The organism is Agrobacterium sp. 719_389 (assembly GCF_900188475.1).
Classification (GTDB): domain Bacteria; phylum Pseudomonadota; class Alphaproteobacteria; order Rhizobiales; family Rhizobiaceae; genus Agrobacterium; species Agrobacterium radiobacter.
In genome coordinates this window covers 113,509-159,022 of the sequence record NZ_FYEM01000008.1, presented here as the reverse complement: position 1 = coordinate 159,022, position 45,514 = coordinate 113,509, and the positions used below count along the sequence as shown (strand labels likewise).

The following is a 45,514-nucleotide window of genomic DNA, read 5'->3' as shown; positions in this document are numbered from 1 at the left end:
GAGAAGAAACAAGCAGCATCCGCTCGTTCAATAAGATCGTCATACAGCACGATCAGGACCGGAAAAGCCGGGTGCCCTGCGTTTCATGCCGCATCGCCGCTGTGTCAGCGATGATCGTCGCACTGCCGAGATCATCGAGCGTGGATTGCATCGCCCGCGCCGCCATCTCCGCGATGATCGCTTCACTTGCAGCCAGAATGGCGACACCATCCTTCTGTCCCGCGACCCCGAGGCGGATGCCAGCCGACACGACCTGCGAGACGCCGGCGTGCGAAAAGGCGGCAATCGTGTCCCTTATCGGCACCGCATGACCGGCGGCGACCGCCCCGACAGCGATGGGATAGGGAACGTCTTTGGGCAACACGTCCAGAACCGCATGCGGCCAGGCGCCGGCGGCGGCAACGAAGGCATCGCCCAGAAGCACCGTCTCGCGGTATCGCTCCGCCGAACCGGCCAGCGCTCGCGCCAGATCGGCCGTTTCGCTCAAGACGGCGGCGTCCTCGGCATTGCGCCAGGCATGTGCCAGAAACACCGCATCGTTCCACAGGCTGCCGCAGCGCAGAAGCGTTTCGAGCCAGTCGCGCAGAGCCGCCGCATCCCCGACGCGCCGATCCTCCACCGCCTTTTCAAGTCCACCGGAATAGGAAAAACCGCCAACCGGAAAGGCAGGCGACATCCAGGCCATGAGCCGCAGCAGCGCGGCAACGCCGCGATCTTCGCTCACGGCTCAGCCGTGATCGTGATGGTGGTGGCCGTGATCATGGCCGTGGGAATGCCCGCCATGGGCATGATAAGCGCCACGGGCCGGCTGGAAAGGCTCTTCGACATCACGCACGGTAGCGCCAAGACCTTCCAGCATGGCGCGGATGACGTGGTCACGCAGGATGAGAATACGCTCCTCCTCGATCTGCGCGGAAAGATGCCGGTTGCCCAGATGCCAGGCAAGCTCGATCAGGTGAAGGCGATCCTTCGCCTTGATTTCGAAGAGCTTTTCGTCAGCCGCGCGGACCTCGATCAGGTCGCCGTTTTCCACCACGAGAAGATCGCCATGGGCAAAAAGCACCGCTTCCTTCAGGTCCAGCATCACCATCTCGTCATTCTGCAGATGCAGCAGCTTGCGGCGAAGATGCCGCTGGTCATGCGCCAGAGTGACATAACCGGAAGGTTCGTCGGCGGGGGTTCCGGCCGGATGATAGGAGGTGACGCGCAGCATGGGATGATCCGTTTCAGAAACAGTCTTGGGGTTACGATTTTTGACGGATAGACGGGGGGATTTCAAGGCACGATTTCGGGACACACGGCCGCCAGAACGACAAAGCCCGGCATTGCTGCCGGGCCAAGCGTAAACCTTTTTCCACCTTCGACGTCATCCTGAGGCTTGAGCCGAGGGTCCACACCTCAAGGGTGAGGATGACGGAGGAGAGATTTTCGCCTCCTGTCGATACCCGCGAAGACACGACATCGCTGCCGGGCCTTCCAAACCCACAATCAGGCCGCGGCACGGCTCTTGAGGTTTTCCAGAATGTTCTGCGGCGCGGAAACGCCATAGGGGTCGGATTCGCAATTGTCCTGATAGCCCTCTTCCTCGAACCACTGCTCGACGACGCCATCATTGACGACGGCGGCGTAACGCCAGGAGCGCATGCCGAAACCGAGATTGTCCTTGGCGACCAGCATGCCCATCTTGCGGGTGAACTCGCCCGAACCGTCAGGAATGATCTTGACGTTTTCGAGGTTCTGGCCCTTGGCCCAGGCATTCATGACGAAGGCGTCGTTGACCGACAGGCAATAGATTTCATCAACGCCGAGCGCGCGGAATTCCGGCGCCAGCTTTTCGAAATCGGGGAGCTGGTAGGTCGAGCATGTCGGCGTGAAAGCGCCGGGCAGCGAAAACAGAACGACCTTCTTGCCCTTGAAATAGTCGTCTGAGGTCATGTCCTGCCAACGGAAGGGGTTCGGGCCGCCAACGGCCTCATCACGAACGCGCGTGCGGAAGGTAACGGCGGGCACTTTTTTGCCGAGCATGTCTTGTCTCCTGTTCTGGCGTTTTACAGGGATCACTTGGGATCGATCCCTGCGGAATTCTTTTGCCGTTTCCATAACGCAAGACGCGCTGCGGTGCAGCATAAAAATAGGTTTCGCCAGAGGAAAACAGCGGCTTGCGAGCATCAATCATGCAGCGCCACCGACCAGCGCAGAAACGGCGGCAACGGTGTCCACCAGCCGGTGCGAATGTCGGCCTCACGCAACATGGCAGCCGACCATGTATTGCAGCCGACAAGGGCGTTGAACCGGCCATTCGCCTCGAAAAACGCATCCGTCAGGCCATAAGCGACACCCGGTATCAGCAGCACCTTGCCATTGTCTCGCGAAAAGCTGGCACGAATGGCCGTCACCAGGCGCTGATACCCGGCTTCGGAAATGCGAAGCCGCTTTACCCCGGCAAGATCGGCGGGAAAATCTCCCGTCACATCCACATGCATCACCGACTGGTCAAGCGTCAGCGAGCGCAAGACCGGCATGGGCTTCAGATCGGCCCAGGTGGGTGTCTCGGTATAAAACGACCGGCCGCCCCAGCCGAACACCAGATAGGCGGCCGCCGGGTGGTTGACGGCAATGCCGTCCTCCTGCAATTCGGAAAAGACCCGCCGCAGATCGTCATCGATCGGCAGCGCAATATCGGTGTGGATCGGGTTGGATAACAGCAGGATTTCGCGGTCTTTCACGCCCCCGCTCACCTCATCGGCAAAGAACGGGCGCGGCAGGACAGTACCGAGCAGAAGGAGCAGGAGGATCAGCAGCGTGCCGCCGCCGATCCACCTTGTGATAAATCTCACCATGAAATGCCGTTAGAACAGGAAATAACGCTGCGCCATCGGCAGCACCGTGGCCGGCTCGCAGGTCAAAAGCTCGCCATCCGCCCTCACCTCATAGGTTTCCGGATCGACCTCGATATGCGGCGTCAGCGAATTATGGATCATTGACGCCTTGGAAATGCCGCCGCGTACATTCTTCACCGGCAGCAGCTTTTTCGCCACGCCGAGGCGCTGGGCAAGGCCGGCGTCCAGCGACGCCTTCGAAACGAATGTGACCGAGGAATTGGTGCGCAGCTTGCCATAGGCGGCAAACATCGGCCGGTAATGCATCGGCTGCGGTGTGGGAATGGAGGCATTGGGATCGCCCATCGGGGCTGCGGCAATCGAACCGCCGAGCAGCACCATCTCCGGCTTCACGCCGAAAAAGGCCGGGTTCCACAATACCAGATCGGCGCGCTTTCCGACTTCGATGGAGCCGATCTCATGGCTGACGCCCTGGGCGATGGCGGGGTTGATTGTATATTTGGCGATGTAACGGCGGACGCGGAAATTGTCGTTTTCGCCGGTCTCCTCCTTCAGGCGGCCGCGCTGGCGCTTCATCTTGTCGGCGGTCTGCCAGGTGCGGATCGCCACTTCGCCGACACGGCCCATGGCCTGACTGTCGGACGAGATGATCGAAAACGCGCCGATATCGTGAAGAATATCTTCTGCAGCGATGGTTTCCTTGCGGATGCGGCTTTCGGCAAAGGCGATGTCTTCAGGGATGGACGGCGACAGGTGGTGGCACACCATCAGCATGTCGAGATGCTCCGCCAGCGTATTGACGGTGTAAGGCCGCGTCGGGTTGGTGGAGGACGGAATGACGTTCGGGTTGCCGCAAACCTTGATGATATCAGGCGCATGGCCGCCGCCCGCACCTTCGGTATGGAAGGCATGGATGGTGCGCCCCCTGATCGCGGCGACGGTGTCCTCCACGAAACCGCTTTCGTTCAGCGTATCGGTGTGGATCATCACCTGCACGTCGTATTCATCGGCCACCGTCAGGCAATTGTCGATGGCGGCAGGCGTCGTGCCCCAGTCCTCATGCAATTTCAGCGAGGAGGCGCCGGCAAGGATCATCTCTTCCAGCGGTGCGGGCAGCGAGGCGTTGCCCTTGCCGGCGAGCGCGAGATTCATCGGGAAAGCATCGAAGCTTTCGATCATGCGCTCGATATGCCATGCGCCGGTGCAGGTGGTGGCGAGCGTGCCATGCGCCGGGCCGGAACCGCCGCCGAGCATGCAGGTCACACCGCTCATCAGCGCTTCTTCGATCTGCTGCGGGCAGATGAAGTGAATATGCGCATCCATGCCGCCGGCGGTCAGGATCTTGCCTTCACCGGCAATCGCCTCCGTCGAGGGGCCGACGATGATCGTCACGCCCGGCTGTGTATCGGGGTTGCCCGCCTTGCCGATGGCGTGAATGCGGCCGTTCTTCAGGCCCACATCCGCCTTGTAGATACCGCTGTGGTCAACGATGACGGCATTGGTGATGACGGTGTCGACCGCCCCTTCGGCCCGCGTCGCCTGGCTCTGGCCCATGCCGTCGCGAATGACCTTGCCGCCGCCGAATTTCACTTCCTCGCCATAGGTGGTGTGGTCCTTCTCGATCTCGATGAAAAGCTCGGTATCGGCAAGGCGCACCTTGTCACCCACGGTCGGGCCGAACATGCCGGCATAGGCGGCGCGGGAAATCTTGTATGGCATGGGTTCAGGCTCCTTCGGACGCGGAGAAAATCGATGTGGGAGAAATTCGTGTGAGCTGGCCCTCACCCGCAAGGGCTTCGACCAGCTGTTGTTCGGCGGCAAATGGATGGCCGCTCCAGCCCTGATGGCCGAAACCGGCAATCGCCACTTCGTCACCACCGCCGCTCACGTTCTCAAGAACATGGGCGATGGCGACAAGGCCGGTGCTGGGGCAGACATAGGGCGCAGGCGCATAGGTTTCGAGCGCAGCATCGAGCCTTTCATGCACGCCGCGCGGAATGACGATGTGGCTCTTGCCGGTTTCGCGGGCGATGGCGGCAAAGCTTTCGGTGTAATCAGCGCAGAAATCGGTCAGTTCGGGCCAGCGTGCGCGTATATCAGGTTCCATTTCGGAAAACTTTGCCGGATCACGGACGGACCAGATGGCAGCGGCCTGCCGCACACCGTCGCTCTCGCGCCATTCGGCGCCCTCGGTCATCTCGAGGCCCGGCCGCCCGGTGTTGCACACGGCCACCACATCGGTGCGCGTACCGCCCAGCCCCAGCGACCGGCAATCATTGAAGCGGATGACGATGTCGGAACGGTCGATGAAATCAGCCACGCCCGGCGGCAGTTCCCCGTTTCCGACGATCGTGATCCGCCGCCCCATGCGTTCAGAAACCTTCCGACAGCTGACGCAGTTCTTCCGCCCGCTTGCCGCTCATATCGGCGAGGCAGGAGGAAATCAGCATCGGTTCCATCGAGCCGCCACGCGCCTGAAAGCCTGAAAGCGCACAATTGGCGTCACGAAACGCCACCCAGGCGCGCTGGGCAGTCACCAGGGCGTCGGTCGCACCCTTGCCATCCGCCTGCGCCGTCTTGTCGCGCTCGGTGAGCAGCTTGCGCAGCTTCTGATATTCCGCGTTCAACTGCTTGTCGGCCTTTTCGTAATCCTTGCCGGCGCAGATGGTCATGTCCGCCTGCGTCTGCGGCGCCTTGCAGTCCGGCTCGCTCTGCGCTGCGGCCGGCGTGGAAAATCCGGCGGCCGCGCTGAGAAGTACGGCCGCCATGAAGACCTTGTTTCGGCTCATCTCCATCGCTCAGGCCGCCGCGCCGTCGAAAGCCTGCGGCTTCAGCGCCCGGGGATCAACACCATCAAGACAATTGGCGTTCACTGCCACCATCGGCGTTCCATCCGGCCCGTCGGCATAAGCAAAGCTCTCGATGCCGCAGGTGGAGCAGAAAAGATGACGGATCTTGTGTTTGTTGAAGAGATATTCCGCCAGCGTGTCCTCGCCGGAAAGCAGCGTGAACTTGTCACGCGGCGCGAAGGCGAGCGTGGAGCCAAGACGCTTGCAGCGCGAGCAATTGCAGACAACTGTGTGGTCGAGGTCGGCATCGACCTCGAAGCTGACGCTGCCGCACTGGCAGCTTCCGTGATAATGCGCCGTCGCCATTTCATAACCTCCCCATGACCTGTTGACGGAAACCATAAACCTCACGCTTGCCGGAAAGCGGCACCAGCGTCACCTCCCGCTTCTGGCCGGGTTCGAAACGAACCGCCGTGCCCGCGGGAATATCCAGACGCATGCCGCGCGCCCTGTCGCGATCGAAGATGAGACCCGCATTGGTCTCGAAGAAATGATAATGGCTGCCCACCTGCACCGGCCGGTCGCCCGAATTGGCCACCTCGATCGTCACCGTCGGCTGGCCGGCATTGAGTTCGATGGTGCCTTCTGCGGCAATGATCTCGCCTGGTTTCATGGTGCTCCCCTTGTCTTTCTCAAGCGGCCGTGGCTGCCGCGCAGCCTTCCGCCTTCAGCACCCGCTTCGTCGATGCCGGGTTGTTGATGAGCTTCGCCGCCGGACGAACGGGCCTGCGAACCAGCTCGCCGCCGCAATTCGGGCAGGCGCCGTGAAGCACATCCGTCACGCAGTCGACGCAGAAAGTGCATTCGAACGAACAGATCATCGCATCCCTGTCATCGGGCGCAAGATCACGGTCGCAGCATTCGCAATTGGGCCGAAGTTCCAGAGCCATATCAACCCCTCAACGGATCGGTTCGTGAACGGTCACCAGCTTGGTGCCATCAGGAAAGGTCGCTTCCACCTGCACATCATGGATCATCTCGGCGATACCATCCATCACCTGATCGCGGGAAATGACATGCGCGCCCGCCTCCATCAGGTCGGCCACGGCGCGGCCATCGCGGGCGCCCTCGACCACGAAATCGGTAATCAGCGCAATCGCTTCGGGATAGTTCAGCTTCACGCCGCGTTCCAACCGGCGGCGCGCCACCATGGCGGCCATGGAAATCAGCAGCTTGTCTTTTTCTCTTGGGCTAAGGTTCATCGTGGTCCCGCAGCTTGGCGCCTGCCCCCGCAAACAGCGTGATTGCGGCAGGCAGATCCGACGTGTTGACAGACCCCGAAGGACGCCTGTCGCGGGGCAACCTTAAGGGTTTACAGATTCCAGACTTTCGGCACTGGCGCGCCGTTTCGCAAGAGCGAAATGATCGGAAAAAGCAATTTTCTCAAGGAGAAACCATCTTCGGCAGAGACGCGAACGACAAGCTTGCCCTGCCATTCGCTGGCGCCGCCGCTTTCACCGGCAATAGCCCGGATTTTAGGCAGAAGCGCCTCGGCCAGCGGCCCGATATAAAGAAGCGTGGCAAACGCCACCTGACCGGCCAGAACCGCCGGTTTCGCCGTCAGCGCCGCCACCTCGCCATGAAGCAGAAGTTCTTCCGCATGCACCAGCCTGCCCCCATGGCGAATACGCCAGCGGTCACGAAAAAGACCATGCGTCATCGCCTCGCCCATGGCCTTACGGCCGAGCAGCACGGCTTCGACGGCGATGAATTCGCAGGATTGATCGAGATCGGCTTCCAGCCGGCGGGTCAAGGAAGCACGGTCGAAGAGGATGGTTTCCTGCGGTAGCCAATGCAGCTTCGCACCCGGCCCGGCGGAAACGCGGGCGGTTACGGTGGCGGTGCCTGATGATGCCTTATAGACCTTTTCGCAGGCCTGCGTGGTCACAACAAGCGAGGTGCCGGCGCCGGCCGTGGCCTGCCATTCGATTTCGTCTCCGCCGGTCAGGCCGCCGGAGGAATTGATGAGGATGGCTTCCGCTTCGTTTGAGAAGGTTTCCGGCAGGCGGATTTTCGCGCAGCCTTCCTGGAACAGTTCGTCCAGCCGGCTGCGGCCTTCAACAGCCTTTGTTACAATGCGTCCTCTGCCACGGGCGCGTTGCTGCCGGACAGGTTGAGCGTCTTGGCGACCGGAAGGGCCGATGGCTTGCTGTTGCTGCTGCACGCGGTCTCCGAAACAGTTGCGGAAGCGGACGAGGTCTTGACGCCGCAATCCTTCTTGACGACGGCATCCACGACAAGCTGCCCTTCCGTATTGCGGAAGAAATCCCACATTCTTTCGGCCGCATCAACCGTGCGCGTCACTTCGCCTGTGGGCATCTTGCGCTCCACGGCCGGTTCCGCCTTCGGTGTCTGCTCGCCGCCCGGCTTGCGGGTGACAACGGCGTTAGCCGCCAGAACCTCGGCCTTCATGGTGGCGCGCGGCCAGGCGTGGTCCCAGTCGTTGATGACATAGGACTGGATGCGTGCGCCAGCCTTGCAGACATCATAGGAATTAACGGTGAAGCTCTCTCCCACCTTGCTTTTGGCAGCGCCCTTGCACCCATCCATTTCGGCCCAGCGCTTCAACGCCGTTTCGCCGCCATATTGCCAATAGGACTTGCCGCCGCCCTGATAGGGATTGGCGGGGTCTTTCAGCCCGGCAAAGGCGATGATCGACATTGGCCGCACAGGCTGGCAGCTTGCCGCATCCGGTCCCCATTTGCCTTCCGTCTCCAGCGGATAACCGGCGCGCAGCGAAGCAACGAAGCCGGCAGCGTTAAAATCCGCGTTGCCGCTGCAGATGAATTGCGACAGCATGCGCCCGCCGCCGGAATAACCGGAGCCATAAAAACGCTCCTCATCCACGCAGAACTTGCCCTTCACCATGGTAATGGCGTCGCGGATGAAACCGACTTCATCCAGCCCGCCCGGCCGCTTGGTGACACCGGGAACATTCCAGGCATGGGTGCCCGGCAATTCGCCGTTCAGGCTGCCGGCCAGCGCCACGACCATGAGACCGTCACGCTCGGCAAGCTTGTCCCAGCCGCTGCGGTTCAGCTGACCATGCGGATTGCTGTTGGAACCATGGAAATCGAACACGACCGGCAGCGGCTTATTTCCATCATAGGCCGATGGAACAAAATAGACGCCGTCGCGTTTTTCACCGTTGGAAAGAATGGAAAAGTCGTGCCGACCCGGTTCCATGCCGGGGCCAATACCCTGACCGCAGGTCGATGCCGACGCTGCGGCCCCTGCGCCTGCGCTGATCACCAGCCCGAGGAACAGTCTGCGTGCGGAACGCACCAACCGGGAAGCCCGGCCCACTGCAAAGTCTTGAATCATTGACACGCCTTTATTGGCACAGTTTCCCGACGATACGTCGAGCGTGCGGGAAATGTAAGGGATCAACAGTCGCGGCGTGCGAATAGACTTCTTCTGTGTCTCGCATGCAGCATTTCATGCGCCCAATACCATAGGCTTTTACTTAATGAAACGCTAAAATCACGCATGAAAGCCATGCACAGGCGCATAGACTTTCAAAATATTAATCGGCCGTTTTTATGCCGTGATCGGCGCACGCAACATTACACCGTCAGATGCCGCCGCGCTTCCGGCGTATCCAGCGTTTCGGCCAGCCCCTCATGAACGATTTCACCGCGATCCATGATGTAGACGTAATCGGCAAGCTCGCGGCAGAAATCCAGATATTGCTCGACCAGCAGGATCGCCATGCCTGTGGAGTCGCGCAGATATTTGATCGCCCGGCCGATATCCTTGATGATCGACGGCTGGATGCCCTCCGTCGGCTCGTCGAGGACGAGGATTTTCGGCCGTGTCACCAGCGCCCGGCCAATCGCAAGCTGCTGCTGCTGGCCGCCCGAGAGATCGCCGCCGCGCCGCGACAGCATGGTTTGCAGCACCGGAAACAGGCTGAAAATATCGTCCGGGATAAAACGCTCCCTGCGCGGCAGCGGCGCATAACCGCTCTCCAGATTTTCCTGCACGCTGAGCAGCGGAAAGATTTCCCGTCCCTGCGGCACGTAACCCACCCCCCGCTTCGCCCTTTGGTAAGGTGCGAGCCCGTCAAGCGCCGCATCGCCGAAACGGATGGCGCCGGCGCTGGTGGGCTGCTGGCCGGTGACAGCACGCAAGAGCGAACTTTTGCCGACGCCGTTGCGGCCGAGAACACAGGTGATCTTGCCCATCTCGGCCTTGAGGGAAACACCGCGCAGGGCTTGCGCCGCGCCATAGTGGAGGTTGATGTTTTCGACTGTCAGCATTTCACCCACCTGTTCTAATTCAATAATGTTCGTCGCAAGGCCTGCAGAGCGAGATCCTGCTCGGAGGTCTTGTCACCCCCCACTCGGCTAACCTCTTCGGCGATATCGATCAGTTGGCGTCTTTCATCGAAATCGAGCGTATTTGCCCATAAATCGCGAAACCTGCGAATTGGGTCTTCGGGATTAACGACATTTCTGGACGCCCACTCTCCAAAGACGATAACTTCCTCCATATCCGCTGGCGGGACGATGCCTTTCATCCTGTCGCGAACGACATTTTTGGCCACGTCGAGATACATCGGCTTTTCGTTCGCAAGGCACATGAAGAATGCCACCGCAGCGATAGCCGGATCGCGAATGGAGGCTATCGGAGCGACTTCGGCCTTCTTCCGAAACGATCTGCGCTTATAAGCGCCGCGCATTTTTTCGACGGTATCGATGATCTCGCTACCCGCCTCACGCGCCATTTTCAGCCGCCAATACCAGACAGCCGCACCGCCGATTGCCATAACCAGAATTCCGATCAACGCCATCAAATCAACTCCAGATCTTAAATTTTTCAACTTAAATCCGGTTATTATTACAGGCACAAGTAGAAGAACACTCTTTCTAACGCCCCAGATAATTCTCGATCACCTTCGGATCGCTGGACACAAAATCGATCGACCCTTCGGCCAGCACCGAGCCTTCGGCAAGACACGTCACCTTCACGCCCAGTTCGCGGATGAAGCCCATATCGTGCTCCACCACGACAACCGAACGGGTCTTCGCGATCTCCTTCAAAAGCACGGCGGTTTCCGCCGTCTCTGCATCCGTCATGCCGGCGACAGGCTCGTCCACCAAAAGCAGCTTCGGTTCCTGCGCCAGCAGCATGCCGATTTCCAGCCACTGTTTCTGGCCGTGCGATAGGTTGGCGGCAAGATCGCCGCGGCGGTGGCCGAGACGCACGGTGGCGAGGATTTCCTCGATGCGCGCCTTGTCTTCCTCGGTCAGCCGGTAAAACAGCGTCGCGAAGACGCCGCGCTTGCGGTTGAGCGCCAGTTCCAGATTGTCCCAGACGGTGTGGCTTTCGAACACCGTCGGCTTCTGGAACTTCCGCCCGATGCCGAGCTGGGCGATATCAGCCTCGTCCTTTTTCGTGAGATCGATGCTGTCTTCGAACAACACCGTACCCGTATCCGGCCGCGTCTTGCCGGTGATGATATCCATCATCGTCGTTTTGCCCGCGCCATTCGGGCCGATGATTGCGCGGAGTTCACCGGGCTCCACCACGAAGGAGAGCGAGTTGAGGGCCTTGAAACCATCGAAGGAGACGGAGACGCCATCGAGATAAAGCAGGCTCTTGGTTCTGTTTTCGGAAACCGTGTTCATGGGCTTACTCCGCCGCCTGTTGCGCAACCGCGCTGTCGTTGCCGGGCTGCTGGGCAGCCCCTGCCGCCCGCGCGACCCGCTTTTCGCGACGCCCGACGAGATAATGCTGCACGGTGCCGACAATGCCCTTCGGGAAGAACAGCGTCACCGCGATGAAGAGACCGCCCAGAGCAAACAGCCAGAATTCGGGGAAAGCACCGGTGAAATAGCTCTTGCCGCCATTGACCAGAACGGCGCCGATGATCGGCCCGATCAGCGTGCCGCGCCCGCCTACCGCCGTCCACACCACCACTTCGATGGAGTTGGCGGGGGAGAATTCGCCGGGGTTGATGATGCCCACCTGCGGCACGAACAGCGCCCCGGCAATGCCCGCCATCATGGCTGACACAACGAAGGTGAAGAGTTTGATGTTTTCCACCCGGAAACCGAGGAAACGCACCCGGCTTTCGGCATCACGCACGCCCACCAGCACCTTGCCGAATTTGGAATTGACGATGCCGGAGGCAATCAGCAGCGAAAGCGCCAGCATCACCGCCGTCATGGCGAACAATACGGCGCGCGTGCCATCCGCCTGCACGGAAAAGCCGAGGATGTCCTTGAAATCGGTGAGGCCATTATTGCCGCCGAAACCCATGTCGTTGCGGAAGAAGGCAAGCAGCAGGGCGTAGGTCATGGCCTGCGTGATGATGGAGAGGTATACGCCGTTGACCCGCGAGCGGAAGGCGAACCAGCCGAACACGAAGGCGAGCAGGCCGGGCACCACCAGCACCATCAGCGCTGCAAACCAGAACATGTCGAAGCCGTGCCAGAACCACGGCAATTCCTTCCAGTTGAGGAACACCATGAAATCGGGCAGCACCGGATGGCCATAAACCCCGCGCGTGCCGATCTGCCGCATCAGATACATGCCCATGGCATAACCGCCGAGCGCAAAGAAGGCGGCGTGGCCGAGCGAGAGAATGCCGCAGTAACCCCAGACGAGATCAAGCGCCAGCGCCAGGAGCGCATAGGCCAGATATTTGCCGAGCATCGACATGATGTAGGTCGGGATGCGAAACGCGCTGTCAGCCGGCAACAGCAGGTTGGAGGCGGGCACCAGCACGGCAATGGCCAGAATGATGCCGATGGCGATGGAAATACGGCGATCGAGCGCGCGCAGGAGGAAGCCGGTAATCATGCTTCGATCGCCCTTCCCTTGAGTGCGAAGAGACCGCGCGGCCGCTTCTGGATGAACAGGATGATGAGAACGAGCACGAGAATCTTGCCGAGCACGGCGCCGACCGTCGGCTCGAGAAACTTGTTGAGCACGCCGAGCGACAGCGCGCCGACCAGCGTTCCCCAGAGATTGCCGACGCCGCCGAACACCACCACCATGAAACTGTCGATGATGTAGCTCTGGCCGAGATTGGGCGAGACATTGTCGATCTGCGACAGCGCCACGCCCGCAAGGCCGGCAACGCCCGAACCGAGCGCGAAGGTGAAGGCATCCACCCAGGGCGTGCGGATGCCCATGGAAGAGGCCATGCGGCGGTTCTGGGTCACGGCGCGCATCTGCAGGCCGAAGGCCGAGCGCTTCAAAAGCACCAGCAGCGCGAAGAATACCGACAGCGAGAAGCAGACGATCCACACCCGGTTCCAGGTGAAATTGAGATAACCAACGCTGAAGGAGCCGGACATCCAGCCGGGGCTGCCGACCTCGCGATTCGTGGGGCCGAAGATGGAGCGCACGCCCTGTTGCAGGATGAGCGAAATGCCCCAGGTGGCGAGCAGCGTTTCCAGCGGCCGCCCGTAAAGGAAGCGGATGACGCCGCGCTCCATGATGAGCCCGACGCAGGCCGTCACCAGAAAAGCGGCTGGCAGCGCAATGGCGAGCGACCAGTCGAACAGGCCGGGGAAGTTCGAACGGATTACCTCCTGCACCATGAAGGTGGAGTAAGCGCCGATCATCACCATCTCGCCATGGGCCATGTTGATGATGCCCATGACGCCGAAGGTGATGGCAAGGCCGATGGCCGCAAGCAGCAGCACAGAGCCGAGCGACAGGCCGTACCAGACATTCTGCGCGTAATCCCAGAAGGCAAGCGCGCTTTCAATGCTGGAAATGGCCTCGTCTATATCGGGTTTCAGGCTTTGATCGACGGAAGCGGAGGCCGCCATCAGAATGCCGATGGCGTCACGCCCGCCCAGCTTCTTGATGGTTGCGATCGCATCCTTCTTCTCAGCGAGCGACCGGTCGGAGGAGAGCAGCGAGACAGCCCGCGCCTCCTCCATCCGGGTCCGCACCTCACTGTCGGTTTCCTTGGCGATGGCCGCTTCCAGCAATTCGAGATTTTCGGCGCTCGGGGCTTTCAGGACGGCGTCAGCCGCCGAAAGCCGCACGGATTTTTCCGGGCTGAGCAGCGTCAGCCCGCCCATCGCGGCGCGGATGACGCGGCGGAGATTGTTGTTGACCCTGATCTTCGAAACGGCCGCCTTGGGGGCTTCGCCCACGGTTTCGCCTGAAAGCGGATCGATCAGCGTGAAGTTGGACCCGGCGGCCCGCGTCATGAACACCAGATTGTCGGCCTTGCGGACATAAAGCTCGCCCGATGCGAAAGCCTCAAGCGCCGGCACCACCCGTGCGTCACCGGTGGCGGCAATCTGCCCGATCAACGTTTCAGCCTGCTTGAAATCCGCCGTGCCGAGCGCATCGATCAGCGCCTTTGGGTCGCTTTGCGCCATGGATTGGGCCGCGATCCCAAGGGTGAGCCAGAAAAAAACAGCTCCGAGAAAAGATCGGATAGTCATGTCGGTTCCTTAGAGCGTTTTTACGACGAGGTGCTTGAAATTGGCGAGACCAGAATATGCCGCCACCCCCCTCTGCCCTGCCGGGCATCTCCCCCTCAAGGGGGGAGATCGACCTGCGGCGAGGTCCCACCCATCTCGAAGCCCGAGAATGAAATGGCGGTAGTGCGTCCTGCTGATCTCCCCCCTTGAGGGGGAGATGTCCGGCAGGACAGAGGGGGGCATGCTGGCTCAGTTTCTAATGATAGAAGCGCAAATTGGCCCGCCCCTCTCGAGAGGGGCGGCCCCCGAACCGTCGCTAATCAGCTACCCTTGCCGCCGCACTTCCCACTGGCCACATTGAAGTTGCCGCAGGACATCGGCTTCCGCCAATCCGAGATCAAATCCTTCGAGTCCGGCAGATAATCCGACCATTCGTCACCCACCACCTGCGGCGTCTGCTGCACGATCTCAAACTGCCCGTCGGCCTGAATTTCACCGATCAGCACCGGCTTGGTGATGTGGTGGTTCGGCATGACGGTGGAGTAACCGCCCGAAAGGTTCGGCACCGAAACGCCGATGATGCTGTCCAGAACCTTGTCCGTATCCGTCGTGCCGGCGGATTCGACGGCCTTTACCCAGGAGTTGAAACCGATATAGGCGGCTTCCATCGGGTCGTTGGTCACGCGCTTGTCGTTCTTGGTAAAGGCATGCCAGGTCTTGATGAATTCGGCATTGACCGGCGCATCGACGGACTGGAAGTAGTTCCAGGCGGCAAGGTGGCCGACCAGCGGTGCGGTATCGAGACCGGCAAGTTCTTCTTCGCCGACCGAGAAGGCGACGACGGGAATGTCTTCCGCCTTGATGCCCTGGTTCGCCAGTTCTTTGTAGAACGGCACGTTTGCGTCGCCGTTGATGGTGGAGACCACGGCGGTCTTCTTGCCGGCCGAGCCGAACTTCTTGATGTCGGAGACGATCGTCTGCCAGTCGGAATGACCGAACGGCGTGTAGTTGATCATGATGTCCTCTTCCTTGACGCCCTTCGACATCAGGTAGGCCTTCAGGATCTTGTTGGTGGTCTGCGGATAGACATAGTCCGTGCCCGCCAGAACCCAGCGCTCCACACCTTCGGTGCTGGCGAGATAATCGACGGCCGGAATGGCCTGCTGGTTCGGCGCCGCACCCGTATAGAAGATGTTGCGAGAGGATTCTTCACCCTCATACTGAACAGGGTAGAACAGGATCGAGTTCAGTTCCTCGAAGACCGGCAGAACCGACTTGCGCGAGGAGGAGGTCCAGCAGCCAAAAACGGCGGCGACCTTGTCCTGCGAAATCAGCTGGCGGGCCTTTTCGGCAAACAGCGGCCAGTCGGAGGCCGGATCGACCACCACGGCTTCGAGTTTCTTGCCGAGCACGCCGCCCTTCTTGTTCTGCTCGTCGATGAGCATCAGCATGGCGTCCTTCAGCGTCGTCTCTGAAATCGCCATGGTACCGGAAAGAGAATGCAGCACGCCCACCTTGATCGTGTCATCGGCGGCGAAAGCGCCGTGAAAGGCGGTCGTGGACAGGATTGCGCCAAGCAGCGCGGCACTAAGCGTCTTGCGGAATATCATCGGAAGAACCCCTCTCCTTGTTTGGCCTCTCGTGGAGGCTCAGCGGCATCTGCGGCCGCTGCTGGGAGGGACTATCAATCTCGTGAGAGCGAAACCGTATACGTCAATTGACGTAGGCGGGGTGGCGAAAGATGCATGGGGGGAATAAGCTGAACCTGAAGGTGCTTGTCTGTGAAGCAGGAGGCCTCAGCTTGTTTCTTCTCCCCGCCGGGGAGAAGTCCGCGGCAGCGGGATGAGGGGGCGAGCGCCGCGATATACGGAGGGGTTGCCCCCTCATCCGACCCTTCGGGCCACCTTCTCCCCGGCGGGGAGAAGAAATGCGCAGCACGGTCTCACATCAGGAATGCGGCTTGTCGTTCCGCTCTTCGTCGCGGATCGCGTCGTCGTGATACCAGGAACCGAAGTCGATATGCGGCTCCCGCGCCTGGCGCTCGAGGTCGTTCAGGCTGCTGTTGCGGAACTTGGAAAGACCCGCGCGCCCGCCGACCGGGAATTGATAGATCGTTGCCGTCTCGCGATGAATGCCAGTTGCCATTTCGATCATCTCACTTTGTTTGCATCGAAGCACTTTTTGTATGGAGCAAACCCGCAAGCGCCGATTTCGCTCCGTCTGATTAAAAAGAAATCACGTTGCGAAAAATATAGGCATTAATCGTCTCATCTACAAGAAAAACCATTCCGAAAGCGCCGGTTTTTGGGGCAAATGCCGATCCCTCGCGCGCAATCAAAATCATTGCACCGCAGCAGGGCATTTCCCCGCAAGACGTCGGCTATCTATCAGGATTCAATGATGAAACATGAGGGGTGAATTTGCCCGCCGCAGTGCAGCAGAAGCCGGCCGGGGCAATATCGCAGCCCCTGCGTGACAGGGCCCCTGAAAGATTTTTCGAAAAAATCGCGCGATATCGCCAATCTGGCACGCGGCATGCATCTAAGGGGGCAGCCCTTGAACGCGAATGCGCTTCCGGCGGCGAAAGCCACGGAGGCCTCAAGGCTTCGCATTGTTACCTATGAGAGGTTCGTAATGACTAAGTTCAAACTCGAGTACATCTGGCTGGACGGATACAAGCCGGTCCCTAACCTGCGCGGCAAGACGCAGATCAAGGAATTCGACGAATTCCCGACGCTCGAGCAGCTGCCGCTTTGGGGTTTTGACGGTTCGTCCACCCAGCAGGCCGAAGGCCACTCGTCGGATTGCGTGCTGAAGCCCGTTGCGATCTATCCCGATCCGGCCCGCTCCAACGGCGCGCTCGTCATGTGCGAAGTCATGATGCCCGATGGCGTCACCCCGCATGCTTCGAACAGCCGCGCGACCATCCTCGACGACGAAGACGCATGGTTCGGCTTCGAACAGGAATATTTCTTCTACCAAGACGGCCGCCCGCTCGGCTTCCCCGAGCAGGGCTACCCGGCTCCGCAGGGTCCTTATTACACCGGCGTCGGCTTCAAGAATGTCGGTTCGGTCGCCCGCGAAATCGTTGAAGAGCACCTCGACCTCTGCCTCGAAGCCGGCATCAACCACGAAGGCATCAACGCCGAAGTGGCCAAGGGCCAGTGGGAATTCCAGGTATTCGGCAAGGGCTCCAAGCGCGCCGCCGACCAGATCTGGATCGCCCGTTACCTGCTGCTGCGTCTTTGCGAACAGTACGGCATCGACGTCGAATTCCATTGCAAGCCGCTCGGCGATACCGACTGGAACGGTTCGGGCATGCATTGCAACTTCTCCACCAAGTTCATGCGCGAAGTTGGCGGCAAGGAATATTTCGAAGCCCTCATGGCTGCCTTTGCCAAGAACTGGAAAGAGCACATCGACGTTTACGGTCCGGACAACCACCTGCGCCTGACCGGCAAGCACGAAACCGCTCCGTGGAACAAGTTCTCCTACGGCGTTGCCGACCGTGGCGCCTCGATCCGCGTTCCGCACTCCTTCGTCAACAACGGTTACCGTGGTTACCTCGAAGACCGTCGTCCGAACTCGCAGGGCTGCCCTTACCAGATCGCTTCCGTCGTTCTGAAGACGATCGCAGAAGTGCCGCTCGCAAAGTCGGCTGCTGCCTGATAACCCAAGACATGGCGTCGCCCGCAACCGGGCGACGCCATTTTTCTGTCCACCGAACGGCCGGACCGGTCAGGCGACCTTTCGCCGAGCGCCGCACACGGCATAGTCTTCCCATACGCAAGCTCAAAGAAGCGGCGTGGCTTTGACCAACAGCCTCGGATTTTCCGAAAACCGCAACATCGTTTTCGGTCCGATGCTCTAAAAGCAAGAAGGTGAGCGATGGGCATTCTCCAGAAATTCTCTCTCGAAAACCGCACGGCCATCATCACCGGCAGCGGCCGCGGCCTTGGTTTTGAAATTGCCAGCGCCTTTGCCGAAGCGGGCGCGCATGTGTGGCTGACCGGCCGCAATGCCGAAACGCTGGAACAGGCGACAGATGTGCTGCGCAAGGCTGGCGGAAAAGCTGATTACGCCGCCTTCGATATTGCCGATACCGCAGCCGGAAGCGCCCTCGTTCGCCGTATCATGGATGAATTCGGCCGCCTCGATATCCTCGTCAACAATGTCGGCGCGCGCGACCGCCGCCCGCTTGCCGAATTTAACGACGAGGACGTGCTGGAACTGATCCGCACCGACCTCACCTCCTCCGTCTCGCTATCGCGCGATGCGGCGGAGGCCATGAATACCAATGGTTACGGCCGCATCATCACCATCACCTCCATTCTCGGCCATATCGTCCGGCCGGGTGATGCGATCTATCCCGTCGCCAAGCAGGGCCTCACCGGGCTGATGCGCGCCATCGCCGTCGAATATGGCGCACGCGGCATCACCAGCAATGCCATTGCGCCCGGCATGTTCGCCACCGAAACCAATGCCGCTCTTGCCGAAAACCCTGAGATGGTGGCCTTCGCCAAGATGCGCGTGCCGCTGGAGCGCTGGGGCCGGCCGGATGAAATCGCCGGTGCGGCGCTGTTTCTGGCGAGCGACGCGGCCTCCTTCGTCAACGGCCATGTGCTGACGGTGGATGGCGGCATGTCGGTGCGGCTGTGAGAGGCCCCTTTCGGAAAGGCGCTAGATAGGTATGGCCGCACGGCAACGCATCATCCCCGTCAGGCGCGAATATAACCGCTGGGTCGCCAACCAGACGCTGGAAGATTATGCGCTGCGCTTCACCGCCAAGAGCGCCCGGCAATTTTCGTCCAACCGCATCTCCCACACCGCCATCGGCGCGATTTCGTTTCTGGCGCTGGAAGCCATCGGCGGCGCGATCACGCTCTCCTACGGCACCACCAACGCCTTTTACGCCATCATCGTCGCGGCCATCGCCATGCTTGCCGTCGGCCTGCCGATCAGCCGTTACGCCATCCGCCACGGCGTCGATATCGATCTCCTGACGCGCGGCGCGAGCTTCGGTTACATCGGCTCCACCATCACCTCGCTGATCTACGCCGCCTTCACCTTCATGCTCTTCGCCATCGAGGCGTCGATTATGTCCGGGGCGCTGGAGCTGGCGCTCGGCATTCCGCTCTGGATCGGCTACATCATCTCCGCCGTCATGGTCATTCCGCTCGTCACCCATGGCGTGCGCCTCATCAGCCGTTTCCAGATCATCACCCAGCCCTTCTGGATCGTGCTGAACGTATTGCCCTTCATCTTCATCGCTTTGATGGACTGGGAAAAATACGATCTGTGGCGGGCCTTTTCCGGCATTCATCATGCTTCCGGCCCGCCGGGCACCGTGGCCCATTTCAATCTGGTGGAGTTCGGCGCGGCCTCCGCCGTCATCCTCGCGCTGATGTCGCAGATCGGCGAACAGGTGGACTTCCTCCGCTTCCTGCCCGCGGAAGGCCAGAGCCGCCTGCGCCATCGCATCGCGGTCTTTCTGGCGGGTGCCGGCTGGGTCGTTGTCGGCGTGCCGAAGCTTCTGGCCGGTTCCTTCCTCGTGGTCTTGACCTTCAGCTCCGGCGTCTCGGTAGACCGCGCCGCCGATCCGGCCCAGATGTACCTGACCGCCTTCGGCTACATGATCCCCAACCATACGGCGGCCATGCTGCTGATGGTCGCCTTTGTGGTGGTCTCGCAGCTGAAGATCAACGTCATGAACGCCTATGCGGGTTCGCTCGCCTGGTCCAACTTCTTTTCCCGCCTCACCCACAGCCATCCCGGCCGCGTCGTCTGGCTGGTCTTCAACGTGGTGATCGCGCTGCTATTGATGGAACTCGGCATCTATCGCCTGCTGGAAGAAACGCTCGGCATTTTTTCCATCGTCGCCATGGCCTGGCTCTGCACCATCTCGGCCGATCTGTTCATCAACAAGCCGCTGGGCCTCGCTCCACCGGGCATCGAGTTCAAACGCGCCCATCTCTACGATATCAATCCCGTCGGCGTCGGCTCCATGGCGCTTTCGGCCACCATTGCGCTGATGGCGCATTTCGGCACCTTCGGTACACTTGCCGCCTCGCTTGCACCCTATCTGACCCTCATCGTCGCCTTCATCGCCTCGCCGCTGATCGCCTGGGTTACGAAGGGCAAGTTCTATCTGGCCCGCAAACCGCGCCAGCAATGGCGCGAACTGAGCGCCATCACCTGCTCCATCTGCGAACACCCGTTCGAGCCGGAGGACATGGCGTGGTGTCCGGCCTATGCGGCACCGATCTGTTCGCTCTGCTGCTCGCTGGACAGCCGCTGCCACGACATGTGCAAGCCGAAGGCCAAGCTCAATTATCAAGTCGCGACGGTCGCAAAGACCTTCCTGCCGAGGCAACTGGTGGCAAAGCTCGCCACGCGGCTGGGGCGTTACGGCATGGCGGCGGCCATCGCCGTCACCGCCATCGGCGGCATATTGGCGCTGATCGCCCATCAGGTCGGCACCGCCTCGCCGGCGACGGCAGATGTGGTCAACCGCACCATCCTCATCGTGTTCTTCGTCTTCGCCGTCATCGCCGGCATCGTCTGCTGGTTCCTCGTTCTTGCCCATGACAGCCGGGTGGTCGCGGAGGAGGAATCCTCGCGCCAGAACACATTGCTCCTCAAGGAAATCGCCGCCCACAAGAAGACCGACGCCGCCCTTCAGGACGCCAAGGAAACGGCTGAGGCCGCCAACCGCGCCAAGAGCCGTTATGTGGTCGGCCTCAGCCACGAATTGCGCACGCCGCTCAACGCCGTGTTGGGTTACGCCCAGATTCTCGAACGCGATGAGACCATTCCCCCTCCCCGGCAATCAGCCATCAAGGTTATCCGCCGTTCCGCCGACCACCTTTCCGGCCTGATCGACGGGCTTCTGGATATTTCCAAGATCGAGGCGGGCCGCCTGCAGGTCTATTCCAACGAGATCAACATTCAGGATTTCCTCGACCAGATCGTCGACATGTTCCGCCCGCAGGCGCAGGCCAAGGGGCTGGAATTCCGGCATGAGCGCGCCCATTCCCTGCCGCAATATGTGCGCACGGATGAAAAGCGGCTGCGCCAGATTCTCGTCAACCTGCTTTCAAATGCCATCAAATTCACCGATGAGGGCAGCGTCACCTTCGATGTCGCCTATCGCAGCCAGGTGGCAAGCTTCACGGTGTCGGATACCGGGCGCGGCATCGCCGAAAAAGACCTCGCCCGCATCTACGAGCCTTTCCAGCGCGGCGAGGCCGAAAGCGTGCGCCCCATGCCGGGCCTTGGCCTCGGCCTGACCATCACAAGGCTTCTGACCAACACGCTGGGCGGCGAGATTTCCGTCTCCAGCGAAAAGGATCAGGGCTCCACTTTCCGCGTCCGCCTCATGCTCTCTGCCGTGCACCGGCCAAGCACGGCGCCTGCGGCAGAAAAGACCATCCGCTCCTATTCCGGCCCACGCCGCACCATCGTGGTGGTTGATGACAATGAGGATCATCGCGAACTGATGCGGCAGGTGCTCTCGCCGCTGGATTTCGTGGTGCTGACCGCCCAGAGCGGGCCGGACTGCCTGACGCTGATCGAAGGCGTGAAGCCCGATCTTTTCCTCATCGATATTTCCATGCCCGGCATGACCGGCTGGCAGCTCGTGACGAAACTGCGCGAGGCCGGCCAGACGGCACCGCTCATCATGCTCTCGGCCAATATCGGTGATGGCGCTGTCGCGGGTGCGGGTGAGGACAATCATAACGACGCCATTGCCAAGCCGGTCGATATCCGCCATCTCTGCGACAGGCTCGCCGTGCATCTCGGCCTCAAATGGATTTACGATACGGACCTGCCCCCAACGCCGGAACCGCAGCCGCCGGCGCAGATCATCCATCCCGGCGTTATTCACATCAATGATTTGCAGCGGCTCGGGGAAATAGGCTACATACGCGGCATAGAGGCGAAACTCGCCGATCTCGCCCGCAACACGGACAACCTGCCCTTCACGCAAGAGCTCGGCGCCTATGTGCAGGCCTTCGATCTGGCCGGTTACGCCGATTTTCTCAAGCGATTTTCCGACAACAACAACAGGGGAGACGGCAAGGCATGAGCGGGCCAGGGACGGCACTGCCGAGAGACATCGTATTGCTGGTGGATGACAGCCCGGAGGCATTGGGGTTCCTTACCGATGCGCTGGAACAGTCAGGCTTTTCGGCGCTGATCGCCACATCCGGGCAGGCCGCGCTCAACATTGCCGAACGCATCACGCCCGATATCATCCTGCTCGACGCCGTCATGCCCACAATGGACGGTTTCGAAACCTGCCGCCGCCTGAAGGCCAATGCGGCGGTGGCGCAGGTGCCTGTCATCTTCATGACCGGGCTGACGGAGACCGAACATGTGGTGCGGGCGCTGGAATCCGGTGGGGTCGACTATCTCACCAAGCCGATCAATATCGATGAGCTGCGCGCCCGCATCCGCGTGCACCTCTCCAATGCCCGCTCGGCCCAGAGCGCCCGCGTGGCGCTTGATGCCGCCGGACGCCACCTGCTTGCCGTGCGCGCCAATGGCGCGATCCACTGGTCCACACCACAGGCGACCCGACTGGTCAACGCCGCCACCGGCCGCGACGACGGTATGGAGATCGTCGTCAGCCATATCGGCCGCTGGCTCGGCGAAAGGGCAGCGTCGGAAACCGGCCGCGACACGCCGCTGACGATCACACAGGCCGGACGGCCCGCCCTGCAGCTCTCCTTTCTCGGCGCTATGGGTCCGGACGAACATCTCTTCCGCCTGACAGCCGCCAACGAGAAATCGGACGACCATCTGCTGAAAGAACATTTCGCGCTGACGACGCGGGAATCGGAAGTGCTGCTGTGGATCGCCAAGGGCAAATCCAACCGCGATATCGGCGATATTCTCGGCCTTTCCGCCAGAACCGTGAACAAACATCTTGAGCAGATCTATGTGAAGCTCGGCGTCGAAAACCGCGCTTCGGCAGCCGTCAAGGCCGCGCATATTTTGCATCAGGGCTGACGAGCACAATTAGTGCGGTAAGGTTCAGCAAACATATATTTTCTGCTTGAACGCAGAGTATCCGCTTCCAGCCGAGCGGTCGCCACTTGTTTCTTCTCCCCGCCGGGGAGAAGGTCGCGGCAGCGGGATGAGGGGGCGAGGGTCGAGATATTTGGAGAGCTTGCCCCCTCATCCGACCCTTCGGGCCACCTTCTCCCCGACGGGGAGAAGAAACCTGCCTCACCCCTGCCTGCCGAAAAATCGCCTCCCGATCCACCTGAACCCCAACACAGGAGAAACGCCCATGAACCGTTTCATCATCCTTTCCGGCTGCTCCGGCGGCGGAAAATCCACCCTCCTCGCAGAACTTGCCCGGCGCGGTTTCGTAACCGTCGAGGAACCGGGCCGCCGCATTGTCATCGAAGAAACCCGCAAGGGCGGCACCGCCCTGCCCTGGATCGACATCGAGGCCTTCGCCCGCCGGGCGATCGCCATGGCGCTGGAAGACCGGCAAAAAGCCCCGCCGGATGGCCTCGTCTTTTTCGATCGCAGCCTGATCGACGCCGCCTCAGCGCTACGCCATGTCAGCGGCGATGGCTTCATCGATACGCTGAAAAACACGCACCGCTATAACCGTCTGGTTTTCCTGACCCCGCCATGGCCTGAAATCTATCGCGGCGACGATGAGCGCCGGCATGGTTTCGACGCAGCGGTCGAGGAGTATGATCGTCTCGTCCGGGACTACGAAGCGCTTGGCTACGATAGCATCGTGCTTCCAAAATCAGGCATCGAGGAACGTGCCGACTTTATTCTGGCGCGGATCGGCTGAACAGCCACAGGTTCGGCAGCGATATCAGAGCAATTGCGCGACGGTAACAAACTCGAACCCGCGTTGACGAAGGCCATCTATGATCAGGGGCAGCGCCTGCCGGGACACCTCGCGGCTTCGATACATGACATGCATGATGATGATCGAGCCGTTTCTCGTTTGCTCGATGACGTGACTGGCGAGGGCGGACGCATCTTCGGCGACATCGGGAAACGATTCCGGCTCGACATCCCACATGATGGTTTTCCGGTCATGCCGTGAAAGATACCAGGGCAAGGTGAGCAGCTTCTTGCCATAGGGCGGCCGGAACATGATCTCCCCTTCGTAGCCCGCAGCGCGAATAGCCGCATCGGTGCGCTCGATCTCCTCCCTGATCCGCGCCGGCCCCATGAACATCATGTTGGAATGCGTATAGCTATGATTGCCGAGCTGATGCCCCTCGCTGACGATCATGCGCGCCTGCGGCAGGTTTTCTTCGGTCTCCTTGCCGGTCAAAAAGAAAGTCGCTTTTACCCCGCGCTGCCTCAGGACCGTCAGGACATCAGGCGTAAAGCGTACCGACGGCCCATCATCAAAGGTCAGCGCCACCACCGGCCTTTCCGTTTCGACCCTTGCGATGATGCCGCCGAATAATTGCGTCGTTCGGGATTTGCTGAAGAAATGCGCGCTGATGAACACCGCCGCCAGCCCAGCAAGAACAAGGAACAGGCACACGGTTCGCTTTGTCGTCATTGCCACCCCTCATTGCAGTTTTCCCGAGAGGCTTTGTTTCCCGCCTTGTTGTCTCCAGTATGGCAGGCAGGGATCACAAAAGAAAAAGCCCGGCATTGCTGCCGGGCTTCGATAGAAAGTCACAGAAGAGCTTAGGTGCCCTGCTGGATGTAGGTGAACTTGCCGTCCGGACCCTTCTTCCACTCGTACATGACGTAGCCGGGAAGCTTCGGGTCGCCCTTCTCGTCGAAGGAGATGTCGCCAAGCGCGGTCGGGAAGGTGCCCTTCTTCAGAGCTTCGGCAACCTTTTCCGGCTCGACGGAACCGGCAGCCTTGGCAGCACCGGCGATCGCCTGCATCGCGGCATAGGAGTAGAGCGTGTAGGCTTCCGGGTTGAAGCCGGCGGCCTTGAACTTCTCTACCAGTTCCTTGTTTTCCGGGCGCAGCGTCGGATCGGGGCCGAAGGTGTTGAGCGTGCCTTCGACGGCGTCGCCGGCGATGGAGGCAAGTTCGTTCGAGACGATACCGTCGCCTGAAACGAGCTTCGCCTTCAGGCCCTGGTCAGCCGCCTGGCGGATGATGAGACCGGCTTCGGTGTGCAGGCCGCCCCAGTAGATGATGGAAACGCCGGCTTCCTTCATCTTGGAGATCAGCGCGGAGAAGTCCTTGTCGCCGACGTTGACGCCTTCATACATGACCTCAGTCACGCCGGCGGCATTGGCAGCCTTCTTGGTTTCATCGGCAAGGCCCTGACCATAAGGTGTCTTGTCGTGAATGATGGCGACCTTGGCGTCCTTGAAATGGTCGGCCAGGTACTTGCCGGCAATGCCGCCCTGCTGGTCGTCACGGCCGCAGGTGCGGAAAGTGTTCCACAGGCCGCGCTCGGTGAAAACCGGGTTGGTTGCGGCAGGCGTGATTTCGAGAATGCCGTTTTCGGCGTAAACTTCGGACGCCGGAATGGAAACGCCGGAGTTGAAGTGGCCGACAACGAATTTCACGCCGTCAGCAACGAATTTGTTGGCAACCGAAATACCCTGTTTGGGGTCGGATACGTCGTCGCCCAGCACGATCTTGATCTGCTCGCCATTGATGCCGCCGGCGGCATTGATGTCTTTCGCAGCCTGTTCGGCACCCTTCTGGATCTGAGCACCGAAAGCAGCGTTCGGGCCGGTCAGCGGTGCGCCGACAGCGATCACGACATCGGCCCAGGCCGAACCGCCAAACGCGACCATGGCGGTCAGCGCAACAGCGGAAAGAAGAGACTTCTTCATTACTTTACTCCCAGTTCCTTTGGATGGGTTGATTGCAAGGACCTGTTCAGTACCCACCTTCACTGAACAGGAAACCGTTCCACTCTGACGAGCATTGTGCAGCCGGAAAAATCCGCCTGTCAATCTTTCTTCTTATAGGAAAATGCCGACGTCCGGTCGTAGAGCCAATAGTAGTTATTGACCATCTGGCTCGTCCGGCGCATGCGGAAACCGATGCTGGAAAAGACCAGAAGAAGAACGACGTCAAACACGTAATAGAAGCCGTTGATGAACGGCCCGTTGAAGAGCGCGTGATGCAGAAACCGCATGACGAGCCCCAGTGCGAGCGTATAGATCACCACCCGCGTATAACCGCCCCAGCCATCGGCCACGGATTTGCCCGTGCGCCATGCCGTCCAGAAGCCCAAGAGAACAACCAGCGCGCGCAGAACATAACGCACGCCGTTATCGGTTTCGAAAAAAAGGCCCTGCATCTCTTTCCCCATCAGCGCCGGGCTGAAACGCCCTGGCCCTGCCTTGTCTGTCGTCCCGTCGTTTCCCGCCGGGCATTTTATTGTTTACGCCCCGCCATGGATCCTTAAGGTTTGGCCGAAAGGAAGGCAGGCCGTCGTTTGCAGTCTTGCGCCGCAAGATTTCCGGCGCAAGTAAAATCTTTCAGTGCCGTCCGCCTTCGAGATAGGCGGCGCGTACCTGCGGATCGGCGAGCAGTTCCCTGCCCGAACCGCTCATCGTCACCTTGCCGTTGACCATCACATAAGCGCGGTCGGAAAGCTTCAGCGCGGCAAAGGCGTTCTGCTCCACGAGGAAGACGGTCAGCCCCTCTTCCTGGTTGAGTTTCTTGATCGCCTCGAAAATGCCCTTGACGATCAGCGGCGCCAAGCCAAGCGACGGCTCGTCGAGAAGCAGCAGCTTCGGCCGCGCCATCAGCGCACGGCCGATGGACAGCATCTGCTGCTCACCGCCGGAAAGCGTGCCGCCACGCTGGCTCTGACGCTCTTTCAGACGCGGGAACATCACGAAGATCTTCTCGACGTCTTCCTTGAAATATTTCAGGTTATCGAGATTGGCGCCCATCTGCAGGTTTTCCAGCACCGTCATGCGCGGGAAGATCCGGCGGCCTTCCGGCGACTGGGCGATGCGTTTACGCGCAATCAGATGCGTCGGCAGATGGGTAATGTCCTCGCCGTCGAAGATCACCTGACCGGCGCGCGCCTGCGGGCTGCCGCAGATGGTCATCATCAGCGTGGACTTGCCGGCGCCGTTGGCACCGATCAGGCTGACTATCTCACCCTTGTTGACCTCGACATCGACACCGGCCAGAGCCCGGATATTGCCATAATAGGTTTCGACACCCTGGACTTTGAGAAGCGATTCACCGGGCATCAGGCCGCTCCTCCGTCGAGTTCTTCCGCAATCACGTCTTCCACTTCATCATCCTCGACACCCAGATAGGCGGCGATGACCTTCGGGTCGTTCTTCACATGGTCCGGCGTGCCGTCGGAAATCTTCTGGCCATATTCCAGAACCACGACATGGTCGGAAATCTGCATGACCACCGACATGTCGTGCTCGATCAGAAGCAGCGACGTGCCTTCGTCACGGATGCCGCGCAGCAGCGCGTTGAGCGCCAGCGATTCCTTCGGGTTGAGGCCGGCGGCCGGCTCATCGAGGCACAGAAGTTCCGGCCCCGTGCACATGGCGCGGGCGATTTCCAGACGGCGCTGCGCGCCATAGGGCAGATCGCCGGCCGGATCGTCGGCGCGATCGGTCAAATCGGCCTTGTCCAGCCAGTATTTGGCCTTTTCGATCGAATCATCCACCGCCCGTCGGTAAGCGGGCAGGCCGAGCAGGCCGAGAATGGTGTAACCCGAGGCCTTCATCAGCGCATTGTGCTGCGCCACCAGCAGGTTTTCCAGAACCGTCAGACCCGAAAACAGGCGGATGTTCTGGAAGGTGCGCGCCACCTTCGCCTTCTTGGTGATCTCGAAATCCGGCAGGCGCTCAAGAAGATGCGCCTCGCCACTCTGCTGGCGCATGGTGATCATGCCCATTGTCGGCTTGTAGAAGCCGGTGATGCAGTTGAAGACCGTGGTCTTGCCCGCACCGTTGGGGCCGATCAGCGCCGTGATCTCACCGCGCTTCGCCTCGAAGGAGAAGTCGTTGATGGCCATCAGGCCGCCGAAGCGCATCGAGAGATGTTCGACCTTGAGGATCGTGTCGCCAGTGGTGTTTGGTGTCATGTTCGTCATTCCGGAAGCCATCAACCGTGACCTTCCTTGGTAAAGCTGCCGGAGACGGCCTTGCGTTCTTTAAGGAAGGCCGTGGGTTCACGCGAGCCGACGAAACCGCGCGGCTTGAACAGCATGACGATGACCATGGCGAGACCGAAGAGCAGCATGCGGTAGAGTTCCGGCGTGAAATCCGGCCCGAAGACATGCTTCAGGAACTCCATTTCACGCAGAAGCTCGGTGCCGCCGACCATGACGAGCGCCGCAATGGCGATACCGGTCAGCGAGCCCATGCCGCCAAGAACGACGATGGCGAGGATGACGGCGGATTCCAGGAACACGAAGCTTTCCGGCGACACGAAACCCTGACGGGCGGCGAAGAAGGAACCGGCGAAACCGCCGAACATCGCGCCCGTGGCAAAGGCGGTGAGCTTGGTGATGACGGTATCGATGCCGAGCGAACGGCAGGCGATCTCGTCCTCACGTAGCGCTTCCCAGGCGCGGCCAATCGGCATGCGGCGCAGCTTGATCGTGACGTAAGCCGTCAGCATGCACAGAAGCAGGATGACGTAGAACAGGAAGATCTTGTAATAAGCCGACGACATCGACAGGCCGAAGGCCTTGGCGAAATTGTTCGGCGCGCCGACATCGAAGGACCAGATGCCGAAGACCGAAGCCTTGGCGATGCCGGAAATGCCGAAGGTGCCCTTGGTGACGGCCGTCCAGTTCAAAAGCACGAGACGGATGATTTCACCGAAGGCCAGCGTCACGATCGCCAGATAGTCGCCGCGAAGGCGCAGAACCGGGAAACCGAGAATGATGCCCCAGAAGCCCGCGAGAATGCCGGCGACGGGCAACAGCACCCAGAAGGACAGGCCGAAATGGCTTGACAGCAGCGCATAGGAATAAGCGCCGACCGCATAAAAGGCCACGTAACCGAGATCGAGCAGGCCGGCGAGGCCGACAACGATGTTGAGACCCCAGGCCAGCATCACATAGATCAGGATCTGGATGCCGAAATTGTCGACGAATTTCAGCGAGCCCTGAAAGCCGAACAATTGCACGGCGATAACAGGATAAAGCAGCAGCAGGACGAGCGCCAGCTTCAGGAAGTGCTTGTGGAAAAATCCTTTTTCCTCGGAGATTTCCAGTATGCCACTTTTCGCCTTGGCAAGCCGCCGGCGGTCCAGAGACGGCTTGATGAAGCCGACCACGAGAAAGCGGCCGACGGCGGCGATGCCGACGAAGATCGCCAGAAGCCCCCAGCGGGTGCCCCAGATAAGCTGGTTGTTGATATCCTGATAGGTGACGATGCCGACATAAAGAATGAACATGCCGAACGAGATGAGGCCCGCAATCAGGCCCTCCTTCACAGCCGTCGCCATCAGGCTCGGGCTGGAAGCGGCGTTTTCGGAAGCGATATTGGTCATGGGATCACACCTTCTCGACTTCCGGACGACCGAGAATACCGGTCGGCTTGAAGATCAGCACGAAAGCCAGAATGCCGAATGCCGCGACATCCTTATAGGCGATGGAGAAATAGGCCGACCACAGCGATTCGATGAGACCGATCAGCAGGCCGCCGAGAACGGCGCCCGGAAGCGAGCCGATGCCGCCGAGAACGGCCGCGGTAAACGCCTTGACGCCGGGAATGAAGCCGTCGCTGAAAGAGGCGACACCATAATACATCAGATACATGGTGCCCGCGACCGCAGCCAGCGCCGCACCCATGATGAAGGTGATGGAGATGGTCTTGTCGACATCAACGCCGAGCAGTGCGGCCATCTTGCGATCCTGTTCGGTGGCGCGCTGCGCCCGGCCGAGCGGGGTCTTGTTGACGATATACCAGAAGGCGAAGAGCAGCACCGAGGTGACGACCATGATGATCAGCTGCTTCAGCGAGACGGTAATGGCGCCGAAATGATGGCTTTCCGTCACCATCGACGGGATCGGCTTGTTGCGCGGACCCTGGGTGACCTGGATGAAGTTGGACAGCGCGATCGACATGCCGATGGCAGTGATCAGCGGCGCAAGACGGAAAGAACCTCTGAGCGGGCGGTAGGCGACGCGCTCGATCACCCAGTTCCACAGGCCGGTCATCAGCATGGCGACGACCATCATCAGAAGCAGAAGAAGCGCCACCGGAATGCCGGCGACAAAAGATGTCACGATCAGGAAAACGATCAGCGCGGCAAAGCCGCCAAGCATGAAAATATCGCCATGGGCGAAGTTGATCATGCCGATGATGCCGTAAACCATCGTATAGCCGATAGCGATGAGGCCGTAGATCGATCCAAGAGTCAGCCCGTTGATGAGCTGCTGGATAAAATACTCCATGTCTTTCCCCCGGGCACGACCTCAAATGGGTCACGCCTCGTTATGTTAATTATAGGGGAAGCCTTTCAGGCAGACCCCCACCCTCAAAATGCATATCGTGTTCGTTAAAAATGTGAAGTCAAAAACGGGCGATGCTGCACAAAATTTGGAATTTCCACATGGACTGCCGCTTTCCCGGTCAAAAGAGCCATGATTTTGGCAGGAAGTGCTGAAAAAATGACGGTTGGATACTTATTTTAGCATTGTCCGATGCCATTATTTGACGGGCAGCGGGCAAAGGAGTAGCGAAGATCGGAACGGCGTTATCCCGCAGACGGGATACAATTGGCAAAGAGATGATCGACATATTGACGAAAGCGGCGCTGGACGCCGGGCAGGCCATCATGGCGGTCCATCGCGCCGGCCCACATGTGTCATACAAGGACGACTGTTCGCCCGTGACCGAGGCCGACCAGCGTGCCGAAACGATCATCCTTGCGGCGCTGGCCCTCCATTTTCCTGACATTCCCGTGGTCGCCGAAGAGGCCGTCTCAAACGGCATCCTGCCGGAAACCGGTGCGGAATTCTTTCTTGTCGATCCGCTTGACGGCACCAAGGAATTCATTGCCGGCAAGGACGATTTCACCGTCAATATCGCGCTCATCCGCAATGGCATTCCGGTGGCCGGCGTCGTTTACGCCCCCTGCCGTGGACAGGCGTGGACGGGTGAAGAAAACGCCGCCGAAAAGCTCGCCATCTCGGGCGAAGGCGCAATCCTTTCGCGCCACCCCATCCGGGCGCGCCAGCGCGGCGCTTCGCCCGTGGCGTTGATCAGCCGCTCGCATTGCACGGCGAAAACGGAAGCCTTCGTGGCCGAACACGGGCTGAAAGACTGCATTTCCGTCGGCTCCTCGCTGAAATTCTGCATGCTGGCGGAAGGCGCCGCCGATATCTATCCCCGCTTCAGCCGCACCATGATGTGGGACACGGCCGCCGGCGACGCGGTGCTGCGCGCCGCAGGCGGCAGGACGCTCGATTGCGATGGCACCCCCCTTGTCTATGCGGTGAGGGGCGATGGCGAGGACGCGCTGGCCAATCCGGATTTCATTGCCGAAGGGGCGATGGCGGTGGAGCACGCGGGGTAACAGGCGCTCGGGGTTTCCTGCGGCTCTTGTGACCGGCATTGGTGAGCTTCGGTGTGTGCGGCTTCACCCCCCTCTGCCCTGCCGGGCATCTCCCCCTCAAGGGGGGAGATCGACTCGCGGGCGGGTTTCGCCCATCTCAACGTTTGCGAATGAAGTGGCGGTAGCGCTTCCTGCCGATCTCCCCCCTTGAGGGGGAGATGTCCGGCAGGACAGAGGGGGGTGAAGCCACACCCATCAAGGCCCCCCAAAAAATAATCCCATCCCCACTCATCCCCACCCCACGCCGCCACCCCACAATGCCCCGCAACGAAACACCACAGCGCGGAAGGCACATCATGACGGAACAGACGGCGAGACTTCGGCTTCCCTATATCCTCCCCTCGCAGGCACAGAAACACGTCACCCATAACGAAGCCCTGCAAAGGCTGGATGCTATCGTGCAACTGGTCATCAAGGCCATCATCACCACACCGCCCGATAGCGCAGCGGAAGGGGATTGTTTCCTCCTCTCCGCCGATGCCACGGGCGACTGGGCCGGCAAGGGCGGCAGGCTCGCCTTCCGGCAGGACGGCGCCTGGCTCTCGATCACGCCGCAGCCGGGCTGGACGGCATGGTTTGCGGCCGAGAGCAAATACCGTCTACTGCAGGACGGGAGCTGGCGCGACATGCCGCTGCCCGCCACCGGCCGGCTGGAACGGCTGGGCATCGGCACGGAGGCCAATGCCGCCAACCGGCTTGCGCTTGCCTCCCCCGCCAGCCTCTTCACCCATGCCGAAGAAGACGGCAGCCACCGCATGACGATCAACAAGGCGGCAAGGGCCGATACCGCCTCGCTGCTGTTCCAGTCCGGCTGGAGCGGCCGGGCGGAAATGGGCCTTGCCGGCCATGACGGGTTTTCGATCAAGACCAGCAAGGATGGCGCCTCCTGGCACACGGCGCTTTTGTGCAGCGGCGATGGCCGGGTCTCGATGCCCAACCGGCCGCTCGCCGTCGCCGGCCTGCCCTCGGGCACGACAAAACCCGCCAATGGCTCGGCGGCGGGTTTTTCCGTGCTCTTTATCGCCGAGGGCGGATTTACGCTCGGTGACACCCTTGGAACCGGCGGGCGTGAACTCATCGTTCCGGCAAAGGGCCTTTATCTGGCGGCATTGTCGCTCGCCGTGGTCTCCTCCTCCGGCCACCGGGTGACGCTTTTCATCAACGGCGCGGCGGCCAGCTTCGGTATCACCGGCAACGCATCGACTTCAGGCACACAGCAGTCGGCAACATCGATCCTTCCGCTCGATGCCGGCGACCGCCTGCGGCTGCAGCATGAGGGAACGGCGGAATTTACCCAGGGCAGCGGGAAAACGTGCCTTTCACTTGCGGCACTCTGACGGAAACAACCGATGAGAGAGAAAAAATGCGATTTTTGGAAAAATTTTTTCCCGGCAAAATAAGGCGACTCGAACAAATCAGGCGAAACCGTTCAAATTCTTAATAAATTGTCACGAGCTGCTTAGGCAATTTTTAAAGGTACCGGGATAGAGTTCCCGTCATATGGTCTTGAGTTTGTATAGAGTGTCCAATGACCGAAATGATACGCCCACGAGTTAAATATGTCATCGGCCCCGATGGCAGCCCTCTGACGATTGCGGATCTTCCGCCTGCCAATACCCGTCGCTGGGTCATTCGCAGAAAGGCGGAGGTGGTTGCCGCGGTACGCGGAGGACTGCTGAGCCTCGAGGAAGCCTGCGAGCGTTATACGCTCACCGTTGAAGAATTCCTGTCCTGGCAGTCCTCGATCTCCGATCATGGCCTCGCCGGCCTGCGCACCACGCGCATTCAGCAATATCGTCACTAAACAGTGCGCCGGCGCGGTAACGCGCCCCAAACCGAATTCCAGAACGCCCCGCTGCATCATCGACGGGGCTTTCGGTTTGATTTCGGATTTCTCCTGAAAACTGCCCGACAGAGCCGGTGATTGTCGCCGGTTTGTGTCCGCTGCGTTCGCTATCATGCTGTTTCAATTCAGGCGCAAGCCGTTAGAGTGGCGAAAACGAACAGCAATGCGGAGGCAGAGACCATGGACATCAAGACCACCGAAACCGGATCGCGCGGCGAATATTCGGCGACCATCGACGGCCACAAGACGGAGATGACCTATTCGCGCACCTCCCCTTCCCTCATCATCATCGACCATACCGGCGTGCCCGATGCGCTGCGCGGTAAAGGCGTGGGCCAGGCGCTTGCCGCCCATGCGATCGATGAAGCCCGCAAGGGCGGCTGGAAGATCATTCCGCTCTGCCCCTTCTTCAAGGCCCAGACATTGCGCCATGCCGAATGGGCGGATGTGATCCAGGGGTAACACGACAGCATAGTCACAATCGTCACGGCATATTTCTTCTCCCCACCGGGGAGAAGGTGGCCCGAAGGGGCGGATGAGGGGGCGACGCCCGCGATATGCGGAGAGCTTGCCCCTCATCCCGCTGACGCGGACTTCTCCCCGGCGGGGAGAAGAAACAAGCGGCTTACACCCGGTCTCCCACAACCGTACAAAAATAATGCTCTCTCCCCTCACGCCACCTTCAGCGGAGGCGTTCCTGCATGCATGCTGTGGCGGACTTCCTCGCGAAATTCGGGGGTATCCTTTGCACCATGCACCGCCACGGCATGCTGCACGGCCGCTTCCATAAGCTCCTCCTGAGAATCGGCGGAAATGGCGACGGTGCATCTGCTGTCACTGGGGAATTCACGGCAGTCGATATATTGGCGGGCCATTTTTTCCTCCCTGCAATAGCCGCCCGCGCCTGCACGGGGCGCGTGCGCGTAAAAGCCTCCGGCTCACGGTCGGAACCCCCGTAAAATACGCCTTTCCCCACTTCCGGACAATCGAAATCGGGCCTGACCGTCCCGGCGGGAAACACCGGCGACACCGCAAGACAAAAGGCCGCCCTTAAGGAGCGGCCTTTTAAAAAAATGCATGGCGTCCCGTCATTGAAAGCCGCCTCCTGATCCACCGGCAGCCGTCAATGAGGACGATCATTCGTCAGGTTTGCGCCAATGGTCAGGCGCGGGCGCGGATGGCTCCGTCGCGATTTTCCAGTGCGGCGGCCTTTTCATATTCGGCCTGCACTTCTTCCAGTGAAGCCTCGGCGGCCTCCTGCTGGGCCTTCAGTTCCCGGATCGAGACCTGAAGATTATCCGCCCGCTGGCGCGCGGCCTTGGCGAAGGTCGGATAAGCGAAATGTGTCGGATCGGTAATGCCCGACTTGCTCTCTTCCAGAGAGATCTGATGCACCAGTTCCTTTGCCATCCGCTCAAACTCGGACATCATCTGCTGTAGCTGGTTAAGCTGCCGGCGTTTTTCATTGACCTGAAATTCCTTCAGGCGAACCAGGCTGTCACGCGACTTCATACGCAATACTCCATGGATAGCGAGACCCGGATCAAAAAAGGCACTATGCCCCCCTGACCGGCCCGTTTAACCCGCCCGTTTTTCCGTAAGGGTTGACCCCTGTCCCGGAATGATTCCCAAAAGTTACCCGACGTTAATAAAAAACCGCCGTCGTTAACCTTTCGTTTACGGGCATCGTTAATGATAAACACGATCATTTAAGGGTCGGTAAATGCCAGGTCCAAAAAAACGGGCCAGACGATGTAAGAGTCGATTGAATCACTTAGCGGGAAATCCTCACGTTGAGCTTCAATTTTGGCGATGGTGGATTCACGTGCAAAAACAGCGAAATGCCTTCTTTGCTTAATAAATTCGATACACCTTGCCAAAGGCAATTAGAATTTGTTAACCATTTGGTGGCAGCCTGCAAATCAGGCAACGTCTGGATCCGCATCGCGCGAGGCAATGATTTACCGGTTCGCGGGCGGCAAAGGGGATAATTATGCGGGTTCTACTTATTGAAGACGACAGCGCGACAGCGCAGAGCATTGAACTGATGCTCAAGTCGGAAAGCTTTAACGTCTACACGACCGACCTCGGCGAGGAAGGCGTGGACCTCGGCAAGCTCTACGATTACGACATTATTCTTCTCGACCTCAACCTGCCCGACATGTCGGGTTACGAGGTTCTGAGAACGCTTCGCCTCTCCAAGGTCAAGACGCCGATCCTCATCCTGTCCGGCATGGCCGGCATCGAGGATAAGGTTCGCGGCCTCGGCTTCGGCGCAGACGATTACATGACGAAGCCGTTCCACAAGGACGAGCTTGTTGCCCGCATTCATGCCATCGTCCGCCGTTCCAAGGGCCATGCGCAGTCGGTCATCGCCACCGGCGAGCTTATCGTCAATCTCGATGCCAAGACGGTTGAAGTGGGCGGCCAGCGCGTTCACCTGACCGGCAAGGAATATCAGATGCTTGAGCTGCTTTCGCTGCGCAAGGGCACGACGCTGACCAAGGAAATGTTCCTGAACCACCTCTATGGCGGCATGGACGAACCGGAACTGAAGATCATCGACGTCTTCATCTGCAAGCTGCGCAAGAAGCTCGCAAACGCCGCCGGCGGCGCAAACTACATTGAAACCGTCTGGGGCCGCGGCTATGTTCTGCGCGAGCCTGACGGCGCCACGGAATTCCTCGAAACCGCCTGATCCAATCTGGAACAGGACAGTTTTTAAAAGACCCGCTGGAAACGGCGGGTTTTTTGTTGCGATTTTCTCTCCTCATTGCTGTGCCTGTCACAGGAATCCAGCCATCCCAAGTCCTTGGGTTGAAAGGACTTTCCGCCGCGCAGACGCGTCGACCGGATTCCTGTGACAAGCACAGCAATGAGGAGAGAAAGACCTGGCCACGCATCGCCAAAGGACGCCGGCATATGAACCACGCCATCCCAACCCTCAAGACGGATCGCCTGACGCTGCGCCCGCTGACCATGGCGCATTTCCCCGCCTATCGGAACTTCATGACGTCGCCGCGCTCCATCGGTGTCGGCGGACCATACGACCTGCCCTCAACATGGGGCGTGTTCTGCCACGATCTGGCCAACTGGTACTTTTTCGGCCATGGCGCGCTAATGATCGAGCTTGGCAAAACGGGGGAATGTATCGGCCAGGTCGGCATCAATCACGGTCCGCTGTTTCCGGAAAAGGAACTTGGCTGGCTGCTTTACGAGGGCCATGAGGGGCGCGGTTATGCCGCTGAAGCCGCCTCGGCGCTGCGCGACTGGGCCTTCAGGACCCTGAGCCTGCCCACGCTTGTCAGCTACGTCTCGCCGCAAAACCGCAAATCAGCGGCCGTCGCCGAACGAATCGGCGGAAGGCTCGATCCGGCAGCACCTCGTTCCGATCCCGAAGACCTCGTTTATCGGCACTATAAGCTAAATCCCGTTTGAAAGAGGGACGCCTTGCGGCCATTACGGTCGCGAGGCGTCCCGAAAATCCAACCTAACGCATTTCCACTTTCAGAAAGCCGAGGATTGCCTCCGCGATCTGCGCATGGATGGCCACGCGGTCCCTGCCGCCGCCATCCCGGCAGACGAAACCTTCTCCCGGTGAAAGTTCCTCCACGATCTTTTCGCCGTTCGGCTTACAAATCTGCATGAAGCTGAAATGGCTGGCATCCGGTATGTCCCGATAAACAGTCGTCGCCTTTGGCAGATGCTGCGCGATATATTCGGAATCGGCCTTGATGGCGGCGATCTCCGGCGTCTCCACACCTGCCGCCAGAACCAGAACCGGTACGCTGACGGCTTGCAGCGTTTCCGGCAGAAAACCGGCGGCCGGCCCGAGATCCAGCGCGATGGCGGCGCGGATGCGGGTATCCCTCAAATCCATCGAAAGCCGCGGATCGGCCTTGCCGTCACCGACAACCCCGACTTTTGCGAGCAGCCGGGGAGCCTTGCATTGCGGCGGGCGTTTCTCCCCGCCGCAATCCTTCAGGGCAAGATCGGCGCTGTATCGTGCGCCAGCCAATTCCATCGCGGTCCAGCCGCCCAAAGAATGGCCGATTACGGCGATGCGCGTCGCATCGATCCTGCCGGCGAATCGCTCATCGCCAAGCAAGGCCGTCAGCGTTCTGCTGATGTCGTGGGGCCGTTCCCACAAAGGAACGATCTCGGTCGCATTTTCTTCGGTAAATGATTCGCCGCCGTGATCCGGCGCGGCCACGACATAACCTTCGCGAACAAGCTCTCCGGCGATCCAGTTCAGATTGCGCCAGCTGCCGCCAAAACCGTGTGACAGCAACACGAGCGGACGGGAACCGTTAAGAAGAGAGGCGCCCGGTTGAACCTCAAGACCATAAAAGGCGGCATTTTCGCCGACAATCTCACTTTTTCCCGAGGGCGCGGCCGGGTACCATAATGAAACGGCAAGCGTTCTCGCGCCCCCCTCATCCGGCAATTCTATCTGTTTAAAGCCGATGCCGCTTTCCGCCCGTGCGGCCTGAGCAGTGGAAAAGATGACGAGTATCGCCAGAATGAAATAGCGCATGGGATGCTCCAGGAGTTGATATGGACCAACCTTGGTTCAAACCACCGCCTGCCGAGACCTCAAACAGGTTTCAGGTCGTCCTGAAACGCAATCGAGACAGCAGCTCCTCCCTCAGACACCTGCCTGCAATGGAGTGCGCTCAATATCCGTTATTCGCTCGAAAAGCCGCACGGGACTGTCGCGGAAGGTCGTCTCCCGGAAAGGACAGAAGCCGAAACGGGCGGCGATCGCGAGCGACGGCGTATTCAGCGGATCGATCATGCAGACGACCCGGTTCGATACGCCTTTCGCATCGAACCAGCCAAGGGCCGCCTGCACCGCTTCGCTGGCCACGCCCTTGCCCGTCAGATCCCTGTCGATCTTCCACATGGCCTCCGGCGCGGTGTCGAAATCCGCGCCATGTCCACGGCGCATATGAGCCAGGCCCACCTCGCCGACGATTCGTCCCGTGGCGGTTTCCTCCACCACGAAGGGGCCGAAACCGAAGACGGACCAGTGGCCGATGAAACGCAGGAGCCGCGCAAAAGCGAGTTCGGGATCGAGCGGCGCAATCGAGCTCACGCCGGGGATCGGATGAACATCCGCGCTCCAGAAGGCGCAATAACGTGCTTCGTCCTCGATGGCATGCGGCCGCAGCAAAAGACGCGCGGTTTCGACACGGATCATGAGACCTCCTCCTCTGAACAGAAAAGGGCCGGGCGCTGGCAAAAGCCGGCCCGACCCTGATGGCGTCACTGTCGCATCGAAACGATCACTCCGTAATCGTCTTCGCCGTAAACACGATGCGATCGTCATGCACCTTGTATTCCACCGCCATATTGGCCTCTTCGGCCAGAAGCAGCGTGTAATAGGGCTGAACGGAATGGGCGTCGACCGCCTCTTCCAGCCGGCCTTCGTAAATTTCCACGAACTTGGCCGGCACGCGCATCATCCGGCCCTTGACAGTGATTTCGAACCTGGCGTCGCCATCGGGGCTTTCCAGCAGCACATCCACATTGCCGCCACGCGGAATGGCGCCGTAAGCCACCAGGAAAAGGTTGAGCAGAAGTTTGACACGATTCTTCGCAACGATGGCGCGCGGGCCGTTCCAGCTCACTTCCGCCTTCTTTTCGGCGGCAGCGAAATCCTGGGCAGCCTTTTCGGCCTCACCGGTGTCGATGGACGCTCCAGCGGAGCCGGAAGCACCAAATGCGAGGCGGGCGAACTTCAGCCGCACGGATGCGTTAAGGGCTGACGTGCGGATGAGATCAAGCGCGTCGTCGTCCGTGCCGCCCTCGTCCAGAAGTTCGAGGCCGTTATTGATGGCGCCGACAGGAGAAATAACGTCATGGCACACACGGCTGCACAGAAGAGCCGCCAGATCGGGACCGGACAGCGTGATATTGAGTTTGCTGGTCATAAAATTCTCTCCTGCGCAAGGGAGGCGCGGACGGTGTGGAAATTGTTAAGCCATAATGACACCATATTTGGTAAACCGATTGTTAATAGGATGGTTTCAAAATGCCAAATGCCTTAACAGGCCACACTGGAGCCCCGTGTATCCGCAAGGATGCACGAAACATGCTGTAGAACTTTGACTCTGCGCGACCGGCCCTTTCGAAAACCGATTCGGATTTTCGGGCTTGTGCGCTAACGAAACAGACGGACGGACATGACGATGCGCCTTACGAAAACCCGCACCATTGCACGCCTCGGACTGGGAAAGATTGTCGCGCTCCTTGCGAGCCTCTTGATGTGGGTCGCACCGGCCTCGGCCCAGAACAGCGATCAATATTCGTTCCAGGAAGTCGTGGATGCAGGCCACGGATTCTTCGGTGAAACCACCGGCGGCCTTGCCAAGGTGGTGGAGCGCGCCTTCCAGCAATACGGTCTTCCGAACGGTTACATTCTCGGCCAGGAAGGCTCCGGCGCTTTCGTCGCGGGCCTCACCTATGGCGAAGGCACGCTCTACACCAAGAATGCCGGCCAGCACCCGGTCTTCTGGCAGGGCCCGTCGCTCGGCCTCGACTACGGCGGCCAGGGCACCCGCGCCATGATGCTGGTCTACAACCTGCCTTCCGTCGATGCGCTTTACCGCCGTTACGGCGGCGTCAGCGGCTCCGCCTTCATCGTCGCTGGCGTCGGCATGACCTATCTGAAAAGCAGCGATGTCACGCTGGCGCCCATCCGCACCGGCATCGGCGCGCGCCTCGGCATCAATGTCGGCTACCTGAAGCTCACCCAGCAGCCGACCTGGAACCCCTTCTGATAAGACGGGACGGTGCGGCATCCTTTCTTCTCCCCGCCGGGGAGAAGGTGGCCCGAAGGGTCGGATGAGGGGGCAACGTTGCCGTATCTCACCACCCTCGCCCCTCATCCCGCTGCCGCGGCTTCTCTCCCCGGGGAGAAGAATTACGCGGCGCCCTCGCCGTTTTGCAATTGCCCGGAGACCCCTCCCCACGGTTGCAATAATAGCGTAACGTGTTTTCGCGCCCCTCTTTCCGAATGCGCGCGTATCTGAGTTTCGGAGACTGTCCCGCGTGATCGAATATGCCATTCTCTTCGGATTGGGTTTTCTCACCGCAACCCTGCTGGCCCTGCTGATCGCACCCGCGATCCATCGCCGCATCGTCGCCTATACGGAAAATCGTATACGCGCGACAATGCCCATCAGCCCGCAGGAAGTTCGCGCGCAAAAAGACATGGCGCGTGCGCTCTACGCCGCCGAAAACGCCAAGGTCCGCCAGGAACTGGATACGGAACGGGAAAAGAACACCTCGCTGCGCCTCGCCAATGAAGCCGCTTCCAGCGATGCCTATCGCCTTGGCGAGCAGAACCGCAGCTTCTCCCTGAGAATCGAGGAGCTGACGCTGGAGATCGGCGAATTGCGCGCAGCGCTTGATGCCAGCGAAGCACGCGCCGGCGCCGTGCAGGCAAACCTCGCACAGCAGGAGCAGGCCGCCAACGAGCGCGCCAGCCAGATGTCCGATCTCACCGCCCGCCTGACCAATCTGACGCGCGAGCTGGATGATTCGAAAATCCTCGCCGCCACCCGCGACCTCGAAGCAGAACAGGCAAAGCAGAGCGCCACGCGCTTCCGCAAGGAAGGCGAGACGGCGACCCGTGAACTGCAGGACGTGGCGGCCCGCAACAAGGAAGCCATGACGGCGGTTGCCCGCGAAAGCCGCAAGGTCACCCGGCTGGAGGAACAGGTCGCCACGCTAATGGCGAAAAACGCCGATCTCGACACGATGCTGACGCTGCGCAACCAGGAAGCCACCCGCCTCAAGGAACAGCTTGCCGCAACCGGCGGCCGCGCCAACGACATGATCATTCGTCTGCCGAACCCTGCAGTGCCGGTTGAGAAGGCGGTAAACCCGCCGCCACAGCCGGTCCCCGCCGCCGCGCTTGAAGTCGCACCCGTCGCCGAAGCAGAGGCGACACCCGTGGTCGCCGCCGAGGAGGCAGCCATCTCACCGGTTGAGAAGACAACGGCGCCGGCGTCAGAAGGTCTGGAACAGGAAATCGAGGATATCCGCAATCAGGGCACCGCTCTCACCGAGCGCCTGCTGAATGTGCGCGGCACCGGCAATGACGAACCGATCCGCCGCGAAATCGCAAGGATCGCCGCCGAGATGATCGCGCTCACGGCGGCGCAGGAGGGCGAGACATCGCCCATTCCGGGGCTGCTTGCCAAGGCCTCCGGCTCATCGGGGCGGGACAGCCTTGCGAAGCGGGCGAAAGTGGTGATGGAGAAGCGGAAACATTAGGCCTTCGGCGGGTGTGGTTTACCCCGCGTTGAGTGTGCGGCTTACCCCCCTCTGCCCTGCCGGGCATCTCCCCCTCAAGGGGGGAGATCGACTCGCGGTTGGCTCTCGTCCATCTCAATGTTTGCGAATGAAGCGGTGGTAGCGCCGCTTGCCGATCTCCCCCCTTGAGGGGGAGATGCCCGGCAGGGCAGAGGGGGGTAAACCACACCCACCGATGGCCTAAACCCGCCCGATCACCCCCGCCATCTGATAAAGCGCCAGCCCCGAAGCCGTCCCCGCATTCAAGCTATCCAGCTGCGGCGACTGCGCGATCCGTGCCGTATGAAACCGCGAGAGCACCGATTGCGGCAACCCCTCGCCTTCCGTGCCGATGACAAGCGCCATGCGCTCGGAGCGGGGAATATCGCGGATCTCGGTCTCGCCGCCAGGCGAAAGGCTCCAGATCGCAAAACCGGCCTCGGAGAGCTGTTCCAGCATCTCCACCGCTCCGCCGCCGCGATGATAGGGAACCGAAAGAACCGATCCGACGGAAACACGCAGCGCCTTGCGATAGAGCGGATCGCAGCAGGTCTCGTCGAGAAACACCGCATCGGCATAAAAGGCCGCCGCATTGCGGAACATCGCCCCGAGATTATCGTGATTGGAAATGCCGCAGCCCACGAGCACCAGCGAAGACGGAGGAAGCGCCGCCGTCATTTCGGTGAGCCCGCGATCCTGAACCCGGCGGCCGAGCGCCAGAATGCCGCGATGCAGGTGAAAACCGACAATGCCGTCAAGCACCGGCGCTTCAGCCACGTAAACAGGCACATCATCAGGGAAATCGGCAAGAATATCCGCAACACCGGACAGCCGGTTTCTGAGGATGAGGATGCTTTCCGCCGCAAAGGCACCGCCCGACTTGTGGGCGGCGGCCAGCATGCGCAGCACCACCGTGCCTTCGGCAATGAAACGGCCCTGCCGGCCGGTGAGGTCGCGCTCGCGAATATCGCGAAAGGCGGCGATGCGCGGATCGGCGGGATCTTCGACCGGGATCAGCGCCCGCCCATCCAGCCGGTCATCGCCCTCACTGGCCATCAACAGTCACATCGGCAAGGAACCGGCCGGCCGCGACATTGAAGACCAGCGCCTTGCGGGTGCCATTGGCCAGCCGGCCGTAAAACAGCATGTCGCCGCCGGAATAGCTGACATTGTCGATCACAAAGCCTTGCGGCAGGCTCGCGGTGACGGCAAGCGGGCCATTACCGGTCGGGACGGCAAGGTTTGGCGCTTCGTTCTGGGTCTGAACCGCTTTCGACGGCCCCATCGCCTTGTAGACAACCGCACCGAAGACGGCCATAAGGCTGATAAACATCACGGAGCCCGACACGATCTGCAAACGGATCATCTTGCGGCGAACTTTTTCCATGGCCGGATCAAGCGGCTTGTCTTCCTGTTCGTCTTGCTCGATCTGCGTCATCGGGTTCCCTGAAATGCTGATGGATCGGAAAAATAAGAATGAACGACCCCTTTAAACAAGGCGGAGACGCAAGGAAAGTCCTGATTGCCGGGGAAGACGCCGAAGGCCGCCTCGATTCCTGGCTGGCGGGTGAGGTGAGCGGCGACTTCTCCCGCAGCCGCCTGAAGGCGCTGATCGAACAGGGCGCGGTTTCCCTCAACGGCCAGCCGGTGACGGAGCCGAAAAAGAAGGTGCATCCCGGCGATCGCATCGAAATCGTGATGCCGGAACCGGAAGACCCGGAACCCAAGGGCGAGGACATTCCGCTCGACGTGGAATATGAGGATGAAGACCTGATCGTGCTCGTCAAGCCCGCCGGTCTCGTCGTGCATCCGGGCGCCGGCAACTGGACGGGAACGCTGGTCAACGCCCTTATCCACCATTGCGGCGACAGCCTCTCCGGCATTGGCGGCGTCAAGCGGCCGGGTATCGTGCACCGGCTGGACAAGGAAACCTCAGGCGTCATGGTTGTGGCGAAGAACGACAATGCCCACCGGCATCTCGCCGCCCAATTTGCCGATCATGGCCGCACCGGACCTTTGGAGCGGGCCTACAAGGCCGTCGTCTGGGGCCGCCCGCGCACCCTGCGCGGCACCATCGACGCAGCACTCGGCCGCAGTGCCGACCGCACCAAACGCGCCGTCAAGCACGAGGATTCGGACGATGCCCGCGAGGCGATCACCCATTATGAGGTGATGGAGCGTTACCATGAACGGCCGGACGCCACCTGCCTCGCCTCGATGGTGGAATGCCGCCTGGAAACCGGCCGCACCCACCAGATCCGCGTGCACATGGCCCATATCGGCAATCCGCTGATCGGTGACCCCGAATATGGCGCGGCCTTCCGCACCAAGGCGAACCTGCTGGAAGAACCGGCAAAAAGCACCGTTGGCCGCTTTCCGCGCCAGGCTCTGCATGCCTATCTGCTCGCCTTCGAACATCCCCGCACCGGCGAGGTCATGGAGTTCGAAACCGACCTGCCGGATGACATGGAAGCGCTGCTCGCCGCATTGCGCGGCTGAACGCTGGAGCATTTCCGCTTTTTCCGGGCATACTGGAAATGCTCTGGAGCCGGCGTCGATGGACGGCCGGCTCAAGCCTTCAGAAAATCCAGACGTTCGTCCGTGCGGCCCGGTGTGAACTCGAGAATATCGGCGCTCACCACCCCTTCCGCCACGAACGGGTCATCCTTGATGCGTGCCTCGATCTCCGCACGCGAGGCATTATGCGCAAGGATCGCGCCGCCCGCATTCGGTTGCAGACTGCCGACGAGAAGGAAAACGCCCTCGTCGAAACCACGTCTGATCCAGTCATTATGGGCGTCCATAAATTGCGACGCCTTGCTCCTGTCGGCGAAACGAAGGGTAATGGCATACATGAAAAGCTCCTGACGACCGGGTTGTCATTCTGGTTTTGAAATTGGGGCAGCGGACGGCACCTGTGCGTCGAGCCAGCAAAACATGTCGTCCATCTCGCGACGGATGAAGTCCTCGTCGGCAAAGGCGGTCGCCAAGGTTGCCACACCCTGACTTCGCATCAACAGATGCGTGGCCGGCACATCGCAATCGCCGTTGTAACCGAGTTTCTGAAACTGCTGCGCCAGCCATTCCCGGAACATCAGAAAAATCGCCACCGCCTGCGGTTTGGCGGCGTGATCCAGCTTCGACAGCTCATTGCAGAGGGTGCCGACAGGGCAACCATACGCCATGATCTTATCGCCATTGACGGCGAGCATGCGGATAAAATCGCGGATCGCCTCTCTAGGGGACCGGCCCTCGGCCTGCCATCGATCCAGCATGGCGCGGGTATTCGCCAGTCGCTGCTTTATCACTGCGGCCAGAATTTCGTCCTTGGTCTTGAAGTGATAGTAAAAATTCCCGCGCGAGAGGTTTACCGCGGCGGCGATATCGGCGAACGACGTCGCCTCGAAGCCTGTTTCATAAAACAGCTGGTCTGCGGCATCTACAATCTGCTGACGTGTATCGGCGGCCGGCATCTCGTCCTCGTGCTTCGATTTCCATATCTGCAACACTAGGACGATCGACCTAAACAATCAATAGGACATTCGTCCTAATAGCTGAAAACGTCATAGGCCGCCGTGACCCCGTCACAGCGCAGCTGAAAACCTGTCTGGCGCGGTCAAAAAACTGCGCCCTGTATTTCGCCAGAAGCCCCGGATAATAAAAAAAGATTAGCGGATAGCGATATTCCGCAGTCGGTCCTTTTTATAGACCGCCCCAATTTCGCTTCAATCGTCGCACCTCCT

General features: G+C 60.4%; 50 protein-coding genes. 14 read left to right on the top strand and 36 right to left on the bottom strand.

Going from position 1 to position 45,514, the window contains the following annotated elements; all coding sequences use genetic code 11:
• Window positions 1-52: 52 nt before the first annotated feature.
• The 20 genes from CFB10_RS16025 to CFB10_RS15930 all read right to left on the bottom strand — a co-directional run bounded on the left by CFB10_RS16025 (window position 53) and on the right by CFB10_RS15930 (window position 16,242).
• Entirely contained in the window at window positions 53-724 is a 672-nt protein-coding gene (locus CFB10_RS16025; protein WP_020011583.1) for an urease accessory protein UreF, read from the bottom strand.
• A 3-nt stretch (window positions 725-727) separates the two neighbouring features.
• Window positions 728-1,213 (bottom strand): urease accessory protein UreE, encoded by a 486-nt coding sequence (gene ureE, locus CFB10_RS16020; RefSeq protein WP_020011584.1) that lies wholly within the window; start codon window positions 1,211-1,213, stop codon window positions 728-730.
• Window positions 1,214-1,488: 275 nt separating this feature from the next.
• Complete coding sequence (locus CFB10_RS16015; protein WP_020011585.1) at window positions 1,489-2,025, bottom strand: peroxiredoxin; 537 nt, start codon at window positions 2,023-2,025, stop codon at window positions 1,489-1,491.
• 143 nt (window positions 2,026-2,168) lie between these two features.
• The gene (locus CFB10_RS16010) at window positions 2,169-2,840 is read right to left on the bottom strand and encodes a TIGR02117 family protein (RefSeq protein ID WP_020011586.1); all 672 of its coding nucleotides are present in this window, start codon (window positions 2,838-2,840) and stop codon (window positions 2,169-2,171) included.
• A gap of 9 nt (window positions 2,841-2,849) precedes the next feature.
• Entirely contained in the window at window positions 2,850-4,559 is a 1,710-nt protein-coding gene (ureC, locus tag CFB10_RS16005; RefSeq protein ID WP_020011587.1) for an urease subunit alpha, read from the bottom strand.
• 4 nt (window positions 4,560-4,563) lie between these two features.
• The gene (locus CFB10_RS16000; RefSeq protein ID WP_020011588.1) at window positions 4,564-5,208 is read right to left on the bottom strand and encodes a hypothetical protein; all 645 of its coding nucleotides are present in this window, start codon (window positions 5,206-5,208) and stop codon (window positions 4,564-4,566) included.
• A gap of 4 nt (window positions 5,209-5,212) precedes the next feature.
• A complete protein-coding gene (locus CFB10_RS15995) occupies window positions 5,213-5,635 on the bottom strand; it encodes a lysozyme inhibitor LprI family protein (RefSeq protein ID WP_020011589.1) in 423 nt (140 codons plus the stop codon).
• A 3-nt stretch (window positions 5,636-5,638) separates the two neighbouring features.
• Window positions 5,639-5,995 carry a GFA family protein gene (locus CFB10_RS15990; protein ID WP_020011590.1) on the bottom strand — a complete coding sequence of 119 codons (357 nt, stop codon included), beginning with the start codon at window positions 5,993-5,995 and terminating at the stop codon, window positions 5,639-5,641.
• A 1-nt stretch (window position 5,996) separates the two neighbouring features.
• On the bottom strand, window positions 5,997-6,302 hold the full coding sequence (locus CFB10_RS15985) for an urease subunit beta (protein ID WP_003510142.1): 306 nt from the start codon (window positions 6,300-6,302) through the stop codon (window positions 5,997-5,999).
• 19 nt (window positions 6,303-6,321) lie between these two features.
• Window positions 6,322-6,579: a DUF1272 domain-containing protein gene (locus tag CFB10_RS15980; RefSeq protein ID WP_020011591.1), complete on the bottom strand. Its 258-nt coding sequence runs from the start codon at window positions 6,577-6,579 to the stop codon at window positions 6,322-6,324.
• Between the two features lie 9 nt (window positions 6,580-6,588).
• The gene (locus CFB10_RS15975; RefSeq protein WP_004443305.1) at window positions 6,589-6,891 is read right to left on the bottom strand and encodes an urease subunit gamma; all 303 of its coding nucleotides are present in this window, start codon (window positions 6,889-6,891) and stop codon (window positions 6,589-6,591) included.
• Between the two features lie 110 nt (window positions 6,892-7,001).
• Window positions 7,002-7,853, bottom strand: a complete 852-nt coding sequence (locus CFB10_RS15970) for an urease accessory protein UreD (RefSeq protein ID WP_020011593.1) — start codon at window positions 7,851-7,853, stop codon at window positions 7,002-7,004.
• Window positions 7,760-9,013, bottom strand: coding sequence for a PHB depolymerase family esterase (locus tag CFB10_RS15965; RefSeq protein WP_034501293.1), 1,254 nt, complete (start codon window positions 9,011-9,013; stop codon window positions 7,760-7,762). The genes CFB10_RS15970 and CFB10_RS15965 overlap by 94 nt, the downstream gene beginning before the upstream one ends.
• A gap of 242 nt (window positions 9,014-9,255) precedes the next feature.
• A complete protein-coding gene (gene urtE, locus CFB10_RS15960; protein ID WP_020011595.1) occupies window positions 9,256-9,951 on the bottom strand; it encodes an urea ABC transporter ATP-binding subunit UrtE in 696 nt (231 codons plus the stop codon).
• Between the two features lie 14 nt (window positions 9,952-9,965).
• A complete protein-coding gene (locus tag CFB10_RS15955) occupies window positions 9,966-10,484 on the bottom strand; it encodes a hypothetical protein (RefSeq protein ID WP_020011596.1) in 519 nt (172 codons plus the stop codon).
• 76 nt (window positions 10,485-10,560) lie between these two features.
• Window positions 10,561-11,322: an urea ABC transporter ATP-binding protein UrtD gene (gene urtD, locus CFB10_RS15950; RefSeq protein WP_020011597.1), complete on the bottom strand. Its 762-nt coding sequence runs from the start codon at window positions 11,320-11,322 to the stop codon at window positions 10,561-10,563.
• Window positions 11,323-11,326: 4 nt separating this feature from the next.
• Entirely contained in the window at window positions 11,327-12,499 is a 1,173-nt protein-coding gene (gene urtC / locus CFB10_RS15945) for an urea ABC transporter permease subunit UrtC (protein ID WP_020011598.1), read from the bottom strand.
• The gene (urtB, locus tag CFB10_RS15940) at window positions 12,496-14,109 is read right to left on the bottom strand and encodes an urea ABC transporter permease subunit UrtB (protein WP_026363913.1); all 1,614 of its coding nucleotides are present in this window, start codon (window positions 14,107-14,109) and stop codon (window positions 12,496-12,498) included. Before urtB ends, urtC begins: the two co-directional genes overlap by 4 nt.
• Window positions 14,110-14,408: 299 nt before the next feature.
• Window positions 14,409-15,698 (bottom strand): urea ABC transporter substrate-binding protein, encoded by a 1,290-nt coding sequence (gene urtA, locus CFB10_RS15935; RefSeq protein ID WP_020011600.1) that lies wholly within the window; start codon window positions 15,696-15,698, stop codon window positions 14,409-14,411.
• A 337-nt stretch (window positions 15,699-16,035) separates the two neighbouring features.
• Window positions 16,036-16,242: a DUF2735 domain-containing protein gene (locus CFB10_RS15930; RefSeq protein WP_020011601.1), complete on the bottom strand. Its 207-nt coding sequence runs from the start codon at window positions 16,240-16,242 to the stop codon at window positions 16,036-16,038.
• 480 nt (window positions 16,243-16,722) lie between these two features.
• Here CFB10_RS15930 and CFB10_RS15925 point away from each other — a divergent pair, with 480 nt between their 5' ends.
• The 5 genes from CFB10_RS15925 to CFB10_RS15905 all read left to right on the top strand — a co-directional run bounded on the left by CFB10_RS15925 (window position 16,723) and on the right by CFB10_RS15905 (window position 23,911).
• The gene (locus CFB10_RS15925; protein WP_026363914.1) at window positions 16,723-17,757 is read left to right on the top strand and encodes a glutamine synthetase beta-grasp domain-containing protein; all 1,035 of its coding nucleotides are present in this window, start codon (window positions 16,723-16,725) and stop codon (window positions 17,755-17,757) included.
• 219 nt (window positions 17,758-17,976) lie between these two features.
• A complete protein-coding gene (locus CFB10_RS15920) occupies window positions 17,977-18,747 on the top strand; it encodes an SDR family oxidoreductase (RefSeq protein WP_020011604.1) in 771 nt (256 codons plus the stop codon).
• Between the two features lie 31 nt (window positions 18,748-18,778).
• Window positions 18,779-22,177: an ATP-binding protein gene (locus CFB10_RS15915; RefSeq protein ID WP_020011605.1), complete on the top strand. Its 3,399-nt coding sequence runs from the start codon at window positions 18,779-18,781 to the stop codon at window positions 22,175-22,177.
• Window positions 22,174-23,103 carry a response regulator gene (locus CFB10_RS15910; protein ID WP_026363915.1) on the top strand — a complete coding sequence of 310 codons (930 nt, stop codon included), beginning with the start codon at window positions 22,174-22,176 and terminating at the stop codon, window positions 23,101-23,103. The genes CFB10_RS15915 and CFB10_RS15910 overlap by 4 nt, the downstream gene beginning before the upstream one ends.
• A 283-nt stretch (window positions 23,104-23,386) precedes the next feature.
• Window positions 23,387-23,911, top strand: coding sequence for an AAA family ATPase (locus CFB10_RS15905; protein ID WP_020011607.1), 525 nt, complete (start codon window positions 23,387-23,389; stop codon window positions 23,909-23,911).
• A gap of 24 nt (window positions 23,912-23,935) precedes the next feature.
• Here CFB10_RS15905 and CFB10_RS15900 read toward each other — a convergent pair whose 3' ends face one another.
• From CFB10_RS15900 to CFB10_RS15870, 7 genes are all read right to left on the bottom strand, one after another.
• A complete protein-coding gene (locus CFB10_RS15900) occupies window positions 23,936-24,643 on the bottom strand; it encodes a polysaccharide deacetylase family protein (protein ID WP_020011608.1) in 708 nt (235 codons plus the stop codon).
• 131 nt (window positions 24,644-24,774) lie between these two features.
• Entirely contained in the window at window positions 24,775-25,893 is a 1,119-nt protein-coding gene (locus tag CFB10_RS15895; RefSeq protein WP_020011609.1) for a branched-chain amino acid ABC transporter substrate-binding protein, read from the bottom strand.
• A 119-nt stretch (window positions 25,894-26,012) separates the two neighbouring features.
• Window positions 26,013-26,366: a DUF6867 family protein gene (locus tag CFB10_RS15890; protein ID WP_020011610.1), complete on the bottom strand. Its 354-nt coding sequence runs from the start codon at window positions 26,364-26,366 to the stop codon at window positions 26,013-26,015.
• Between the two features lie 181 nt (window positions 26,367-26,547).
• A complete protein-coding gene (locus CFB10_RS15885) occupies window positions 26,548-27,276 on the bottom strand; it encodes an ABC transporter ATP-binding protein (RefSeq protein WP_020011611.1) in 729 nt (242 codons plus the stop codon).
• Window positions 27,276-28,154 carry an ABC transporter ATP-binding protein gene (locus tag CFB10_RS15880; RefSeq protein ID WP_020011612.1) on the bottom strand — a complete coding sequence of 293 codons (879 nt, stop codon included), beginning with the start codon at window positions 28,152-28,154 and terminating at the stop codon, window positions 27,276-27,278. The genes CFB10_RS15885 and CFB10_RS15880 overlap by 1 nt, the downstream gene beginning before the upstream one ends.
• Complete coding sequence (gene livM / locus CFB10_RS15875) at window positions 28,154-29,551, bottom strand: high-affinity branched-chain amino acid ABC transporter permease LivM (protein ID WP_020011613.1); 1,398 nt, start codon at window positions 29,549-29,551, stop codon at window positions 28,154-28,156. Before livM ends, CFB10_RS15880 begins: the two co-directional genes overlap by 1 nt.
• A 4-nt stretch (window positions 29,552-29,555) precedes the next feature.
• On the bottom strand, window positions 29,556-30,458 hold the full coding sequence (locus tag CFB10_RS15870; RefSeq protein WP_020011614.1) for a branched-chain amino acid ABC transporter permease: 903 nt from the start codon (window positions 30,456-30,458) through the stop codon (window positions 29,556-29,558).
• A gap of 335 nt (window positions 30,459-30,793) precedes the next feature.
• On the opposite strand from CFB10_RS15870, the gene cysQ reads away from it, so the two are divergent.
• The 4 genes from cysQ (at window position 30,794) to CFB10_RS15845 (ending at window position 33,929) form a co-directional block, all read left to right on the top strand.
• Entirely contained in the window at window positions 30,794-31,582 is a 789-nt protein-coding gene (gene cysQ, locus CFB10_RS15865; protein WP_020011615.1) for a 3'(2'),5'-bisphosphate nucleotidase CysQ, read from the top strand.
• Window positions 31,583-31,917: 335 nt separating this feature from the next.
• The gene (locus tag CFB10_RS15855) at window positions 31,918-32,958 is read left to right on the top strand and encodes a DUF2793 domain-containing protein (RefSeq protein WP_020011616.1); all 1,041 of its coding nucleotides are present in this window, start codon (window positions 31,918-31,920) and stop codon (window positions 32,956-32,958) included.
• A 191-nt stretch (window positions 32,959-33,149) separates the two neighbouring features.
• Complete coding sequence (locus tag CFB10_RS15850) at window positions 33,150-33,425, top strand: DUF1153 domain-containing protein (protein ID WP_004430042.1); 276 nt, start codon at window positions 33,150-33,152, stop codon at window positions 33,423-33,425.
• Between the two features lie 222 nt (window positions 33,426-33,647).
• Window positions 33,648-33,929 carry a GNAT family N-acetyltransferase gene (locus CFB10_RS15845; protein WP_026363916.1) on the top strand — a complete coding sequence of 94 codons (282 nt, stop codon included), beginning with the start codon at window positions 33,648-33,650 and terminating at the stop codon, window positions 33,927-33,929.
• A 209-nt stretch (window positions 33,930-34,138) separates the two neighbouring features.
• Here the strand turns inward: CFB10_RS15845 and CFB10_RS15840 are convergent, their stop codons facing one another.
• Window positions 34,139-34,342, bottom strand: coding sequence for a DUF1059 domain-containing protein (locus CFB10_RS15840; RefSeq protein WP_020011618.1), 204 nt, complete (start codon window positions 34,340-34,342; stop codon window positions 34,139-34,141).
• 286 nt (window positions 34,343-34,628) lie between these two features.
• The gene (locus CFB10_RS15835) at window positions 34,629-34,979 is read right to left on the bottom strand and encodes a flagellar export protein FliJ (protein WP_003491821.1); all 351 of its coding nucleotides are present in this window, start codon (window positions 34,977-34,979) and stop codon (window positions 34,629-34,631) included.
• A 481-nt stretch (window positions 34,980-35,460) separates the two neighbouring features.
• Here CFB10_RS15835 and ctrA point away from each other — a divergent pair, with 481 nt between their 5' ends.
• A complete protein-coding gene (gene ctrA, locus CFB10_RS15830; protein ID WP_003522926.1) occupies window positions 35,461-36,165 on the top strand; it encodes a response regulator transcription factor CtrA in 705 nt (234 codons plus the stop codon).
• Between the two features lie 224 nt (window positions 36,166-36,389).
• Complete coding sequence (locus CFB10_RS15820; protein WP_026363917.1) at window positions 36,390-36,905, top strand: GNAT family N-acetyltransferase; 516 nt, start codon at window positions 36,390-36,392, stop codon at window positions 36,903-36,905.
• A 52-nt stretch (window positions 36,906-36,957) separates the two neighbouring features.
• On the opposite strand, the gene CFB10_RS15815 is transcribed toward CFB10_RS15820, so the two are convergent.
• From CFB10_RS15815 to chpT, 3 genes are all read right to left on the bottom strand, one after another.
• Window positions 36,958-38,004: an alpha/beta fold hydrolase gene (locus tag CFB10_RS15815; RefSeq protein WP_020011621.1), complete on the bottom strand. Its 1,047-nt coding sequence runs from the start codon at window positions 38,002-38,004 to the stop codon at window positions 36,958-36,960.
• Window positions 38,005-38,115: 111 nt separating this feature from the next.
• Window positions 38,116-38,670: a GNAT family N-acetyltransferase gene (locus CFB10_RS15810; protein ID WP_020011622.1), complete on the bottom strand. Its 555-nt coding sequence runs from the start codon at window positions 38,668-38,670 to the stop codon at window positions 38,116-38,118.
• Between the two features lie 85 nt (window positions 38,671-38,755).
• A complete protein-coding gene (gene chpT, locus CFB10_RS15805; protein WP_020011623.1) occupies window positions 38,756-39,403 on the bottom strand; it encodes a histidine phosphotransferase ChpT in 648 nt (215 codons plus the stop codon).
• A gap of 252 nt (window positions 39,404-39,655) precedes the next feature.
• Between chpT and CFB10_RS15800 the strand changes: the two genes are divergently transcribed.
• On the top strand, window positions 39,656-40,252 hold the full coding sequence (locus CFB10_RS15800; RefSeq protein ID WP_020011624.1) for a DUF1134 domain-containing protein: 597 nt from the start codon (window positions 39,656-39,658) through the stop codon (window positions 40,250-40,252).
• A 271-nt stretch (window positions 40,253-40,523) separates the two neighbouring features.
• Window positions 40,524-41,753, top strand: coding sequence for a hypothetical protein (locus tag CFB10_RS15795; RefSeq protein ID WP_020011625.1), 1,230 nt, complete (start codon window positions 40,524-40,526; stop codon window positions 41,751-41,753).
• Window positions 41,754-41,972: 219 nt separating this feature from the next.
• Here CFB10_RS15795 and CFB10_RS15790 read toward each other — a convergent pair whose 3' ends face one another.
• A complete protein-coding gene (locus CFB10_RS15790; RefSeq protein WP_020011626.1) occupies window positions 41,973-42,827 on the bottom strand; it encodes an RNA methyltransferase in 855 nt (284 codons plus the stop codon).
• Window positions 42,817-43,209 (bottom strand): membrane protein, encoded by a 393-nt coding sequence (locus CFB10_RS15785; RefSeq protein ID WP_020011627.1) that lies wholly within the window; start codon window positions 43,207-43,209, stop codon window positions 42,817-42,819. The genes CFB10_RS15790 and CFB10_RS15785 overlap by 11 nt, the downstream gene beginning before the upstream one ends.
• Window positions 43,210-43,247: 38 nt before the next feature.
• Here CFB10_RS15785 and CFB10_RS15780 point away from each other — a divergent pair, with 38 nt between their 5' ends.
• A complete protein-coding gene (locus tag CFB10_RS15780) occupies window positions 43,248-44,270 on the top strand; it encodes an RluA family pseudouridine synthase (RefSeq protein ID WP_020011628.1) in 1,023 nt (340 codons plus the stop codon).
• 71 nt (window positions 44,271-44,341) lie between these two features.
• Here CFB10_RS15780 and CFB10_RS15775 read toward each other — a convergent pair whose 3' ends face one another.
• Entirely contained in the window at window positions 44,342-44,626 is a 285-nt protein-coding gene (locus tag CFB10_RS15775; protein WP_020011629.1) for a YciI family protein, read from the bottom strand.
• 24 nt (window positions 44,627-44,650) lie between these two features.
• The gene (locus tag CFB10_RS15770; RefSeq protein ID WP_020011630.1) at window positions 44,651-45,244 is read right to left on the bottom strand and encodes a TetR/AcrR family transcriptional regulator; all 594 of its coding nucleotides are present in this window, start codon (window positions 45,242-45,244) and stop codon (window positions 44,651-44,653) included.
• Window positions 45,245-45,514: the final 270 nt, after the last annotated feature.

Bases quoted from the DNA above. Each gene is read 5' to 3' on its own strand.
- ureE (WP_020011584.1), bottom strand. From the start codon at position 1,213: ATGCTGCGCGTCACCTCCTATCATCCGGCCGGAACCCCCGCCGACGAA.
- CFB10_RS15790 (WP_020011626.1), bottom strand. From the start codon at position 42,827: ATGGCCAGTGAGGGCGATGACCGGCTGGATGGGCGGGCGCTGATCCCG.
- CFB10_RS15895 (WP_020011609.1), bottom strand. From the start codon at position 25,893: ATGAAGAAGTCTCTTCTTTCCGCTGTTGCGCTGACCGCCATGGTCGCG.
- CFB10_RS15800 (WP_020011624.1), top strand. From the start codon at position 39,656: ATGACGATGCGCCTTACGAAAACCCGCACCATTGCACGCCTCGGACTG.
- urtE (WP_020011595.1), bottom strand. From the start codon at position 9,951: ATGCTGACAGTCGAAAACATCAACCTCCACTATGGCGCGGCGCAAGCC.
- CFB10_RS15925 (WP_026363914.1), top strand. From the start codon at position 16,723: ATGACTAAGTTCAAACTCGAGTACATCTGGCTGGACGGATACAAGCCG.
- CFB10_RS16015 (WP_020011585.1), bottom strand. From the start codon at position 2,025: ATGCTCGGCAAAAAAGTGCCCGCCGTTACCTTCCGCACGCGCGTTCGT.
- CFB10_RS15985 (WP_003510142.1), bottom strand. From the start codon at position 6,302: ATGAAACCAGGCGAGATCATTGCCGCAGAAGGCACCATCGAACTCAAT.
- CFB10_RS15855 (WP_020011616.1), top strand. From the start codon at position 31,918: ATGACGGAACAGACGGCGAGACTTCGGCTTCCCTATATCCTCCCCTCG.
- CFB10_RS15810 (WP_020011622.1), bottom strand. From the start codon at position 38,670: ATGATCCGTGTCGAAACCGCGCGTCTTTTGCTGCGGCCGCATGCCATC.
- CFB10_RS15885 (WP_020011611.1), bottom strand. From the start codon at position 27,276: ATGCCCGGTGAATCGCTTCTCAAAGTCCAGGGTGTCGAAACCTATTAT.
- livM (WP_020011613.1), bottom strand. From the start codon at position 29,551: ATGACCAATATCGCTTCCGAAAACGCCGCTTCCAGCCCGAGCCTGATG.
- CFB10_RS15870 (WP_020011614.1), bottom strand. From the start codon at position 30,458: ATGGAGTATTTTATCCAGCAGCTCATCAACGGGCTGACTCTTGGATCG.
- CFB10_RS15815 (WP_020011621.1), bottom strand. From the start codon at position 38,004: ATGCGCTATTTCATTCTGGCGATACTCGTCATCTTTTCCACTGCTCAG.
- CFB10_RS16000 (WP_020011588.1), bottom strand. From the start codon at position 5,208: ATGGGGCGGCGGATCACGATCGTCGGAAACGGGGAACTGCCGCCGGGC.
- CFB10_RS15955 (WP_020011596.1), bottom strand. From the start codon at position 10,484: ATGGCGTTGATCGGAATTCTGGTTATGGCAATCGGCGGTGCGGCTGTC.
- CFB10_RS15980 (WP_020011591.1), bottom strand. From the start codon at position 6,579: ATGGCTCTGGAACTTCGGCCCAATTGCGAATGCTGCGACCGTGATCTT.
- CFB10_RS15835 (WP_003491821.1), bottom strand. From the start codon at position 34,979: ATGAAGTCGCGTGACAGCCTGGTTCGCCTGAAGGAATTTCAGGTCAAT.
- CFB10_RS15990 (WP_020011590.1), bottom strand. From the start codon at position 5,995: ATGGCGACGGCGCATTATCACGGAAGCTGCCAGTGCGGCAGCGTCAGC.
- CFB10_RS15975 (WP_004443305.1), bottom strand. From the start codon at position 6,891: ATGAACCTTAGCCCAAGAGAAAAAGACAAGCTGCTGATTTCCATGGCC.
- CFB10_RS15820 (WP_026363917.1), top strand. From the start codon at position 36,390: ATGAACCACGCCATCCCAACCCTCAAGACGGATCGCCTGACGCTGCGC.
- CFB10_RS15880 (WP_020011612.1), bottom strand. From the start codon at position 28,154: ATGGCTTCCGGAATGACGAACATGACACCAAACACCACTGGCGACACG.
- urtC (WP_020011598.1), bottom strand. From the start codon at position 12,499: ATGATTACCGGCTTCCTCCTGCGCGCGCTCGATCGCCGTATTTCCATC.
- CFB10_RS15780 (WP_020011628.1), top strand. From the start codon at position 43,248: ATGAACGACCCCTTTAAACAAGGCGGAGACGCAAGGAAAGTCCTGATT.
- ctrA (WP_003522926.1), top strand. From the start codon at position 35,461: ATGCGGGTTCTACTTATTGAAGACGACAGCGCGACAGCGCAGAGCATT.
- cysQ (WP_020011615.1), top strand. From the start codon at position 30,794: ATGATCGACATATTGACGAAAGCGGCGCTGGACGCCGGGCAGGCCATC.
- urtA (WP_020011600.1), bottom strand. From the start codon at position 15,698: ATGATATTCCGCAAGACGCTTAGTGCCGCGCTGCTTGGCGCAATCCTG.
- CFB10_RS15920 (WP_020011604.1), top strand. From the start codon at position 17,977: ATGGGCATTCTCCAGAAATTCTCTCTCGAAAACCGCACGGCCATCATC.
- CFB10_RS15890 (WP_020011610.1), bottom strand. From the start codon at position 26,366: ATGCAGGGCCTTTTTTTCGAAACCGATAACGGCGTGCGTTATGTTCTG.
- CFB10_RS15995 (WP_020011589.1), bottom strand. From the start codon at position 5,635: ATGGAGATGAGCCGAAACAAGGTCTTCATGGCGGCCGTACTTCTCAGC.
- CFB10_RS15900 (WP_020011608.1), bottom strand. From the start codon at position 24,643: ATGACGACAAAGCGAACCGTGTGCCTGTTCCTTGTTCTTGCTGGGCTG.
- CFB10_RS15845 (WP_026363916.1), top strand. From the start codon at position 33,648: ATGGACATCAAGACCACCGAAACCGGATCGCGCGGCGAATATTCGGCG.
- CFB10_RS15915 (WP_020011605.1), top strand. From the start codon at position 18,779: ATGGCCGCACGGCAACGCATCATCCCCGTCAGGCGCGAATATAACCGC.
- urtD (WP_020011597.1), bottom strand. From the start codon at position 11,322: ATGAACACGGTTTCCGAAAACAGAACCAAGAGCCTGCTTTATCTCGAT.
- CFB10_RS15850 (WP_004430042.1), top strand. From the start codon at position 33,150: ATGACCGAAATGATACGCCCACGAGTTAAATATGTCATCGGCCCCGAT.
- CFB10_RS15770 (WP_020011630.1), bottom strand. From the start codon at position 45,244: ATGCCGGCCGCCGATACACGTCAGCAGATTGTAGATGCCGCAGACCAG.
- chpT (WP_020011623.1), bottom strand. From the start codon at position 39,403: ATGACCAGCAAACTCAATATCACGCTGTCCGGTCCCGATCTGGCGGCT.
- CFB10_RS15910 (WP_026363915.1), top strand. From the start codon at position 22,174: ATGAGCGGGCCAGGGACGGCACTGCCGAGAGACATCGTATTGCTGGTG.
- CFB10_RS15905 (WP_020011607.1), top strand. From the start codon at position 23,387: ATGAACCGTTTCATCATCCTTTCCGGCTGCTCCGGCGGCGGAAAATCC.
- ureC (WP_020011587.1), bottom strand. From the start codon at position 4,559: ATGCCATACAAGATTTCCCGCGCCGCCTATGCCGGCATGTTCGGCCCG.
- CFB10_RS15840 (WP_020011618.1), bottom strand. From the start codon at position 34,342: ATGGCCCGCCAATATATCGACTGCCGTGAATTCCCCAGTGACAGCAGA.
- urtB (WP_026363913.1), bottom strand. From the start codon at position 14,109: ATGACTATCCGATCTTTTCTCGGAGCTGTTTTTTTCTGGCTCACCCTT.
- CFB10_RS15965 (WP_034501293.1), bottom strand. From the start codon at position 9,013: ATGATTCAAGACTTTGCAGTGGGCCGGGCTTCCCGGTTGGTGCGTTCC.
- CFB10_RS16010 (WP_020011586.1), bottom strand. From the start codon at position 2,840: ATGGTGAGATTTATCACAAGGTGGATCGGCGGCGGCACGCTGCTGATC.
- CFB10_RS15785 (WP_020011627.1), bottom strand. From the start codon at position 43,209: ATGACGCAGATCGAGCAAGACGAACAGGAAGACAAGCCGCTTGATCCG.
- CFB10_RS15930 (WP_020011601.1), bottom strand. From the start codon at position 16,242: ATGATCGAAATGGCAACTGGCATTCATCGCGAGACGGCAACGATCTAT.
- CFB10_RS15775 (WP_020011629.1), bottom strand. From the start codon at position 44,626: ATGTATGCCATTACCCTTCGTTTCGCCGACAGGAGCAAGGCGTCGCAA.